Here is a 57,464-nt window from a genome sequence, read left to right on the forward strand (position 1 = left end):
GACCCCTACCCTCCGCTACGGCTCAGCTCAGCCGCTCGATGACCATGGCCATGCCCTGGCCGCCGCCCACGCACATGGTCTCCAGACCGAACTGCTTGTCGTGGAACTGCAGGCCGTTGATCAGGGTGCCGGTGATGCGCGCACCGGTCATCCCGAAGGGGTGACCGACGGCGATGGCTCCACCGTTGACGTTCAGCTTGTCGAGGGGGATCTCAAGGTCCCGGTACGACGGGATGACCTGGGCCGCGAAGGCCTCGTTGATCTCGAAGAGGTCGATGTCGCCGACGGTCAGCCCGGCCCGCTTCAGGGCCTGCTTCGACGCCTCGACCGGGCCCAGGCCCATGATCTCGGGGGAGAGGCCGGTGACACCGGTGGAGACGATCCGGGCCAGCGGGGTCAGGCCCAGCTCGCGGGCCTTGGTGTCGCTCATGATGACCAGCGCCGCGGCGCCGTCGTTGAGCGGGCAGCAGTTGGCGGCCGTGACCAGGCCGTCGGGGCGGAAGACGGGCTTGAGGCCCTGCACGCCCTCCAGGGTCACGCCGGCGCGCGGGCCGTCGTCCGTGGAGACGACCGTGCCGTCCGGGGTGGTGATCGGGGTGATCTCGCGGGCCCAGAAGCCGTTCTTGATGGCCTCTTCGGCCAGGTTCTGGGAGCGGACGCCGAACTCGTCCATGTCCTGGCGGGTCACGCCCTTCAGGCGGGCCAGGTTCTCGGCGGTCTGGCCCATCGAGATGTACGCGTCGGGGGCGAGTCCGTCCTCGCGCGGGTCGTGCCAGGACGAGCCCTCGCTCTCGGCGACGGCGGCCGTACGGGCCTCGGCGTCCCCGAAGAACGGGTTGTGGGTGTCGGGCCAGGAGTCCGAGTTGCCCTTCGCGAACCGCGACACCGTCTCCACGCCCGCGGAGATGAACACGTCGCCCTCGCCCGCCTTGATGGCGTGCAGGGCCATCCGGGAGGTCTGCAGCGAGGAGGAGCAGTAACGGGTGATGGTGGTGCCGGGCAGGAAGTCCATGCCCATCTGCACGGCCACGATGCGGGCCAGGTTGTTGCCCTGCTCGCCGCCGGGCAGGCCACAGCCGAGCATCAGGTCGTCGATCTCGCGCGGGTCCAGCCCGGGGACCTTGGCCAGGGCGGCCTGGATGACCGTCGCGGTCAGGTCGTCCGGCCGCACGTCCTTGAGGGACCCCTTGAAGGCGCGCCCGATGGGGGAGCGGGCGGTGGAAACGATGACGGCTTCGGGCATCGGGACTCCAAGAGTGTGTTGCGGCTCTGAGCGGGACCGCAAGCGAAGTTACCGCCCCGTACGGTCCAGGTCACCGGCCGGGGCGTGTGACACGGGCCGCACTCGCCCGCGGCATCGGGCCGTGGGCGCCGAACGAGACGCGGTCCGGGCGTCGCGGCGGGCGGCCCGAACCCGCTCGGATCGCCCGGCCAGGGCCTACGGCACCACCGGCTGGGCCGGGTCCGTCGCCGGCACCCGCCGCCGGCGGCGGTGCTTGAGCAGCACCCAGGGGCCGCGGACGGCCGTGACCTCCGTGCCCGCCTGGCCCGCCGCGGCCGACGCGGCCTTCGCCACCGGCAGCATGTCCTCGTCCCGGGACACGTCCAGCCGGTCCGACTCCGGCCACAGGCCCAGTGTCGCGCACAGGGTCGGCAGCACGGCCATGGCGGCCGTCGCGTACCCCTCGGCCGACGGGTGGTAGGAGTCCGGGCCGAACATCTCGCGCGGGTTCGCGGCGAACTCCGGTCCGAGCAGGTCTCCCATCGAGACCGTACGGGCACCCAGCGCGACCACTCCTATGGTCTGCGCGGCGGCCAGCTGGCGCGAGACCCGGCGCGCCAGCCAGCGCAGCGGCTGGTAGACCGGCTCGATCGTGCCCAGGTCCGGGCAGGTGCCCACGACGACCTCGGAGCCGGCCATGCGCAGCCTGCGCACGGCCGAGGTGAGCATCCGCACCGACTGGGTCGGCGGCATCCGGCGGGTCACGTCGTTCGCGCCGATCATGATCACGCAGACGTCCGGGGGCGGCCAGGGGCCGTCCAACAGCAAGCCGACCTGCCGGTCCAGGTCGTCCGACATGGCCCCCGAAAGGGCCACGTTGCGCAGCTCGACCGGCCGCTCGGCCACCGCGGCCAGCCCGGAGGCCATCAGGGCCGCCGGAGTCTGCCGGGCCCGCTGCACGCCCAGTCCCGCGGCCGTGGAATCACCCAGCATGCCCAGCCGCAGCGGCCCCGGGCTCTGCTCCGGCCCGCCGAATTCGCTCCCGTACAGCCCATCGGCACGCGGTGGCTCCGGCAGCCCCGAGCCCACCGCCCGCCTGGCGAACTGCATCTCGGCCACCACCAGCCCGACCGCGGCGGCCCCGACCAGTCCGAGTCCGCCTCCGCCGTACGCCGCCCCCGCCGCGATCCGGCGGGCTGTTCTCGCCCTGGACATCCTTCAGGCCACCTCCTCGGTCCTCATTGATCCCTACCTGCCCCGTACGGACGGTCGGCCAATCCCTTTCCGCATACTCTGGCCAGACCTCCCGGAGAACCCGTGGAGTCCCCTCCTTGGAGAACATGGTGCAATTCCACGACTCGATGATCAGCCTCGTCGGCAATACCCCGCTGGTGAAGCTCAACCGTGTGACCGAAGGCCTGCAGGCCACCGTCCTTGCGAAGGTCGAGTACTTCAATCCCGGTGGATCCGTGAAGGACCGGATCGCCGTACGGATGATCGAGGCCGCCGAGCAGAGCGGAGCCCTCAAGCCCGGCGGCACCATCGTGGAGCCGACCAGCGGCAACACGGGGGTAGGACTCGCCATCGTGGCCCAGCAGAAGGGCTACAAGTGCATCTTCGTCTGCCCTGACAAGGTATCCATGGACAAGATCAACGTGATGCGCGCGTACGGCGCCGAGGTCGTGGTCTGCCCGACCGCCGTCGACCCCGAGCACCCGGACTCGTACTACAACGTGTCCGACCGCCTTGCGCGCGAGCCCGGCGCCTGGAAGCCCGACCAGTACAGCAACCCGAACAACCCCCGTTCGCACTACGAGACCACCGGCCCCGAGCTGTGGGACCAGACGGACGGGAAGATCACCCACTTCGTCGCGGGCGTCGGCACGGGCGGCACGATCTCCGGTACCGGCAACTACCTCAAGGAGGTCAGCGGCGGGAAAGTCAAGGTCATCGGCGCCGACCCCGAGGGCTCGGTCTACTCCGGCGGCTCCGGCCGCCCGTACCTCGTCGAGGGCGTGGGCGAGGACTTCTGGCCGACCGCCTACGACCCGAACGTCACCGACGAGATCATCGCGGTGTCCGACAAGGACTCCTTCCAGATGACCCGCCGCCTCGCCAAGGAGGAGGGCCTGCTCGTCGGCGGCTCCTGCGGCATGGCCGTCGTGGCCGCGCTCAAGGCCGCCGAGGGCCTCGGGCCGGACGACGTGGTGGTCGTCCTGCTGCCGGACAGCGGTCGCGGCTACCTCAGCAAGATCTTCAGCGACGAGTGGATGGCGGGACACGGCTTCCTGGAGGAGGCCGGCCCCGCCGCGCGCATCGGCGACGTGCTGAACGACAAGGAGGGCGGCATCCCCTCCCTCGTCCACATGCACCCCGAGGAGACCGTCGGCGAGGCCATCGAGGTCCTGCGCGAGTACGGCGTCTCGCAGATGCCGATCGTCAAGCCGGGCGCCGGTCACCCGGACGTGATGGCCGCCGAGGTCATCGGCTCCGTGGTCGAGAAGGAGCTCCTGGCGGCGCTGTTCGCCCAGCGGGCCTCCCTGACCGACCCGCTGGAGAAGCACATGAGCTCTCCGCTGCCGCAGGTCGGCTCCGGCGAGCCGGTGTCCGAACTGATGGCGGTGCTCGGCGAGGCGGACGCGGCGATCGTGCTGGTCGAGGGCAAGCCCACTGGTGTGGTGAGCCGTCAGGACCTGCTGGCCTTCCTCGCCAAGTCCGCGAAGTAGCCCCGGCCCGCTCGGGGAGGGGCGCGGGCCCACGGCCCGCCTCCCCGCCCCGGGCAACCGGCCCGTGGCGCGGCCTTCGCGCAAACGGTACGGGCATGACACGTGACGGCAGCACCCGCTTAACACGGCTCGGGCACAGTGGTGGTTGTCGGCAGGGAAGTCCGGGAGACCGGAACCCGGCCGGCACCACGGAACGGTGTGCGCGTACCTCCGGAGCGGCTCCCGGACTGCGCTTGCGCCACGGACGCGGACGGCCCTGACCCGGCCGTGTCCTTCGCGGGGACCGCCGTCGTCCCGCCCCTCGGGCGACCGAGGGTGCGGCGGTCCCCGCGCGTTCCATTTTTCTCGAGCTCGGTTCGCCTCCGGGGCGCCTTGTGCCGGCTCGTGCGGGCGTACGTGCTCGAAAACCGCTCTCCCCCAGCTACCGCTGGGGGTGCCCCCGGCTCGCGGCTTCCTCCGCGCGTTCGCCCTCACTCCCCGTCGCGCCCCTTCGGCTCACTCGCCCGTGCGGTGGGGTGGGGGGTCAGTCCCGGGGGTCCTGCGTACCGCGGCGGAGGCGATGGGCGTGGATGAAGTTCACGCCCACGATCCCCACCCAGGTGACGATCAGCCCCGGCAGCCGCGCCCGCGTGGCGGCGATCGCCGACAGGGGGATCGCCAGCACCAGGGTGATGATCGCGAAGCCGAAGCGTTCGCCGAGGTTCCCGTCCCCCGGTGCGTCCGAGGGCGCCCGGCCGCCACCGCGGGCCGCGGACAGCCGTTCCTCCGCGAGTCGGCGCCGGACCTGCGTGTCGACCTTCTCGACGAACGAATCGACGAGCGCGGCCTCGTACTCCGGGCCCAGCTCGCGCCGGGCGTCCATCGTCGCGTCGAATTCCTTCTTCAGGTCTTGGGCATGCGCGTCCATGACCCCACCGTAGGAACCCCGGCGGGGCCCGGCACTGCGGCTAGCCCCCGTATCCGGATCCCGGGCACGGCTTGCCCTGCTGCATAACCGCATGCAGAGTGCTCCGTGACTGAATATTTCACCGGGACGGAGGGGACGGGATGAGTGACAGCCCGGCCGCGCGGCTGCAGAAGCTGTTCGAGGGGCACCGGCTGACGCCGACCCAGCGGCGGATCGCGCACTGCATGGTGCGCGGGGCGGCGGAGGTGCCCTTCCTGTCGAGCGTCGAGCTCGCCGAACTGGCCGGGGTGAGCCAGCCCTCGGTGACCCGGTTCGCCGTGGCGCTGGGCTTCGACGGATATCCCGCGCTCCGCCGCCACCTGCGCGAGGTGGCCCCCGCCGAGCGGCCCGAGGCCGCGCACGAGGACTCGTACAACGAGTACCAGCAGGCCGTTCTGGGCGAGATCGAGAACCTGCGGCAGCTGGCCGCCATGCTCGCCGATCCCGCGCCGGTCCAGGAGGCGGGGCGGCTGCTCGCCGCCTCGACCCCGCTGCTGGTGCTCGGGCTGCGGGCGGCCTCGTCCCAGGCGCGCGGGTTCGCGTACTTCGCGTCGAAGGTCCACCCGGACGTCCGGCTCCTCGACGAGGGCGGCTCGATGATGGAGGACCGCATCGACGCGGCGCGCTACGAAGGGGCCACGGCGCTGCTCTGCTTCGCGCTGCCCCGCCATCCCCGGGAGGTCGTGGACACGCTGGAACGCGCGCGTCGGACCGGCCTCACCGTGGTGACGGTCGCCGATTCGGCCTTCGCCCCCGTGGCCCGTCACTCGGACCTACTGATTCCGGCGCAGGTCGGCACCGGGCTGGCCTTCGACACGGCGTGTGCGCCGATGCTGCTGGGCCGGGTGCTGCTGGAGTCGATGGCGGACGCCCTGCCGGACGCCCAGGCGCGGCTGGAGGCCTTCGACGCGCGGGCCGCGGCCCGCGGCCTGTTCGTGGAGTAGGGCCCCTTATCCGCCCGAGCCCTGGCTTGCGTCTTTGCCCTGTGCCGCGGGCACTTCCTACGGCTCCTCGGGGGCGGCGGGGCGGCCCCGGCGGCGCAGGAGGCGACCCGCGCGGCGGCCTCTCCTGCGGTTCGGCCGGCTGCGGATGCCTTCGAACATGAGGGTGGCCAGCCGGGACCTCGCCTCGTCCCCCGCCTCCGCGTAGGCGGAGGCGGACCGCAGCAGCGCGGCCCGCGCTTCGTCGGCCCGGCCGCTCTGGCTGAGCGCACTGGCCAGGCAGAACTGCGCATAGCCCGCCCCGGAGCGGTCGCCGATGTCCTCGGACAGCGTGCACGCCCGCTCGTGGACCAGAGCGGCGCCCTCGAAGTCCCGGAGTCCGGCCAGCGCGATGCCGTGCATGACCAGCGCATGCGCCTCGCCCCGCTGGTCGCCCGTGTGCCGGAAGCACCGGACGGCCTTCCCGTGGGCTTCGACGGCGGCCCGGGCGCGGCCGGCGCGGTCCAGAGCCTCGGCCAGCCCGGCGAAAGCCACGCCCACTTCGTGGACCTCCGCGAGCTCCGCGAACATCGCCACGGCCTGCTCATAGGCCGTGATGGCCGCCTCATGGCGCCCGGCCGCGCTGAGCGCCCCGCCCAGATTGCGTCTCGCCGCGGCTGCCGAGTGCGGATGTCCGGCCTCCGAGAGGATGGTGTTGGCCCTCTCCTGGGCGGCGACCGCCTCCTCGCAGCGCCCCTGCTCCTGGAGGGCGATGCCGAGGTTGCTCCACGCCTCCCCTTCGCTCCGCCGGTCGCCCAGGTCGCCGAAGAGGCGCAGGCTCTCCTCCGCGGCAGCGACCGCCTGGTCCGTGCGGCCGGAGATCAGTGCGAGGCTCGCCTCGTTCAGCAGGCGGCCCGCCCTCTCGTGCGGGGTTTCCCCGGGGTCCGGGGGCGCGAACCGCTCCCGCAGGGCGGCGGCCTCCTCGAACTCGCCGACTTGGGCGACGGCCATCGCGAGGTTGCGCAGGGTCCCGTTCCGCGCCGCGGCGTCACCGGAGCGCTCCGCCTCCGCGAGGCTCAGCCGGTTGAGTGCGACCGCCTCCTGGAAGAGCCTGCGCCGACGGAGGTAGGTCTGCAGGTACGCGCAGAATCCGTTCACGTCGGCCGACTTGCCGAGGGCCGCGGTGAAGGGGACCAGCGCGATGAGGTTGTCCCGCTCCTCGTCGAGCACTTGCAACGCCGTGGTCGCATCGGGTACGTGCGCGGACCACTCCTCGTCGGTCCGGCCCCGGAGGTGGCCGTCGGACCCCACCAGCAACGCCCCGTACAGGCAGATCAGGCGCTCGGCGGCGGCGTCCCACCCGTCCTCTTCCGCGTGCGGGCGTGCCAGCTCCGCCGCGTACAACCGCACCAGGTCGTGCATGCGCCAGCGGCCCGAGCCCGTCGGATCCAGGTCGCGTACCTGCCCGATCTCGCCTGCGTCGTCGGCCACGATCAGCACTCGGCGCCCCTCGGCCGCCCGCGCGGCCAGCTCAGAGCGGTACAGCGCCAGCCGTCCCTCCGGCGTCGGCGGGACGTCCTCGTCGCGGATTCCCAGCTCGCCCAGGAGCAGGGAGACCGCCTGGCCGCCGCCGAGTGCGCCGTTCGGGAGGTAGCCGCGCAGCCCGACGAACAGGACCCCGCCCTCGAAGCAGCCCTCCTCCATGACCTGCTGGGCCACGGTCAGCGCCAGCGCGGTCTTCCCGGCCCCGGCCAGGCCGGAGACCACGGTGGCCTTGCTTCCGCCGGGTGCCAGCGTCTTCAGCAGCTCGCCGATGGCCTCCTCGCGCCCGGACAGCACGTCGGGCGCCTGGGGCAGGGCGCGCAGCGCGTTCGGCGCGGCCGGGGTGTCGGTCCGGTGGACCACGTAGTCCCCGGCCACCTGTGTGACCTGGCTGTTCCGGTGGGCCGTGAGCTGCTGCCGCGACCGCTTGCGGAGGGCTATGGCGCGGCCCTCCCGCCGGTCTGCCGGACCACCGCGCCGGGGGCGGCGTCGAGGTCCTGGTCCACCTCGTCGGGGTCCGCGATTCCGCTCTCCTGGATCACATCGCTGTTCTCCCTGGCGCGCAGGCGCTGGCGCACGGCCTTGGGCCGCCTGCCGACGGCCCACCACGCGCCGGGGGCCGCTGTCGCCATGGCGCCGGCGAAGGCCGAGGCGACCTCCACGCCGCTGCCCTTCCCGTCCGGCAGCCAGTCGAAGGGGTCCCAGTGGGCCAGGGCGAAGCAGAAGCCGAACGCAGCTGCCGTCCCGAGGAGGACTATCAGGTACCGCATGGGTTGAGCCGTAGCCGAACTGTCACAGCGAGTTCCGTGTGATGAGAGGAATCCGGACGAAATCACCTGTTCGGGTGACGGGTCCCAGAGCGGTCCGGTCAGAGCAGTGCGTCCCGCAGGTCTCCGCCTGCCTCGGCCACGATCTCGGCGAGGTCCTGCGCCGGCCTGGCGAGGCTGAATCGGACCCGGCCCTGCGGGCCCACCGCGAAACCGTAGACCGCCGGGCGGGGCAGGCTGTTGTAGCCGTAGTGGGCCGTGAAGAAGTACGCGCCGGTGTCCGGGATCCCGATCAGGTCGCCGGGGGCGAGCGACGGCAGCTCGCGGGCCGAGGCGAGCAGGTCGCCCGCGAAGCAGGCCGGGCCCGCGACGTCCTGGGCCACCGGGTCGCCGGTCTTCGGGGAGCCCTTCGCGTCGTAGGGCAGGATCCGCACCGGCCAGGCCGCCGGGGCGTACGCGGTGCGGGTCGCCAGCTGGACCCCGGCGTGGGTGAGCGCGATCGGCCGGGATCCGCTGGTCTTGGTGTACTCCACCCGGGCCAGCGCCAGGCCGTGCTTGGCCAGCAGGGACCGGCCGAACTCCGTGACCAGGCCGTACGAGCCGTCGAAGAGGGCGGGGACCGCCCCGCGCAGGGCGGCCACGTACTGCGCGTGGGTGGGGTGCTCCTCGTCCGAGGCGAAGTTCACCGGCAGGCCGCCGCCGATGTCGAGGGTGTCGACCTGCCGCCGGCCGGCCGCCGCGTTGATCTCCTCGGCGAGCGCGTGCAGGTCCCGTACGCCTTCCGCGATCAGGGACAGGGGAACGCCCTGGGAGCCCGAGTGGACGTGCAGGCGGGTGAGCCACGGCCGGTCCAGGTAGGCCCGTACGAGCCACTCGCGGGCGCCGGGGTCGCGCAGGGCGATGCCGAACTTCGAGCTCGCGGTGGCCGTGGACAGGGCGTCGATGGTTCCGGCGCCGGTCTGCGGATTGATCCGGACGCCGATCGGGGACGCGGCCGGCGCCCGGCCGACGAGCGCGTCGAGCCGCTCCAGCTCCTGCCGGTTGTCGGCGTTGACGGCGACGCCGAGCACCAGGGCCTCGCGGAGCTCGGCCCCGGTCTTGGCGGGGGAGTCCAGGACGATCCGGTCGGCGGGGACCCCCGCGGCCCGGGCCAGTGCCAGCTCGCCGGGGCTCGCCACCTCGCAGCCCAGCCCGGCGTCGGCGAGCAGCCGCAGCACCGGGACGAGCGGGCAGGCCTTGACGGCGAAGGTGTGCAACACGGGGGCGGCGGGCGGAGGGGCGGTGGCGAAGGCATCGGTCAGGGCGGCGGCGGAGGCGCGGATCCCGGCCGTGTCCAGCAGGCAGACCAGGGGTGGCGCGGGGCCGGTCCCGCCGACGATCCCCTGCTCGACGGCGGCTCGTACGGCCAGATCGCGGCGCGCGGCAGCGCTCTCGGTGGCGCTCTCGGCGGCGTCCTCGGTGCCCATGTTCGCCATCCCATCATTCGACGGGGCCGCCCGCAGCTGTTGACTGAATCTATTCAGGGCGGGAGTATGTGAATAGATTGACCAACATCGGAGGAGGCAACGCTATGTCAGGACCCCGCCCCGTACGTGCCGCGCGAGGCACCGAGCTCAGCACCCTGGGATGGCAGCAGGAAGCCGCCCTGCGCATGCTGCAGAACAACCTCGACCCCGAGGTCGCCGAGCACCCCGACAAGCTCGTCGTCTACGGCGGCACCGGCAAGGCCGCCCGCGACTGGCGCTCGTACGACGCGATGGTCCGCACCCTGCAGACCCTCAAGCAGGACGAGACGATGCTGGTCCAGTCCGGCCGCCCGGTCGGCGTGATGCAGACCCACGAGTGGGCGCCGCGCGTCCTGCTCGCCAACTCCAACCTCGTCGGCGACTGGGCCAACTGGGAGGAGTTCCGCCGCCTGGAGAACCTGGGCCTGACCATGTACGGCCAGATGACCGCCGGGTCCTGGATCTACATCGGCACCCAGGGCATCCTCCAGGGCACCTACGAGACCTTCGCCGCCGTCGCCGCGAAGAAGTTCGGCGGCACCCTGGCCGGCACCATCACCCTCACCGCCGGCCTCGGCGGCATGGGCGGCGCCCAGCCGCTGGCCGTGACGATGAACGACGGCGTCGCGATCTGCATCGACGTCGACCCGCGCGCCATCGACCGCCGCATCGAGCACCGCTACCTGGACGTCAAGGCCGACAACCTGCGCCACGCCCTCCAGCTGGCGGTCGAAGCCCGTGACGCCCGCAAGCCGCTCTCCATCGGCCTCCTCGGCAACGCCGCCGAGCTGCTCCCGCAGATGCTGGCCGAGGGCGCGCCCATCGACATCGTGACCGACCAGACCTCGGCCCACGACCCGCTCGCGTACCTGCCCGTCGGCGTCGACTTCGACGACATGGCCTCCTACGCCGCCAAGGACCCGGCCGGCTTCACCACCCGGGCCCGCGAGTCCATGGCCAAGCACGTCGAGGCCATGGTCGGCTTCATGGACGCCGGCGCCGAGGTCTTCGACTACGGCAACTCCATCCGCGGCGAGGCCCAGCTGGCCGGCTACGACCGCGCCTTCGCCTTCCCCGGCTTCGTCCCGGCCTACATCCGCCCGCTGTTCTGCGAGGGCAAGGGCCCCTTCCGCTGGGCCGCCCTGTCCGGCGAGGCCTCGGACATCCACAAGACCGACAAGGCCATGCTGGAGCTCTTCCCGGAGAACGAGTCCCTGCACCGCTGGATCAAGATGGCCGGCGAGCGCGTCCACTTCCAGGGCCTGCCCGCGCGCATCTGCTGGCTCGGCTACGGCGAGCGCGACAAGGCCGGCGAGCGCTTCAACGAGATGGTCGCCGACGGCACCCTCGCTGCGCCGCTGGCCATCGGCCGCGACCACCTCGACTGCGGCTCGGTTGCCTCCCCGTACCGCGAGACCGAGGCCATGCTGGACGGTTCCGACGCGATCGCCGACTGGCCGCTGCTCAACGCCATGGTCAACGTGGCCTCCGGTGCCTCCTGGGTCTCCATCCACCACGGCGGCGGCGTCGGCATGGGCCGTTCGATCCACGCGGGCCAGGTCACGGTCGCCGACGGCACCGCGCTGGCCGGCGAGAAGATCCGCCGCGTCCTCACCAACGACCCGGGCATGGGCGTCATCCGCCACGTCGACGCCGGCTACGACATCGCCGAGACGGTCGCCGACGAGCGCGGCGTCCGCGTCCCGATGCGCGAGGGCGACTCCGCGTGACCTTCCACCAGATGTGGGCCGAGCTCGCACCCATCGGCCGCGACGCCGGCACCGGCGGGTACCGCCGGTACGCCTGGAGCGGGGCCGACGCCGACTGCCGGACCTGGTTCCAGGAGCAGGCCGAGGCGCGCGGGCTGACGTACGAGACGGACCGCAACGGCAACCAGTGGGCCTGGCTCGGTGACCCCCTCGCGGGGGACGCCGTGGTCACCGGCTCGCACCTGGACTCCGTCCCCGACGGCGGGGCCTTCGACGGCCCCCTCGGCGTGGTGTCCTCCTTCGCGGCCCTGGACGAGCTCCGCAGCAGGGGAGCGGAATTCTCCAGGCCGCTCGCCATCACCAACTTCGGTGACGAGGAGGGCGCCCGCTTCGGGCTCGCCTGCGTCGGCTCCCGGCTCGCCGCCGGACAGCTGACCAAGGACAAGGCGTACGAGCTGCGCGACGCCGAGGGCATCTCCCTGCCCCAGGCCATGGAGGCCGCCGGATACGACCCCGAGGCCATCGGGGCCGACCCCGAACGCCTCGGCCGCATCGGCGCCTTCGTCGAACTGCACGTGGAACAGGGCCGGGCCCTGGACCTCTCCGGGGACCGGGTCGGCATCGCCTCCGCGATCTGGCCGCACGGCCGCTGGCGGTTCGACTTCCGCGGCGAGGCCAACCACGCCGGCACCACCCGGCTGGTCGACCGCCGCGACCCGATGCTCACCTACGCGGCGACCGTGCTGGCCGCCCGTACCGAGGCGGCCCTCGCCGGGGCCGTCGCCACCTTCGGGAAGATCTCGGTCGAGCCCAACGGGGTCAACGCCATCCCCTCGCTCGTGCGCGGCTGGCTCGACTCCCGCGCCGCCGACCAGGCCACCCTCGACACGGTCGTCACGGCCATCGAGAAGGCCGCCCGCGAGCGCGCCGACCAGGACGGCATCGACCTCGCCGTCGTCCGGGAGTCCTTCACCCCGGTCGTCGAGTTCGAGCACGCCCTGCGCGACGAGATGAACCGGATCCTCGGCGGTTCGGTCCCCGTTCTCGGGACCGGAGCGGGACACGACGCCGGGATCCTCTCGGCGGCCGTCCCGACCGCCATGCTGTTCGTGCGGAACCCGACCGGCGTCTCCCACTCCCCGCGGGAGTTCGCCGCCGAGGACGACTGCGTGGCCGGCGTCCTCGCCCTCGCCGACGTACTGGAAGGCCTGGCATGTCGTTGACGACGTACTGGCTGGAGCACGCCTGGCTCGACACCCACGTCGAGCCGGGCGTCGCCCTGGAGGTGACTGCCGAGGGCCGCATCGGTGCCCTGCGCACCGGCGTGAGCAGCCCGCCGCCCGGTGCGGAGGTGCTGCGCGGCCTGACGATCCCCGGGCTGGCCAACGCGCATTCTCATTGCTTCCACCGTGCGTTGAGGGGCACGGTCCAGATCGGCTCCGGCACCTTCTGGACCTGGCGCGACCTCATGTACAAGGTCGCCCAGAACCTCACCCCCGACAGCTACTTCGCGCTCGCCCGCGCCGTCTACGCCGAGATGGCGCTGGCCGGCATCACCAACGTCGGCGAGTTCCACTACGTCCACCACGCGCCCGGCGGCGCCGCGTACGCCGACCCGAACGCGATGGGCGAGGCCCTGATCGAGGCCGCCGCCGCGGCCGGCATCCGGATCACGCTCCTGGACACGGCGTACCTGTCCTCGGGCTTCGGCGAGGCCCCCAACAGCCACCAGCTGCGCTTCTCCGACGGCACCGCCGAGGCCTGGGCCGAGCGCGCCAGTGCCCTCAAGCCCCGCGAGCACGCCCTGATCGGCGCCGCCATCCACTCGGTCCGCGCCGTGCCGGCTGCGGAACTGGCCACCGTCGCCGGCTGGGCCGAGGAGCGCCGGGCGCCCCTGCACGTCCACCTCTCCGAGCAGACCGCCGAGAACGACGCCTGCCAGGCCGCCCACGGGCGCACGCCGACCCAGCTGCTGGCCGACCACGGCGTGCTCGGCCCGCGCACCACCGGCGTCCACAACACGCACCTCACCGACACGGACATCGCCCTCCTCGGCGGGACCACCACCGGTACGTGCATGTGCCCCACCACCGAACGCGACCTCGCGGACGGCATCGGCCCGGCGACCCGGCTCCAGCACGCGGGCAGCCCGCTGTCCCTGGGCAGCGACAGCCACGCGGTCATCGACCTGCTCGAAGAGGCCCGCGCGATGGAGCTGAACGAGCGCCTGCGCAGCCGCACCCGGGGTCACTGGACGGCGAACGCCCTGCTCGCCGCCGCCACCGCCGACGGCCACGCCGCCCTCGGACTCCCGGACGCGGGCCGCCTGGAGGCGGGCGCGCTCGCGGACTTCACCACGATCGCGCTGGACTCCGTGCGCACGGCGGGTCCGCTGGCGCGCCTCGGCGCCGAGACGGCCGTCTTCGCCGCCACTGCCTCGGACGTCCGCCACACGGTGGTCGGCGGCCGCCACATCGTCCGCGACGGCGCCCACACCCTGGTCCCGGACGTCCCGTCCGCCCTTGCCGAGTCCATCGCAGCCCTGCGCTCCTGACCGTGCCGCCTGCGGCGGGCTTTCCCCCACCCCGCCCCTTCCCGAAACCGGGCTCTGCCCGGACCCGGTCCTCAAACGCCGGACGGGCTGAAATACAGCCCCGCCGGCGTTTGAGGTGCGGGGTCCGGGGCGGAGCCCCAGGAAACGGCGAAAGGGCGGGGTGGGGGAACGAACCCTCTGAGAGGACCCCATGACCACCACCGCCATCACCAACATCGGCAGCCTCGTCACCAACGACCCCGCCCTCGGCGACGGCAGCCCCCTCGGCCTGATCGAGAACGCGGCTGTCGTCATCGACGGCGACAAGGTCGCCTGGGTCGGCCCCGCGGCACAGGCTCCCGCCGCCGACACCGCGTTCGACGCGGCCGGCCGGGCCGTCATCCCCGGCTTCGTCGACTCCCACTCGCACCTCGTCTTCGCCGGCGACCGCACCCAGGAGTTCAACGCCCGGATGTCGGGCCGTGCCTACTCCGCCGGCGGCATCCGCACCACCGTCGCCGCCACCCGCGCCGCCTCCGACGCCGAGCTGGAGGCGGGCCTGGTGCGCCACCTCGACGAGGCTCGCCGCCAGGGCACCACCACCTTCGAGACCAAGTCCGGCTACGGCCTCACCGTCGCCGACGAGGCCCGCGCCCTGCGCATCGCCGCCGCGCACACCGAGGAGGTCACCTACCTCGGCGCGCACATCGTCTCCCCGGACTTCGCCGAGGACCCGGCCGGCTACGTCGACCTCGTCACCGGCGAGATGCTGGAGGCCTGCGCCCCGTACGCCCGCTGGGTGGACGTCTTCTGCGAGAAGGGCGCCTTCGACGGCGACCAGGCCCGCGCGATCCTCACCGCCGGCGCCGCCGCCGGGCTGATCCCCCGCGTGCACGCCAACCAGCTCTCCTACGGGCCCGGCGTCCAGCTCGCCGTCGAACTGGAGGCCGCCTCCGCCGACCACTGCACCCACCTCACCGACGCCGACGTCGACGCCCTCGCGCAGGCCGCCGGAACCACCGTCGCCACCCTGCTGCCCGGCGCCGAGTTCTCCACCCGCGCCCAGTGGCCCGACGCCCGGCGCCTGATCGACGCGGGCGCCACCGTCGCCCTGTCCACGGACTGCAACCCCGGATCCTCCTACACGAGTTCCATGCCGTTCTGCATCGCGCTCGCCGTCCGCGACATGCGGATGACCCCCGACGAGGCCCTCTGGGCGGCCACCGCCGGCGGCGCCCGCGCCCTGCGCCGCGAGGACATCGGCCGCGTGGCCCCCGGGGCCCGCGCCGACCTGGCCCTGCTGGACGCACCGAGCCACGTCCACCTCGCCTACCGGCCGGGCGTACCGCTCGTCTCCGCGGTGTGGCAGAAGGGCGTCCGCGCCCACTGACGAACGGTCAATTCGGGCCTGTCCTTTGTCTTCCCTCCGTAAGGGCCCGGGCGTACCTTGAGCCACCGATCTGATGTGTCGTCAGTTTTCTGTGGCCCGAGGGGAAGACGAAGGTGTCCGACCGCAAACGCACCACTGCGCTCGCGCTGGCCTCCGCGCTGGCCGGATCGGCGGTGCTGTTCACCGCCCCCGCGGCCCATGCCGCCGTCGTCGACGTCGCCTACGACTGCAAGACCCCGATCGGGGACAAGTCGGCGGTGTCACCCATCGAGATCAAGGCGGCCAAGGAGGGCGACGGGTACAAGCTGACGATGTCCTTCCAGAAGGGCGTCTCGTCCAGCCCCATCGAACTCGGCAAGGGCGCGATGAAGCCCAGCGCCGTCGTCCTCGTCGACGGTGCCGAGAAGGCGTCGGTGCCGGTCTCGGGTCCGTCCAACCCCGAGGCCGTGCCCCCGGACACACCCATCAAGATCACCGACCTCTCGGGCACCTATACGCCCAAGAAGAGCGGCAAGGTCACCTTCACCGCCGGGGTGCTCACCATCGTGGCGATGGGCACCACGACGACCTGCACCCCCGGCAACAGCCCGAAGCCCTCGCTGGAACTGGACGTCACGGCACCCGGCGGCGGGACCACGCAGGCCGCCCCCGACACCACCGGCGACACCCTCCCGCAGACCGGGCCCGCCGATTCCGCCCTGGCCCTCGGCACCCTCGGCGGCACCGTGCTGCTCTCCGGCGCCGTCGGCGTGCTCTGGCTGACCCGGCGCGGCCGTCGGGCCCGGTCCTGAACGGAGCACCCCGGTCATGCACGTGCTCCACACCCTGAGGCGCGCCGGCGCCGTCCTGCTGCTCGCCGCCGCCACGCTGTACGCGGCCCCCGCGCACCCCGCGGCCGCCGACGAGCCGGGCTGGACCGCCGAGCCCGCCGCCGGAGCCGCGGCCACCGTCCGCCCCTACTTCTACCTGGCCGGTGCCGCCGGCACCGTGCTGGAAGACCGCCTCGCCCTGGTCAACACCAGTGACCGGGAGCGCACCATCACGCTGCGCGGGGCCGACGCGTACAACACGGCCGACGGCGCCTTCGCGGTCCGCCCGGCGGCGCCCGGCAGCGGGGCCACCGGGGCCACCGGGGCCGGTTCCTGGATCAGCTTCGGGGCCGCCGCCACCGTGAAGGTCCCGCCCCGCACCCGTGCCGTGGTCCCCTTCACCCTCACCGTGCCGCCCGCCTCCCCGCCCGGCGACCACCCCGCCGCCGTGATCGCCACCGAGGGCGGCCACGAGGTCGGAGTACGGGTCCACCTGCGGGTCGGCGGCCCCGCCCTGGCCGCCCTCACGGTCGAGGACGTCGCCGTACGGGGCCGGGGCCCGGCCGCCGTCATCGCCTACACCCTCGTCAACCGCGGCAACGTGGCCCTCGCCCCCGACCTCCGGATCAGCGCCGAGGCCCTCATCGGCGAGGTGTCCGACCCGCCCCGCGGCCGCACCCTGCCGGTGGAACTGCTCCCCGGCCAGCGGGTGGAGCTCACCGAGCCCTGGCCCGGCGCCCCGGCCCTCGACCGGGTCCGCGTCACCCTCACCGTGACCGCCCCCGGCGGCGCCCTCGCGGTGGCCACCGGCTCGCGCTGGCTCGTCCCCGGGGGCCCGGCCGGCTGGACCGGGGCCGGCCTGCTCGGCCTCGGCGCGACCACCGCCGCCGCGCTGCACCTCGTACGCGGCAGGCGGCGGCCCCCACCGGGCCCGTTCCCGGCGCCGGGCGCGCCGCCCGCGGCCGGACCGACGACCCCAGCACCGCACCACGAACTGACGGGAGCCGCCAGGTGAGAAGAGTCGGAGCCCTGCTGGCCGCGGGGCTGGCGGTGTGCGCCCTCGCCCTGTTCCCCACGGGCCCGGCCGCGGCCGCCGAGGGCGAGCCGGCCGTGGCGCTCTCGCTCCAGGAGGCCGCAAAGGGCACCGGGATCACCGTCACCGGTACCGGCTGGCCGGCCAAGACGCTGGTGATGCTGCTGGTCTGCGGCCAGAACATGATCGGCGGCACCAACAGCTGCGCCAACGCCGACGGCGCCGCAGTCTCGGTCGCCGCCGACGGCCGCTTCACCGCCCAGCTGCCCGTGGTGGCACCGCCCAAGCCGTGCCCCTGCATCGTCAACGTCACCTCCGTCAACGGTGACCAGTCCACCGTCGCGACCCCCCTGAAGATCACCGACCACCCGGTCGCCGAGCTGCCCGCCGAATCCGGCACGGCCCGCCTCGCGATGCTCACCGGGGTCCGGTTGGAGGGCGAGGACGGGGTGCTGACCTGGTTCGGCGCCCCGCCCGCCCGGAAGTTCAAGGTCACCGTCGGCAATCTCGGGCCGGTCCCGGTCAAGGACCCGGTCTTCCAGCTCGGCACCGCGCACGGGGTGTTCGCCCCGCTGTGGGAGGAGGCCCGCTGGAAGGGCACCATCCCGCCCGGCGGCAAGGCGGAGATCGCGCTCGACGTGGGCCTGGCCGCCGGCGCCCACGGCGACTACACGATCTCCCTCAAGTACGGCGAGACCGTGGTGGCCACGCAGCCCTGGGGCGTGGACCGTCCGTACGGGGTGCTGCTCTTCTGGGGCCTGCTCCTGCTGGTGATCCCGGCCGCGGTCTTCCGCATCGGCATGGCGGTCGTCGACCGGGTGCGGCCGCGCACCGCGCCCGCCGCCGGTCGCCACCTCGGTACGCGTCCCCTGGACACGACCGCCGCCGCGGCCGCGGCGGCGGCCTCCGCCGTGACGGCCCGGCTGCCGAGGACCGGGGACCCGCGGCCCCCCGAGCTGGCCCCGGGCCCCGACCGGCCGGAGCAGTCCCCCCAGACCACCACGGCGGTCCTGCCGTGGTTCACCCCGGACAGCACGCCGGGCACAGCACCACAGGCGTCCGCACCGTCTGAGAACCGTTCGACGACGAAGGGACATTCGTGAAAACCCAACGGAGGGTGAGCGCGGCCGTGATCGCGCTGCTGCTCGGCGGCGCCGGTATCGCCATCGGAGCCACTCCCGCCCAGGCCGCGGAGACCAAGTTCAACGTCAAGTGCGTTCCCCCGGCCGGGGGCGGCAGTCCGGTGGAGGGGGAGACCACCGCCAAGGTCACCGCTCCCGCCTCGGCGAAGGTCGGCGACGAGGTCGACGTGTCCTGGGAGACGGTGAAGCCGGCTTCGAACAACACGGACCTGATGGACATCCCGCAGGACGCGGTCCAGCCCACCGGCTGGATCACCGTGGGCGGCGGCGGGGGTGAGCTGAAGGTCGTCGGGGAGAAGAAGAACCCGCCGATCCCGAAGAAGGCGCCCATGGTGATGTCCGTGATGAAGGGCAAGCTGAAGCTCACCAAGGCCGGGAAGGTCACGCTGACCCCCGGCAAGTACGACGTCGCCGTCACCTTCTCCTTCGGCACGTTCGTCACCAAGTGCGCCCCGACCGGCAGCGTGGGCGTCGGGGCCACCATCGACGTGGCGGCCGGCTCCAGCGGCGGTACGACGACCGGTGGCACCACCACCGGCGGCTCCACCACCACGGGCGGTTCCACCACCATCGGCGGCTCCACGACCACTTCGGGCGGATCGGCCTCCGGCGGCGGGGGCGGCCAGACCGACTTCCCGGGCAAGGCGGTCGAGGTGGCCTTCGACTGCGGTCCGGTCGTCCCGGGGGGCATCAAGACCCCGGTCACCATCAACGCGAAGAAGAACGGCGGCAGCTACGACCTGACGGTCAAGACCGCCAAGGGTGCGATGGCGGCGCCCATGGCCCTGCCCGCGGGAGCGCTCAAGCCCTCGATGGACGTGAAGCTCGGCGGGGCGGACAGCGGCACGGTCAAGGTCTCCGGCCCGGCCAACGCGGAACCCATCCCGGACAAGGCCCCGGTCAGCCTCAGCGACATGACGGGCACCTACAAGCCCGGCAAGAGCGGCAAGGTGACGCTCAGCCCGGACCAGCTGACCATCGACGTCACGATGGCCCCCGGCGCCACCCCGATCAACGTCCCCTGCAAGGCGACGAGCAGCGGGGTCTCGCTGGAACTGGACACCGCCGCGCAACCGGGCGGCTCCGGCTCCTCGACGAGCACCTCCGGCAGCGCCACCTCCGGCACCGCCACCTCGGGCGGCCTCGCCGAGACCGGCGCGGAGGACGAGGGCGGCATCAAGGCCCTGGCCCTGGTCGCCGGCACGGTGATCCTGCTCGGCGGCGCGGTGTTCACCTTCACCCCGTGGCGCCGCCTGCGCGGCACCCGCTGACACGGAGACGGCCCGGCACACCGAAGGGTGTGCCGGGCCGTCTCCGTCGTACGGGGCGCGAACGCGTCAGCCCATGCCGCCCATGAGGGCGTTGACCTTCTTGCGGTACATGAAGATCGCGAGGCCGGCGAGCGTCGCGGCGACCGCCTGGAAGAGGATGACCCCGACGCCGTTCAGCTGCACGTCGGCCAGACCCATCAGACCGGTGATGCAGTCACCGGCGGTGACGGCCAGGAACCAGACGCCCATCATCTGGGAGCCGTACTTCTGCGGCGCCATCTTCGTGGTGACCGACAGGCCGACCGGGGAGAGGCACAGCTCGGCGAGCGTGTGCATCAGGAAGATGAGCACCAGCCACCACATGGTGACCTTGGTGTCGTTGCCGGAGGTCTGGCTCAGCGGCAGGGCGAAGACGAAGAACGAGGCGCCGACGATGACCAGGGCCACCGAGAACTTCACGATGGTGCTGGGCTCGCGGTTGCGGCGGGCCAGGGCCACCCAGGCGGCGGCGAAGACCGGGGCCAGGGCCACCACGAAGAGCGGGTTCAGCGACTGGAAGATGGTGGTCGGGACTTCCCAGCCGAACAGGGCGCGCTCGGAGTTCTTGTCACCGAACAGCGAGAGCGTCGAACCGCCCTGGTCGTAGATCATCCAGAACACGGCGGCGGCCACGAAGAACCAGATGTAGGCGCTCATCCGGGTCTGCTCGACGGCGGAGAGGTCCTTGTCCCGCTTGATGCGCACGAGGACGGCGACCGGGATCAGCAGGCCGGCGATGGTGATCGGGTACAGCGCCCACTTGATGGTGAACATGTCCGCGGCGACCACGGCGCCGTAGAAGACGGCGACGGCGGCCAGGACGGCCAGCGCCTTGACGATCACGGCCTTGCGCTCGACCGCGCTCAGCGGGTTCGGGACGATGCTGCTCTGCGGGCTCAGGGTGCGGCCGGCCAGCAGGTAGACCACCAGACCGACGGCCATGCCGACGGCGGCCAGCGCGAAGCCGAGGTGCCAGTTCACGGTCTCACCGACGATGCCGATGCCGACCGGTGCGAGCAGGGCACCCACGTTGATGCCGATGTAGAAGATCGTGAAGCCGCTGTCACGGCGCGGGTCGTCCACACCGCGGTACAGGTGGCCGACCATCGTGGAGATGTTGGCCTTCAGCAGACCGGAGCCGACCGCGACCAGCAGCAGACCGACGAAGAACGCGATCTGGCCGGGCAGCGCGAGCGACACGTGGCCCGCCATGATCACGACGCCGGCGATGGCGACCGTCTTGCGGGCGCCCCAGACGCGGTCACCGAACCAGCCGCCGGGCATGGCCATCAGGTAGACCATGGCCACGTAGACGGAGTAGATCGCCGTGGCCGTCGCCGCAGTGAAGCCGAGGCCGCCACCCTGGCTACCGGTCGCGGCGTCGACACCGCCGGAGACCAAGTACAGGACGAGGAGCGCACGCATGCCGTAGTAGGAGAAGCGCTCCCACATCTCGGTCATGAACAGCGTGGCCAGGCCGATCGGGTGGCCGAGGAGGGTCTTCTCGTGAGCGGGGCTCGGAGAAGCCGTCGTCAGGCTGGAAGCCATGGTCGATCCTTGCTTGCTCGGGACGCATCGGCTTCGTGAGCTCGTCCGCGCCCGGTGGGGGGTGGCCGGCACCGGCGGACGGATCTCCCACCCCACGCCTCGGGGCCCGCCCCACGGGGATGGGGGGGCGGAAGGGCATCCGTCACCGGGATCCGCGCCCTCCCGCGCAGTCATCGCGCGAGGGCCCGGCCAACAGGTCGTTCACTGCCGTCAAGACGGGCCGGGCGGGCCCCAGGGGACCGCCCGTCCGGTTCCGGACAGAAATAGAGACCTTCGTGCCGCTTTTCGGCACAAAGGTCCCTGAGGTATTGCATCAGGCGTCTCGCCACCATACGACACGACACTGCGGCATATGAAAGGACTTGAGAGATGGATCACAAGGCGCGTCGGGAACCGTTCGACATATTCGAAGGCGCTTAGTAGTTCATAAGCCCAGATAGAGAGGGGGCTTCCCGGGGGCCTCTGGTTTCAGCCGCCGCGGACTACCATCACCCACATGACGCGTGTACTGCTCGCCGAGGACGACGCATCCATCTCAGAACCCCTGGCCCGCGCCCTGCGCCGGGAAGGGTACGAGGTCGAGGTCCGGGAGGACGGCCCCACCGCCCTGGACGCGGGACTGCAGGGCGGCGTCGACCTCGTCGTCCTCGACCTGGGCCTGCCGGGCATGGACGGCCTGGAGGTGGCCCGCCGGCTGCGCGCCGAGGGCCACGGCTTCCCGATCCTGGTCCTCACCGCCCGGGCGGACGAGGTCGACACGGTCGTCGGCCTGGACGCCGGCGCCGACGACTACGTGACCAAGCCCTTCCGGCTGGCCGAACTGCTCGCCCGGGTCCGGGCCCTGCTTCGGCGCGGTGCCACCGAGGCCGTCCAGCCCCCCGCCACCCACGGCGTGCGGATCGACGTCGAATCGCACCGGGCCTGGATGGGGGAGGAGGAGCTCCAGCTCACGGCCAAGGAGTTCGACCTGCTGCGGGTCCTGGTCCGCGACGCGGGCCGGGTCGTCACCCGCGACCAACTCATGCGCGAGGTCTGGGACACCACCTGGTGGTCCTCCACCAAGACCCTCGACATGCACATCTCCTGGTTGCGCAAGAAGCTGGGCGACGACGCCGCCAACCCCCGCTACATCGCCACCGTGCGGGGCGTCGGTTTCCGCTTCGAGAAGAGCTGACCGCCTCCTCCGCCCCCACCTGGGGCATGCTCTAGGGCATGCGCCGCCGCCTCATCAACTCCACGCTCGCCGTGGTGCTCGTCGTGATCGCCGTCTTCGGGGTCTCCCTCGTCATCGTGGAGACCCGGACCATCACCAGCAGCGCCCAGGACCGCATCGAGTCCGAGGCGCTGCGGCTCGTGGGCATCGTCGAGGCGAACGTCCTCGAGAAGAAGCCGATCGACCCCGTGGCCCTCGGCGAGCAGCTGGACGCCGGCCACCACGCGCGGATCACCGTCCCCGGCCAGCCGGCCGTGGACGTGGGCACCCCGATCCCCGAGAGCGTGATCCGCGGCACCGCCCGCGGGGAGCAGGGCGAGGTCGTGGTCGTCGAGGAATCCCGCTCGACCGTGACCCGCGAGGTCGGGCGGACCCTGGCCGTGGTCGGCGCGGTGGCCCTGCTGGCCGTCGTGGCGGCCGTGCTGCTCGCCGTACGGCAGGCCAACCGGCTGGCCTCCCCGCTCACCGACCTGGCCGAGACGGCGGAGCGGCTCGGATCGGGCGACCCGCGGCCCCGGCACAAGCGGTACGGGGTTCCCGAGCTCGACCGGGTCGCGGACGTGCTGGACTCCAGCGCCGAGCGGATCGGCCGGATGCTGACGGCCGAGCGGCGCCTGGCCGCGGACGCCTCCCACCAGCTGCGCACCCCGCTCACCGCCCTCTCCATGCGGCTGGAGGAGATCACGGTCACCGATGACCTGGCGACCGTGCGGGAGGAGGCGACGATCGCCCTGACCCAGGTGGAGCGGCTCACGGACGTGGTGCAGCGGCTGCTCACGAACTCGCGGGACCCGCGGACCGGCTCGGCGGTCCCCTTCGACCTGGACGAGGTCGTCAAGCAGCAGGTCGAGGAGTGGCGGCCGGCCTACCGCAGCGCGGGCCGGGCCATCGTGCGCTCCGGACGGCAGGGCGTACGGGCCGTCGGCACCCCGGGCGCGGTCTCGCAGGTGCTGGCCACCCTGGTGGAGAACGCCCTGATGCACGGCGGCGGCACGGTCGCGCTGCGCACCCGGGTGATCGGCAACCAGGCGGTGCTGGAGGTCACGGACGAGGGACCGGGCGTCCCGCCGGACCTCGGCAACCGGATCTTCGAGCGGGCCATCAGCGGCCGCAACTCCACCGGGATCGGCCTCGCAGTGGCCCGGGACCTCGCGGAGGCGGACGGCGGACGCCTGGAACTGCTCCAGACGCAGCCACCGGTCTTCGCGCTGTTCCTCAGCCGGACGGCCCCGGAACGGGCCGAACCGCAGGCCACGGTCCGCTAGGCCTAGGCCCTGTCGTCAAAGTCCCTCCCCCAGCTACCGCTGGGAGGTGCCCCCGGGCCCGCGACGCCCGGCACCGCACCTTGCCGCGTTGTCGGGGCACCCAAGTACGTCCAGTACTCGGGCGCCCCTCCGCCTTGCGATGCACGGCACCGGACGCCGCGGGCCTGACCGGCGCTACTTTGACGACAGGACCTAGGGCCCAGGGCCGCGATGCTCTAGTTGTTCGCGGGCTCCGGCTCGGGCATCGGCTCCGGCCTGCGGTCCGGCTTCGGCAGGGGCGCCGGCTCCGGCATCGGCTCGGCCTGTTCCACCGGCGCGGGCAGGGCCTTGAAGACCCACGTCCGGTACGACCAGAAGCGGAACACGGTGGCGGTCCCGATGCCGATGAACTTGAACACGTTGCTGGCGAGCGGGCCGTCCCAGCCGAACCCGTAGGTGGCGGTGTAGAGCACACCGCTCTCGATGACCAGGCCGATGCCGCTGAACGCGGCGAACAGGGACAGCTCGCGGGTACGACCGCTCTTGGCGCGGTCCCGGTAGGCGAAGTAGCGGAAGCCGACGTAGTTCGTGGCGATGGCCACGACGGTGGCTATCACGCTCGCGCGCACCACCTGCAGGTCGGTGGTGTTGCGGATCAGGTTGAAGACGCCCAGGTTGACCAGGACACCCAGACCGCCGACCGCCCCGAACTTGGCCACCTCTCGTACGAGGCCGCGTACACGTTCGACGACAGATCCGCCAGGCGTGCTCATCAGTAGGTCAGTCCTGTCGGTCACCGCCCGCTTACGGGGCGTCCGGTGTTCTCCGTCAACCCGCCCATGCTAAGTGTCCCCCCTGCGCTACGTCTGTGCCTTCCGGCACCCTGCGACGCACGGCACACGGGCAGCTCGGGCCGGAGCCGTGCCCATGCGGGTCCCGATGGCCGAATACCGACGGATACCCTGGAGGAGTGACGTTCCCGGTAGTCGGTATGGTCGGCGGCGGCCAGCTCGCCCGCATGACCCACGAGGCGGGCATCCCCCTCGGCATCAGATTCAAGCTCCTCAGTGACACCCCGCAGGACTCGGCGGCCCAGGTCGTGAGCGATGTCGTCATCGGCGACTATCGCGACCTGGAGACGTTGCGCGCCTTCGCGCGCGGCTGTGACGTGATCACCTTCGACCACGAGCATGTACCCACGGAGCACCTTCGGGCCCTGGAAGCGGACGGCATCCCCGTCCGCCCGGGGCCCGACGCTTTGGTGCACGCCCAGGACAAGGGGGTGATGCGCGCCAAGCTCGACGAGATCGGCGCGCCCAGCCCCCGCCACCGGATCGTGAGCGATCCGGACGACGCGGCCGCCTTCGCGGAAGAGGTGGGCGGGTTCCCCGTCATCCTCAAGACCGTGCGGGGCGGGTACGACGGCAAGGGGGTGTGGTTCGTCCGCACCCCCGAGGACGCGGCGGCCCCCTTCAAGGCGGGCGTCCCGGTCCTCGCCGAGGAGAAGGTCGATTTCGTCCGCGAGCTCGCGGCCAACATCGTCCGCTCCCCGCACGGCCAGGCGGTGGCCTACCCCGTCGTCGAGTCCCGCCAGGTGGACGGGGTCTGCGACACGGTGATCGCCCCGGCCCCGAACCTCTCGGAGGCCCTCGCGGGCGAGGCCCAGGCCCTCGCCCTGCGCATCGCCAAGGAACTCGACGTGACCGGCCACCTGGCCGTGGAGCTGTTCGAGACCACCGACGGCCGGATCCTGGTCAACGAACTGGCGATGCGTCCGCACAACAGCGGTCACTGGACCCAGGACGGGGCCGTGACCTCCCAGTTCGCCAACCACGTGCGCGCGGTCCTGGACCTTCCGCTGGGCGACCCGCGCCCCCGCGCCCCGTGGACGGTCATGGCGAACGTACTGGGCGGGGACTACCCCGACATGTACGCGGCGTACCTGCACTGCATGGCCCACGACCCCCAGCTCAAGATCCACATGTACGGCAAGGACGTGAAACACGGTCGCAAGGTCGGCCACGTCAACACCTACGGCGACGATCTGGACGATGTGCTGGAGCGCGCACGCCACGCTGCCGATTACCTCAGAGGAACGGTCACCGCATGAGCACCACCGCAGCCCCCGTCATCGGCATCGTCATGGGCTCCGACTCGGACTGGCCCGTCATGGAGGCGGCCGCCCAGGCCCTCGACGAGTTCGAGATCCCCTACGAGGTCGACGTCGTCTCCGCGCACCGGATGCCGCGCGAGATGGTCGAGTACGGGGAGCGGGCCGCCGACCGCGGCCTAAAGGCGATCATCGCGGGCGCGGGCGGCGCCGCCCACCTGCCCGGCATGCTTGCCTCGGTCACCCCGCTGCCGGTCATCGGCGTGCCGGTGCCGCTGAAGTACCTCGACGGCATGGACTCGCTGCTGTCGATCGTCCAGATGCCCGCCGGGGTTCCCGTCGCCACCGTCTCGGTCGCCGGGGCGCGCAACGCGGGCCTGCTGGCCGTACGGATGCTGGCCGCCCACGACCCGGAGCTGCTGGTCCGGATGCGCGACTTCCAGCAGGAGCTCAACGACCAGGCCACCGAAAAGGGCAAGCGGCTGCGCACGAAGGTCGCGAACGCGGAGTCCTTCGGGTTCGGAAAGTGAGCGCGGCGCAGCGTCTGGACGAGGCGCGCGAGCTGCTGGCCGAACACCCCGTCGTGGACGGCCACAACGACCTGCCCTGGGCGCTGCGCGAGCAGGTGCGTTACGACCTGGCGCGACGGGACATCGCGGGCGACCAGTCCGCCCACCTGCACACCGACATCCCCCGGCTGCGCGCCGGCGGGGTCGGCGCGCAGTTCTGGTCCGTCTACGTGCGCTCCGACTACGCCGGTGACGAGGCGGTCAGCGCCACCCTGGAGCAGATCGACGTCGTCGCCCAGCTGATCGACCGCTATCCCGGCGACCTCGTGCGGGCGCTGACGGCGGACGACATGGAAGCGGCCCGCGCCGACGGCAAGATCGCCTCGCTGATGGGCGCCGAGGGCGGCCACTCCATCAACAACTCGCTGGCCACCCTCCGCGCCCTGCACCAGCTGGGCGTGCGGTACATGACGCTCACCCACAACGACAACATCGACTGGGCGGACTCGGCGACCGACGAGCCCCGGCACGGCGGCCTGACCGACTTCGGCCGCGAGGTCGTCCGCGAGATGAACCGCGTGGGCATGCTGGTGGACCTCTCGCACGTCGCGGCGACGACGATGCGGGACGCGATCGAGGTCTCGGCCGCACCGGTGGTGTTCTCGCACTCCTCGGCGCGAGCGGTCTGCGACCACCCGCGCAACATCCCCGACGACGTGCTGGCGACGCTGCCGGGCAACGGCGGGGTGGCGATGGCCACCTTCGTGCCGAAGTTCATCCTCCCGGCGGCCGTCGAGTGGACCCTGGCCGCGGACGAGAACCTGCGCGCGCACGGTTTCCACCACCTGGACACCACCCCCGAGGCGATGGCCCTGCACCGGGCCTTCGAGGAGGGGCGCCCGCGCCCGGTGGCCACGGCCGCGACGGTGGCCGACCACCTGGACCACATGCGCGAGGTGGCCGGCATCGACCACATCGGCATCGGCGGGGACTACGACGGCACGGCCTTCACCCCGTCCGGCCTGGACGACGTGGCGGGCTACCCCAACCTCGTCGCCGAACTGCTCACGCGCGGCTGGTCCAAGGTCGACCTGGCGAAGCTGACCTGGACCAACGCGGTACGGGTGCTGCGCGACGCGGAGTCGGTGGCCCGCGACCTGTCGGCCTCCCGGGGCCCGTCGAACGCGGTGATCCGATAGCGGACGCGGTGCCCGGCGGACGCGGTGACAGAGTGTGACCTGCGGGTTCACTCGAACGCTGCGTCCGCCGGGCGGCCCGGCCGTCCTGCGTGTCACGGTGACAGCGCCCCTTCCCCGCTGCCGCCGACACCGGAGCGAACGCCATGGCCGACCTGCAGGACGAACCCCACTCCGTGGGCATCGGAGCCGAAGACCTCCCCGCACCCGCGGCGGCGGTGGCGGCGGGCGCCCTCGACCGGGCCGTCGCACTCCTGGCCGTCCATCCCGTGGTCGACGGGTGCAACACCCTGGTCCGGACCCTGCACCAGAGCCCGTACCACGACATCGAAACCTCGGACGCGGGCGTTGACACCGACATCCCGCGGCTACGCGCCGGGGGAGTGGGGGCCCAGTTCTGGTCCCTGCTCGTGCCGTCGGGGCGGGCGCACGAGGACGCCCCCGGTGACCAGGTGCTCTCCGACACGCTGGACCAGATCGACACGGCGCTGACCCTGATGCGCCGCTACCCGAACAGCCTCTGCCTGGCCCTCGGCGCCGACGACCTGGCGGACGCCCGCAATCGGGGCCGCATCGCCTCGTTCCTGGGCCCGGTGCCCGGCCGCACGCTGACCGGCTCGCTGGGCGCACTGCGCGCCTTCCACGCGCTGGGCGTACGGATCCTCGCGCCCTCGGGAGCGCCCTGGGCGCAGGAGGAACTGACGGCCTTCGGCCACGAGGTGGTCCGCGAGGCGAACCGGCTGGGGATCCTGCTGGACCTCACGGGCTGCGCACCGGCGGTCGCCCGCCGGGTCGCGGGGGCCTCGAAGGCGCCGGTGATCATCTCGAACACGGGGGCGGCCTCGCTGAACCCGCATCCGGGCAACGTGACCGACGAGGTCCTGGCCGCGGTGCGGGAGGCGAACGGCCTGGCGATGGTCACCTTCGACACCGTGCGCACCGGGGACTCCCTGCACGCGGTGGCGGACCACCTGGACCACGTACGGGCCATCGCGGGCCCGCACGGCGTCGGACTCGGCGCCACCTTCGGCACCGGACCGGGCCACCCCCGCCCGACGGGCCTCACCGACCCCTCGGGCTATCCGCGGCTCATCGCGGAGCTCCTGGAGCGCGGCTGGCCGGAGTCCGAGGTGGCCCTGTTGACCTGGGGCAACGCCCAGCGCGTCCTGCGCGACGCGGAGTTCACCTCCCGCGCCGCCGGCCACCGCCGCTAGCTCAGCCCCGCCAGAACCAGCCCCGCCGGCGATTGAGGCGCGGGGTCCGGGGCGGAGCCCCGGGTCCTTTCCCCTTTGCCGAGCAACCCCGCAGGGGTCAGGCCCGCGGGCGGCCCATCGCCCGGTAGGTCCAGCCCGCGGCCCGCCACCGCACCGGGTCCAGCGCGTTGCGGCCGTCCAGGACGAGGCGGTCGGTCACCACACCGGCCAGCTCCGCCGGGTCGAGGTCACGGAACTCGCGCCACTCGGTGAGGTGCAGGACGACCTCCGCGCCCCGGGCCGCCTCCAGCGCGGAGTCCGCGTAGCCGAGGGTCGGGAAGACGCGGCGGGCGTTGTCCATGCCCTTGGGGTCGTAGACGGTGACCTGGCCGCCCTGGAGGTGGATCTGCCCGGCCACGTTCAGCGCGGGGGAGTCCCGTACGTCGTCGGAGTCCGGCTTGAAGGTGGCTCCCAGCACGGCGACCCGCTTGCCGAGGAACGAACCGCCCACGGCCTCCCGGGCCAGTTCGACCATGTGCCCGCGGCGCCGCATGTTGATGGAGTCGACCTCGCGCAGGAAGGTCAGCGCCTGGTCGGCGCCCAGCTCGCCGGCGCGCGCCATGAAGGCCCGGATGTCCTTGGGCAGGCAGCCGCCGCCGAAGCCGATCCCGGCGCGCAGGAACTTCGCGCCGATCCGCTCGTCGTAGCCGATCGCCTCGGCCAGCTTGACCACGTCACCGCCGCCGGCCTCGCACACCTCGGCCATCGCGTTGATGAAGGAGATCTTCGTGGCGAGGAAGGAGTTCGCGGCGGTCTTCACCAGCTCAGAGGTCGGGAAGTCGGTGACCACCAGCGGGGTCCCCTCCGACATCGGCGTCTCGTACACCTCCCGCAGCACCTTTTCGGCGCGGTCGCCCTGGACGCCGATCACGATCCGGTCGGGGTGCAGGGTGTCGTCCACCGCGAAGCCCTCCCGCAGGAACTCCGGGTTCCAGGCCAGCTCCACGTCCGCGCCCGCCGGGGCCAGCTCCGCGAGCTTCACCGCGAGCCGCTCCGCCGAACCCACCGGCACCGTGGACTTGCCGACCACCAGGACCGGCCGCGTCAGGTGCGGGGCCAGCGAGGCCATCGCGGAGTCCACGTAGGACATGTCGCAGGCGTACTCGCCGTGCTTCTGCGGGGTGTTCACGCAGACGAAGTGGACGTCGCCGAAGGCGCCGACCTCCTCGTAGGAGGTGGTGAAGCGCAGCCGGCCGGTCGAGCCCGGCAGCCCGGCCACGTGCTTGGCCAGCAGTTCCTCCAGCCCGGGCTCGTACATCGGGACCCGACCCGAGGCCAGCATCTCGATCTTCTCGGGCACCACGTCCAGCCCCAGCACCTCGAATCCCAGTTCCGCCATCGCGGCGGCGTGGGTCGCACCGAGGTATCCGGTGCCGATCACAGTGATCTTGAGCGGGGCCATGGGTGCTCCAGAGGTGCGGGGCCGTTTGCGGCCACTGAGCATAGTCGGGCCCACCAGCGGGGACGTTCCCCAGGAGACCGCCGCTGTCACCCATCTCACGTGGTCCGTGCATATCGCCATCCGTGACCGGACCACTAGGCTTGGGTTACTTAACGGTAGTTAGCATCACGCATCACCCTGGGGAGTGAGAGATCTTGGCGGGTTCTGCCGACTTCGACCTGTACCGCCCGGCCGAGGAGCACGACATGCTCCGCGAGTCGGTCCGCTCGCTCGCCGAGGCGAAGATCCTGCCGTTCGCCGCCGCGGTCGACGAGGAATCCCGCTTCCCGCAGGAGGCCCTGGACGCCCTGGTCTCCAGCGACCTGCACGCCGTCCACGTGCCCGAGACCTACGGCGGCGCGGGTGCCGACGCCCTCGCCACCGTGATCGTGATCGAGGAAGTGGCCCGCGTCTGCGCCTCCTCCTCCCTCATCCCGGCCGTGAACAAGCTCGGCTCGCTCCCGGTGATCCTCTCCGGCTCCGAGGAGCTCAAGGCCAAGTACCTCGGCCCGCTGGCCAAGGGCGACGCGATGTTCTCGTACGCGCTCTCCGAGCCGGACGCGGGCTCCGACGCCGCCGGCATGAAGACCCGAGCCGTGCGCGACGGGGACTTCTGGGTGCTCAACGGCGTGAAGCGCTGGATCACCAACGCGGGCGTCTCCGAGTACTACACGGTCATGGCCGTCACCGACCCCGAGAAGCGCTCCAAGGGCATCAGCGCCTTCGTCGTGGAGAAGGGCGACGAGGGCGTGTCCTTCGGCGCCCCGGAGAAGAAGCTCGGCATCAAGGGCTCCCCGACGCGCGAGGTCTACCTCGACAACGTCCGGATCCCGGCCGACCGCATGATCGGCGCCGAGGGCACCGGCTTCGCTACCGCGATGAAGACGCTGGACCACACCCGCATCACCATCGCGGCCCAGGCGCTCGGCATCGCCCAGGGCGCACTGGACTACGCCAAGGGCTACGTCCAGGAGCGCAAGCAGTTCGGCAAGCCGATCGGCGACTTCCAGGGCGTGCAGTTCATGCTCGCGGACATGGCCATGAAGATCGAGGCCGCCCGCCAGCTGACCTACTCGGCCGCCGCCAAGTCCGAGCGCGTCTCCGCCGGCGGTGACAAGGAGGACCTGACCTTCTTCGGCGCCGCGGCCAAGTGCTTCGCCTCCGACGTGGCCATGGAGGTCACCACGGACGCCGTCCAGCTCCTCGGCGGCTACGGCTACACCCGCGACTACCCGGTGGAGCGCATGATGCGCGATGCCAAGATCACGCAGATTTATGAAGGTACGAATCAGGTTCAGCGGATCGTGATGGCCCGCAACCTTCCGTAGGGGCCCGACCCCGCGGAAACACGTGGCTCCCGGCGTGCGGCCGGGGGCCACGTGCGAGACGGCCGGCGCCGCACCCTAGGCTGTGCGCCGGTCGGCCCCCGGGCGCGGGGCTCAGGGGGGAACGGGATGTCCGCAGAACGTCAGATATCGGGGATGCTCCGGCAGATCGCCCGTCAGCAGGACGTCATCGAGATCGGTCCGCAGGGCTCCCGCCCGAAGGCGGCCGCCCTCGCGCACGTGGCGGAGCAGTACGGCTACGTGTACGGCTCGGCACACGCGACCGGGTACAAGGACGCGCAGATCCTCCTGCGGATGTACCGGGACCCGAGCCCCGAGGCGCGCTCCCGCGAGGCGGCCACGCTGACCGCCCATCCGCGGGCGGGGATCGGCGGGACGGCGCCGGGGCTGGAGCCCGGGTCGCTGAAGCCCGTACCCGAAGCGGCCGGCGCCGTGGCCGTGCTGAAGGACCTCATCGCCTTCGACCTCGCGGCCCGCTTCGTCACCAGCCGGGGCCAGATGGTGCTGTGCTACCTCGGCTGCGTGCTCGTGACCGCGCTCCAGCTCGCCACCGGCCCGCTGGTCGAGGCGGTGGCCACCGGCGCGAGCCTCGTGGTGTTCCTGACCGTGGCGCTGAAGGCGGGTCAGATCCACCGGGCGAAGCTGGCCCGGCGCCTGAGGGAAGCCGGGTTCTTCGCGGTGCGCGACGAGCAGGGCAGGCAGCGGTTCCTGCGCCCGGGGCAGCAGTTGCCGGGCCACGCGAACCCGTTCGCCGCCTGAGGCCCCGGCCTGCGGCGCAGGCTGACGCACGCACCGCCCGTGGGGGGTACCCGCATGGGCTAAATTTGGACCTTCGTACGCCGGAATCGGTTGGGGAGAACGCAATGACGGAAGCGATCCTGCTGGTCGGCGGACAAGGGACGCGCCTGCGCCCCGTGACGGTGAACACGCCCAAGCCGATGGTCCCCACGGCCGGCGTCCCGTTCCTCGCCCACCAGATAGCCAGGGCCGCCGCCGCCGGTGTCACGCACATCGTGATGGCCACCTGCTACCTCGCCGAGGTCTTCGAGCCCTACTTCGGCGACGGATCCGACTTCGGCCTCAGCCTCGAATACGTGGTCGAGGACGAGCCCCTCGGTACCGGCGGCGCCATCCGCAACGCCGGAGAGCGCCTGACCGGCGGCCCGGACTCCTCCGTCCTCGTCTTCAACGGCGACATCCTCACCGGCCTGGACATCGCCGGGCTGGTCGAGTCGCACGAGGCGGCCGACGCCGACGTCTCCCTGCACCTGGTCCGGGTCGAGGACCCGCGCGCCTTCGGCCTGGTCCCCACCGACTCCGAGGGGCGGGTACTGGCCTTCACCGAGAAGCCGCAGACCCCCGAGGAGATCATCACCGACCAGATCAACGCCGGCTGCTACGTCTTCCGCCGCAGCGTGATCGACGCCATCCCGGCCGGCCGCCCGGTCTCCGTCGAGCGCGAGACCTTCCCCGGCCTGCTCGCCGCCGGGGCCAAGCTGCACGGCGTCACCGAGAACACCTACTGGATGGACCTCGGCAAGCCCGAGTCGATCATCCAGGCCTCCGCCGACCTCGTACGCGGCGTGGTCTCCTCCCCGGCCGTCCCCGGACGCCGCGGCGAGTCCCTGGTCCTGCCCGGCGCCGAGGTGGCCGCCGGGGCCAAGCTGTCCGGGGGCACCGTCGTGGGCGCGGGCGCCCGGATCGGGGCCGGAGCGGTCGTCCAGGGCTCCATCGTCCTCGACGGCGCCGTCATCGGCCCGGACGCCCAGGTGAACGCCAGCCTGATCGGCGCCCGCGCCGCGGTCGGCGCGCGGACCGTCCTCGACGCCGTCGTCATCGGCGACGGCGCCACCGTGGGGGCCGACAACGAACTGCGCGCCGGCGCCCGCGTGTGGTGCGACGCGCAGTTGCCCGCCGCCGCCGTCCGCTTCTCCCCGGACGCCTGAATCCAGGCCCGGGGAGGCGGGGAGGCCGCCGGCGTCAGTTGCCGCGGACGGTGACCTTCTCGTCGTTCTGGATCTGCTTCACCAACTGCTGCACCTTCGCCTTGTCCCAGACGAGGTTGCCGCCGCGCTGGCCGGAGATCGGCATGTTCATCGACACGCCGTCACCGCCGTTGACGCCCTTCATCGCGAAGAACATCTGGCCCATGTCGTACAGGCCCATGTCCTTGTCCACGATGAGGGTGTCCAGGCCCGCGCCCAGCATCGGGTAGAGCGCGAACGGGTTGAGGATCGTCGACGGCGTCGCGGCCTGGCTGGCCAGCGCCGACAAGAACTTCTGCTGGTTCTTCGTCCGCTGGAGGTCGGACTCGGCGAAGGCGTACCGGGTCCGTACGAAGGCCAGGGACTGCTCGCCGTTCAGGGTCTGCTTGCCGGCCTTGAAGTCGGCGCCCGACTTCTCGTCCTTGAAGCCCTCCTCGATGTTCAGCTCCACGCCGCCCAGCGCGTCCACGATGTTCGCGAAGCCGGCGAAGCCGATCTCCGCGTAGTGGTCGATGCGCAGGCCCGTGTTGTGTTCCACCGTCCGCACGAGCAGCTCGGGGCCGTCCTCCGCGTACGCGGCGTTGAGCTTGACCCGCCGCCCCTGCGCGGGGAACGTCTTGCCGGACTGGGAGCCGACGAAGGAGGGGATCTCCACGTCAGAGTCGCGCGGCAGCGAGATCATGGTGTTCCCGCTGGAGCACTTCGCCAGGATCATCATCGAGTCGGTCCGCTTGCCCTCGGCCGAGCCCGTGTGGAGCTTCTTCTTCTCCTCGTCGGACATCCCCTCGCGGCTGTCGGAGCCCACGATCAGGTACGTCGTGCAGTCGCCCTCCTTCGGGCGCTCGATGACCTTGGAGAGGTCCACCTCGCGGCGCACCTTGGAGTCGGCCCAGAAGTAGGTGGCGACGGAGGTCACCAGGAGCGCGGAGACCAGCACGATCGAGCCGACCTTGATCCGCTTGCGCCAGTCCGGCGCGGGACCGGGCGCCCGCCCGGGGCGGCCGGGCCCGGACGGCCCGCCGGGGCCTCCCGGACCGCCCGGAGCACCGCCCTGCGGAGCCCCGTAGACCTGGCCGGTGTTGTAGCCGCTGTCGTAACCGCCGTACGTGTCGTGGCCGCCCGCCTGCTGCGGGGGTACGCCGTACGCGGGCGGCGGGCCCGCCGGGCGTTGCGGGCGCGGGGGCTGCGCGGGCCGAGGAGGCTGCTGCGGCTGCGGCTGCCGCTGGATGTGCCGCATCCGCTGCACGCCCTCGGGCTGCGGCTGCGCGCTGCCGCGCCCGTACGCGTCGTCACGACCTTCTGGCCAGTCATTCATGCGCCCAAGAATGCCTGCCCGGGTGCGTGCTCCGACAGCCCGGTCCGCATTCCGTTCCGCTGCTGTTGCAGAGCTGATGCCTCCACGGGCCATCTCGACGGTGACGCGTCGGTCGGGCCGGGCCCGCGACACCCGCCGCGCACGCACCGGGCACCCGCTCCCCGATCCGGCCCGACCGACAAGACACCCCTAAGGTGTCCGTATGACACAGATACCGGGCGAGCTGCCCGGGAAGCCCACCGCAGCCTCCCGGACGACCCTCAGCCACATCATGACCGCCAACGACACCAACCTCCTCGGCACGGTGCACGGTGGTGTGATCATGAAGCTGGTGGACGACGCGGCGGGCGCCGTGGCCGGCCGCCACTCCGGCGGCCCGGCGGTCACCGCCTCCATGGACGAGATGGCCTTCCTCGCACCCGTGCGCGTGGGCGACCTCGTCCACGTGAAGGCCCAGTGCAACTGGACCGGCCGCTCCTCCATGGAGATCGGCGTACGCGTCCTCGCGGAGCGGTGGAACGAGTCCACCCCCGCCACCCAGGTCGGCACCGCCTACCTCGTCTTCGCCGCGGTCGACGCCGACGGCAAGCCCCGCGAGGTCCCGCCCGTCCTCCCGGAGACGGAGCAGGACGAGCGGCGCTACCAGGAGGCCCAGATCCGCCGCACCCACCGGCTCGCCCGCCGCCAGGCGATCATGGCGCTGCGCGAGGAGCGGGCGGCCCAGGGCTTCGACGACTGACGCCGAGGCCGTCCCGAACCCTCAGTCCCCGCAGACCACCTGGTCGCCGGTGACCACCCCGAAGGCGCCCCGGTAGGGGTCCTCGGCGCGCACCGGCACCACCTTGCGGTAGTCCGCGCCCGCGATCACCAACACCGTCCGGCCCTGGCCCGCCACCGCCCGCAGTTCGCTGCCCGGCAGCGCGGTCGCCACCGAGCGGGCGGAGCGGTCCCAACGCGGGTCGTACGTGATCACCGTGCGCTTGACCTCGCGGCTGGCCCCGTTGCCCGGGGCCCGGGTCGTGTCGAAGCCGGTGGCGCGCAGCGCGGCGTCCACCCGGCCGCCCATTCCGTCGATCCGGGTGCCGTTCTCCACCTGCACGCGGACCTCGCGCGGGGGCACGTCCACCGGCACCGCCGAGGGCGGGCCGCCGGCGGCCTTCCCGGGCCGGGCGGGGGCGAGCGGCCGGTCCTCGCGCAGCGCCTCGAACAGCTTGGCCGCCTTCGGCTCGTCCCACTTCACGGTGGACCCGATGCCCTTGACGGGGAAGGAGGGGCTGCCGATGGGCACCGAGGCGAACTCCGAGGAGGACGGGGTGAAGTCCCGCATCGCCTGCCCGAGGGCCAGCATCTGCTCCGAGCCGAAGTCCTTGTCGGCCCGGACGGACCCGAGGAGGGTGGAGCTGACCTCCTTGAACTTCACCGGGTTCAGCAGCACCCCGCCCCCGGTCGCCTGCTTGATCAGGGCGGCGACGAACCGCTGCTGGCGCTGCATCCGGCCGAGGTCGGAAGCCCCGTCGACGTGGCGCGAGCGCACGTACTGCAGGGCCTGTCCACCGCTGAGGCGGTGGTTGCCCGGCAACAGGTCGAGTCCGGTGTTGCGGTCCCGCATGGTCTTGGCCGTGCAGATCTCCACGCCGCCCATCGCGTCGACCGTCTTCATGAAGCTGGTGAAGTCGACCTCCAGGTAGTGGTCGATCTTCACCCGGGTCATGTTCTCTACGGTCCGCACGGTCAGGTTGGGCCCGCCCTCCGCGTACGCCGCGTTCAGCCGTACGGGGTGGGCCTTGTGCGCCTTGCCGGTGACGAGGTCCCGGTGCGCGGGCACCTCGGCGAAGCTGTCGCGGGGCAGACTGATCACGCTGGCCCGTTCCTTGTCGGCCGACAGGTGCACCAGCATGATCGTGTCCGTGCAGTGGCAGGGCGCGCCGCCCAGGCGGTACTCGCGCTTCTCCTCCGGGGAGACCTTCTCTCGCCCGTCGGTGCCCACCAGCAGGAAGTTGAGGCCGTGTCCGGCCTGCGGGCGGTTCTTCATGTCCTTGAACGGGTCCACCCGTTCGATCCCGGTGTCCAGACCGGTCATCACGGCGTGCCCGACGGCCCCGGAGCCGAGCACCACCACCGACAGCCCGGCCGCGAGCCGTACGCCCCACCGGGGCCGCCCCTTCCGGTGCCGGGCGCGGCAGCCTCCGCCGCGTCGGGCGGGCTGCGGCCGGGGCGGCCCGTCAGGACGGGCGGGACGGTGCGGCTGGGGCACGGTGGACACCTCCGCGGGGGCAGCAGGGAGACCGGCCGGGGCACTGACCGGATCGGCCGATTCGGCAGAACAGTAGGCCCATACGATCAGCAGCTGTCCTTACCGATCGCTCGGCGCGCACCCGGTTCCCCCGTACGCGGTAACGTGACACCGATACCCGACCTTGAAGGACCACATGCCCGCCCAGCAGCCCGCAGTCTCGGTGATCATGCCGGTGCTCGACGAGGAGCACTACCTCCGCGATTCCGTCCGCCACATCCTGGAGCAGGAGTACGCGGGCGAGATGGAGGTGGTGATCGCACTCGGGCCGTCCACGGACCGCACCGACGAGATCGCCGCCGAACTCGTCGCCGAGGATCCCCGAGTCCACACCGTCCCGAATCCCACCGGCCGGACCCCGGCGGCGCTCAACGCCGCCATCAAGGCCTCGCGCCACCCGATCGTGGTGCGCGTCGACGGCCACGGCATGCTCTCGCCGAACTACATCGCCACCGCCGTGCGCCTCCTGGAGGAGACCGGCGCCCAGAACGTCGGCGGCATCATGCACGCCGAGGGCGAGAACGCCTGGGAAGAGGCCGTCGCCGCCGCGATGACCTCGAAGATCGGTGTCGGCAACGCGCCGTTCCACACCGGCGGCCAGGCGGGACCGGCCGAGACCGTCTACCTCGGAGTCTTCCGCCGCGAAGCGCTGGAACAGCAGGGCGGCTACAACGAGGAGTTCATCCGTGCCCAGGACTGGGAGCTGAACTTCCGCATCCGTGAGGCCGGCGGTCTGATCTGGTTCTCGCCGGAGCTGATGGTCCAGTACCGTCCGCGCCGCTCCGTACGGGCCCTGGCCAAGCAGTACAAGGACTACGGGCGCTGGCGGCACGTGGTGGCCCGCTACCACTCGGGCTCCATCAACCTGCGCTACCTGGCCCCGCCGACCCTCGTCTGCGCGATCGCCGCGAGCGTGGTCGTGGGCGTGACCGTCTCCCCCCTGGGCTTCCTCCTCCCGGCCGGCTACCTCGCGGCGATCACCGCGGGCTCCGTACCGGCGGGCAAGGGGCTCGGGATCAAGGCCCGGGCGCAGATCCCCGTCGCCCTGGCGACCATGCACCTGAGCTGGGGCTTCGGCTTCCTGACGAGCCCTCGGGCGCTGGCGAACAAGGTCATCGCGAGCCGCCGTCCGGCCGTGCAGCGGGACTCCTCGCAGGTCTGAGACGTACGAAGGGGCCCGGCCCGGGGGGTGCGCACCGTCGCAGCCGCCGGGCCGGGCCCCTTTCACGTGCGCGCTACCAGGTGAAGCCCGGCTGGATCGCCATGCAGGCGCCCTCGTTGTCGCCGTTGAGCGCGTGGGCCGAGGTTGGGGCCACGGTCGGGGCGGGCGGCGGCGGAGTGGGCGCGTTGCCGGTGCGCCAGTCCTTGCCCACGTACAGGGTGATCCCGGAGACCTCCTCGGACTTCTGCACCGAGGAGGCGGGCAGGCCCAGGGCGGTGGCCACGACACCCGCGTCGGCCGCTTGGGCGTCCGTGGCGTAGCGGACGACCGTGGTGTCCTCGGCGCCGGTCTGGGTGTCGGCGGTGGCCTTGGTGAAGCCCTTGCCGGTCAGCAGCGAGGCCACCTCGTTCGCCCGGTTCTTGACGCGGGTCTCGGCGCCGGCCTTGCCGCTCGTGGCGTTGCGGACGGCGACCGCGATATTCGCGGCAGCCGCGCCCGGTGCCGTGGTCGGTGCCGTGGTCGGTGCCGTGGTGGGGGCCGTGGTGGGTGACGTACTCGGGGCGGCCGGCGTCGGCGTTCCCGCGGACGCGGACGCGGAGGCGCCCGGGGACGGCGAGGCGCCCTCCGCCGGGGTCCCGGAGCCCTTGCCGTCGAGCGCGATGTCCTCGCGGACCATCCGGAACACGGCCTCGGCCTCGTCCGCCATGGGCTCGACCCGACCGTCCAGGCCGGGCTTGGTGCTGTAGACCCACGGCATGGTGGTCATGGTGATCCGGCCCGGGGGAACCTTCTTGAGCTCCATGCTCAGGTCGTACAGCTTGTCGATCTTGTCCAGCCCGGGGTCCACGACCATGGCCTCGATCGCCGCCTGCGCCAGGCTGTTGAGCTTCACCGGGTTGGTGAGCTTGGCGTTCTTGCGGAACTCGCGGGACATCGACGTCATGTACTGGTGCTGGGCATGGGTGCGGCCGATGTCGGTGCCGTCCTCGAAGCCGTAACGGGTGCGCAGCCACTGCAGGGCCTGCTCGCCCTGGATGACGCTCGTGCCCTTGGGCAGCTTCAGGCCGGAGCCCTTGCCGTCACGGGTGCGGGAGTGGACGTTCTCCTCCACGCAGACCGGGACGCCGCCGATGGCGTCCGCCATCGAGACCACGCCCTTGAAGTCGATCATCATGAAGTGATCGATGGGGATCTTGGTCAGTTCTTGCCAGGTGGCGACCGTGCAGCCCGGACCGCCGCGCTGCAGGGACTCGTTGGTCTGCACGAGGCCCTTGCTGGCGGGGTGCACCTTGCCGGCAGGCTCGGTGCACTTGGGCATCATCAGCATCGTGTCGCGCGGCATCGAGACGACCGACATGTTGCTGCGGTCCGCGGACAGGTGCAGCAGCATCTGCACGTCCGCCAGCGGCGGGCCGTCGAAGGTGTCCGTGGCCCCGCCCAGGGCCTGGTTCGCCGCGTCGTCGCGCGCGTCGGAACCGATCAGCAGGATGTTCAGCGGGGTCTGCCCGGAGGCGTTGGGCTTGGAGCCGCCCAGTTTGGTCTCACCGAGGTTCAGCGCGTCCGTTTGGATGGCGCCGTTCAAGTGGCGGTAGTACAGGTATCCGGTGGCCGCCGTCCCGAGTATCAGCAGGGACAGCACGGAGGCCGTCCAGCGCAGCACGCGCCGCCGGCCCTGCCTGCGGGTGGGGCCGCTGCCGGCCTCCGGGCGGCCCGCCCCGGAGCCGCCCCGCTGTGGGGGCACCGTGCCGGACGCCGCCGCCCCGCCGCCGGATATCTCCTCCCCGGCTGCCTGGGCGTTCGCCCCCTCCCCTCGCACGCTGCTGCGCCTCACACGTCCCCCTCAAGATCCTTCTTGGTCAACAGAGCGCCGGTGTCACCGGCCGAGTCCTGTTACTTGGCGCAGATCGCCTTGTCGGCCTGCGCCCGCTGCACGTCCTCGGGCAGCTGCTGGGGTACCGGGGCCGCCAGCGGGGCGCCCGGCTGCTGGAAGTCCGGACCCAGCGTCAGCTTCATCGGGGTCTTCGCCGAAGCGTCCGCCGTCCCCACCTTCAGCGCGGTCGCGGGCAGGCCCATGATGTCCGCCAACGCCCGGGCCTGGTCGGCCTGGTTGGGGGCGTACTCCAGCTGCGTGGCGCCGACCTTCTCGGGCGCGTTGCCGACGTTGCTGGACTTCTGCACGCCTTTGCTGTTCTGCAGCCAGTTCAGCGTGGTGGAGGCGGAGCCCTTCGGGCCGCCGCCGTTGTAGATGCTCACCCGTACGTCCGCAGCAGCCGCGCGGGTGCCCTGGAGCTGGGCGTCCTGCTTGGCCTTCGCGTCCGCGTCGGCCGCCTCCTTGGCGGCCTGCTCCTTCTTCTCGACCTCCGTGAGCGAGACGTCCCCCCGGATCATCTGCAACAGCGGGTCGGCCAGGGCGTGGTCGACGACGACGGTCGCCTTCTTGCCCACCGGTTCGGCCGGGTTGTCGAGCACCGGCAGGGTGGTGAAGGTGATGTTCTTCGTGTCGATGCCCTTCAACTCGCCCGCCAGATCGGTGAGTTTGCCGATGGACCCGATCCCCGAGTCCACGCCGAGGGACTTGGTGGCGGCCTCCGCGAGGGAGAGGAACTTCTTGGGGCTGGTCAGCGTCTCCTTCGACTTCATCTCACGCATCATGGAACCCAGGAACTGCTGCTGGATCCTGATCCGGTCGAGGTCGCTGTTGTTGCCGAAGCCGTGCCGGGTGCGGACGAAGGCGAGGGCCTGTTCGCCCTCCAGCCGGTGTTCGCCGGCGTCCAACTTGAGGTGGGAACCCTCCTCGTCGTTGACGGCCTTGTCCAGGCACACCGGTACTCCGCCGACCGCCGTGCTCAGCGTCTTGACGGCGTTGAAGTCGGCCATCATGAAGTGGTCGACCTCGATGCCGGTGAGTTCCTTGACCGTGCGCATCGTGCAGCCCGCGTCGCGCCCCTCCTGGCCCAGGCTGGTGTTGAAGCGGGTGCCCTTGGTGGGTGCGATCGTCTTCGTCGATCCGTCCGGCTGTTTCGTCGGGCAGGCCGGGATGTTGGCGATCAGGTCGCGGGGGATGGAGAGCGCGGTCGCGTTGGTCCGGTCCTTGGAGACGTGGAACAGGATCGTGGTGTCGGCGTGGCCGACGCTGTCCTTGTCCCCGTAGTTCTCGTTGCCCGCGCCGGTGCGCTTGTCGGTTCCGATGACCAGGATGTTGATGGGCTGGTCCTTCTTGAAACCGCCGGTGCCCGCGCCCGCCACATCGGTGACGCTGAGGTTGCCGTTCAGGTGGTCGTAGTAGAGGTACCCCGCCACGGCACCGCCGACCAGCAGGAACGCCACCACTCCGCCGGTGATGGCCAGCCCCTTCTTGCGGCGTCCACCGCCGCCGCCGCCCGCGCCCTTGCGCGAGCGCCCGCCGCGCCGACCGCCGCCGGGGGGCGGGTCGCCGCGACGCGGCCTCGGCACCCCGGGGGAGGGGGTGGTGGGGGTTGGGGGAGCAGACGGTGATCTGCGGGGTGCGGTGACCTTGGGCCGCGCTTGCGCGGCGGAGTCGGCCAGTCGCAGTTCGTAGTTGCCGGTGCGGGGATTGAGCACCCACTGGTCGGCGGGGTCGATCTCGTCCGCCCGTCCACGGCTTTGCGCATCCACGGTTGCTCGAATCCTCCGTCGGTGCCTCGCGACGCGCCTCCCCCAGGCGCACGGTCAACGATCCGGCTGCTGGTGCCCGTTTCTGATCCGGCCGGGCACCGGATCGCTCACCTTATCCGCCCTGTTCGGCGGCAAACCATGCTGGTGACAAATTCCACTCACCTTATAACGGGGCGAACCGCCCATCCCACTCGGTTCGGTCACCGGCTTTTGGGATTGCTTTACCGGCAGTCGGCGTTGCCCGCAGTGGTTCCCGTAAAGGTAGGGACGGGTGCCTGAGGTGTGATGGTTCCCTCGTCGGTGGAGTCCGTGTTCGAACCGGCCCCCGTGTCCGACCCCGCGGCCTCCGCCGGACGTGCGGTCGGGGTGGGCTGCGGCGGGGCGACCGTGACCGGCTTGTCCGTCCGCAGCTGTTGGAACAGCCGCGCCGCATCGGGCTCGACCAGCTCGTCCCGGTTCGGGTCGGGCGAGTACGGCTTGCGGGGCACCGTCAGGAACTTGACCTGATCGGTCGGTATGTCCCGCATGCCCCGCACGAGTTCGTACAGGCCACGCAGCGAGGCCAGTGCCGGGTCCGTGGTCACCGAGGAGGTCGCCGCGTCCAACAGCGGGTACAGCCGCGCCGGATTCAGCAGCACCCCGTTGCTCTGCACCTTCTTGACGAGCGAACCGAGGAACTGCTGCTGCCGGTCCATCCGTTCGGTGTCACTGCCGTTGCCCAGGCTGTGGCGGGCGCGGACGTATCCCAGCGCCTGCTCGCCCCGCAGGGTCTGGCGTCCGGCGGCCAGCCGCAGCTTGGCCTCGGCATCGTCCACCGGCTCCTTGAGGCAGACCTCCACCCCGCCGATGGCGTCGACCATCTTCTTGAACCCACTGAAGTCGATCACCATGTGATGGTCGACACGGATCCCGGTCAGCTTCTCAACGGTACGGATCGTGCAGGCGGCCCCGCCCCACTGGAACGCCCAGTTGAACTGCGCGAACCGTTCGACGGTGCGGCTCCCGTCCACCTGCCGGCACGAGGGGATGTCCGTCATCAGGTCCCGGGGTATCGACACGGCGGTCGCGCTCCTGCGGTCCTGCGGCAAGTGCAGCAGGATCGTGGTGTCCGAGCGCTCGGTGCCCTTGTCCCGCCCGTACCCGGCGTTGTTCCGGCCGGAGCGCGAGTCCGAGCCGATCAGCAGGATGTTCTGGGCCCCGGTGGCCAGGTGGGCCGGGCGCTCGCGCTCGTAGCGCCTCAGTTCGGCCGCGGCCGAGGTGTCCTCGGTGATGTTCCCGTCGAGCTTGTTGTAGAGCCACCAGCCGGTGGCCGTACCCGCCAGGACCAGGAAGGCCATCCCGAGGCCGACCCAGCGCAGCAGCCGGCGCCGACGCCCGCGGCTGCGCGGGGGCCGCCCCGCACCCCCGGCCGCGTCGGTGCCGCCCGGTATGCCTGCGCTGTCCGTCACTGGCGTCCGTCCCCTCGCCGCTACGACTGCGGGCCGTCGGCCGTAAGGGTGAGCACGGCCACTGCCGATGCTGCCCCCGGGGCGCCGGAGCAGCCCGGGGGCAGGGGCTCGTCAAGGGCCGTTCGGGTGACAAATCGCCCGCACCTGCCCTCCACCAGTGTGGGCGACGGGCCTCCGGGCGGCGATCAGACGGTGTGGGTGACGCGCTCGCTCTCGCTGCGCTGCGCCAGCCCGTCCGCCGGGAGTCGGTCCAGGTTCCGGCACAGCACCACGGACCCGCCCGCGGCCAGCGCGGCGTAGAGTCCGGCCGAGAGCCCGTCCCAGGTGTCGTAGCCGAGCCCGGTCAGCACCCGCGAGCCCTCGCCGAGGCCGAGCTTCGCCGCGTCCTCGCGGGCGCGGGCCACCAGCGCCGTGTGCGTGAGCTCCTCGCCGCCGACGACCAGCGCCGGGCCATCGGGATCCACCGGCACGAAGGGCGCGAAGCGGTCTCCCTGCCCCGGCACCTCCACCGCGTAGTCGGCGAACCCGGCCGGCGGCTGCGGGAACCGTCCGCCGAGCGGCCGCAGCGCGAGCGCGACCCGCTCACCGCCGCACGCCAGGGCCTCCTCCAGGGTGTCCGGCCCGCTGACGACGAGGTCCGCACCGGCCGGGTCCCCGCCCACCTCGACGACGACCCCCACGGAGGCGCAGGCGAGCAGCCACACGGCGCTCTGCCAGTGCGCCGGGAGCATCAGCGCGAGCCGGTCCCCGGGCTCGGCCCCCAGGTCGCCCTGGAGCAGATTGGCGGTCTTGGCCACCCAATTGGCGAAGGTCGCGACGGACAATTCGACGCGTTCGCCGGTGGCATCGTCGTAGAAGGTGACGAGCGGGCGGCCCGGATCGGCGGCGAGCGCGGATCGCAGCAGGTCGGCAGGGGTGCGGTCAGTGGCGTTCACCCGGCACAGCGTACGCGGGCCCGTCCCTCGTACGGGGGCCGTCGGCTCCTCCGTACGGGGTAGGGGTATCCGCGGCGGGCCGGACGGGGCGTCAGTTCTCGGATGGCGCCCGGCGATCCGCGTGCTCACCATCCTTTTCATGCGTGGATTCCTTGCTTCCTCGATCGGCGTCGCGACGGCCGCCGTACTGACCCTGCCCCTCGCGCTGCCCACCCCCGCCCTGGCCGAGACCGCCCCCGCAACCCCCGCCGGGTCCACCCAATCGCTGCCGCTCGTCCCGCTGGGACCCTCGGCGACGCGGGCGCCCGGAGTCCCCGGAACGAGCGCCTCCCCGGGCCGCCCCGAGACGCAGGGCCTGACCGCACGCGAGGTGAAGACGTTCTCGCTGGTCGGCGTGGTCTGGGACGACGCGGCCACCGAACTGCACGGCCGGGTCCAGGTGCGGACCCGCTCCACCCGGACCGCCACCTGGTCGGACTGGCAGGACGTGGAAACCCACAACGGCGAGCACGCCGCCGACCCCGACGCGGCGGAACGCGGCGCGCGCCCGATCCGCGGCGCCACCGCCCCGCTGTGGGTGGGCGAGTCCGACGCCGTGGAGATCCGCGTCCAGGCCGAATCCGGCGCCCCGACCACCCGCGCCCCCTCCCGACTGCCCACGGGCATGCGGATTGAGCTCGTCGACCCGGGCGCGGAACCCCCCGCCACGGGCTCCGACGGCAAGAACACCGGCCCCGGCGACGGCAAGGGCGAGGTGGCGGTGCCCGCCATGACGATGGAGACGGCGGAGTCCTCCGCGGCGAACGTCCCGCACGCCTCGCTCGGCGCGAACGAGATCACCGCACTCGACAAGGCCGACTCCACCGCCGACGCGATCTTCGCGAGCGACGGCGAACTGGCCGCGGCGGCCGCCCCGTACATCGGCCCGCGCCCGCGGATCGTCACCCGCAAGGGCTGGGGCGCGAACGAGAGCCTGCGCGAGCCCGGCTTCGTCTACACCAGCACGGTCAAGGCGGCCTTCGTCCACCACAGCGCCTCCGGCAACAACTACGCCTGCAAGGACGCCCCCGCGGTCCTGCGCAGCCTGTACCGCTACCACGTGATCAGCAACGGCTGGCGGGACTTCGGCTACAACTTCGCCGTCGACAAGTGCGGCACGGTCTACGAGGGCCGCGCGGGCGGCGTCTCCAAGGCGGTCCTCGGCGCGCACACCATGGGCTTCAACACCAACAGCATGGGCGTCGCGGTGCTGGGCACCTTCACCTCCACGACCCCGCCGGCGGCGGTGGTCAACTCGGTCGCCCGCCTCACGGCCTGGAAGCTCGGCCTCTTCGGCCGGGACCCGCGCGCGAAGACCAACCTGACGTCGGGCGGGGGCAACCGCTACCCCAAGGGCAGGAGCGTGTCGATGAACGTCATCTCCGGCCACCGGGACGGCTTCGCCACCCAGTGCCCGGGCACGAAGCTCTACGGCAAGCTCGGCGCCGCCCGCACGGCCTCGGCGAAGCTCCAGGGCCGCCCGTAGCCTCCGACGGTCCGCAGGGTTCCTGGGCGCGGCGCCGTTGCCGGGGCTCGGCCCCACACCCCCTACGGCGCTCCGCGCGGGGTCCGGGGCGGAGCCCCGGTCTATCGGCCGCGCCGGCGTTCGGGGCGGAGCTCCGGGGGAGACGCGGCCGGGCCGGGCTACGCTCGACACATGGCCGGCCGCTTCGATCCCCTCACCCGCGCCGCGGTCCGCGGCGGCCGCACCGACGTACCCGCGGGCCGGGGCGCCGCCGCCGGCTCCGGGGCCCGGGAACGCCACTGGATCCCCGACGGCCCCGTAGACCTCGGCCTCACCCTCGGCCCGCTCCGCCGCGGCCCCGCCGACCCCACCTTCCGCACCACCCCCGACGGCTCGCTCTGGCGCACCGGCCGCACCCCGCAGGGCCCGGCCACCCTCCGCGTGTCCCGCGCGGGTGAACAGGTGCACGCCGAGGCCTGGGGCCCCGGCGCCGACTGGTTCCTCGAGCAACTGCCCGCACTCCTCGGGGCGGGCGACGACCCCGCCGCCTTCGTGCCCCGCCACCGCCTCGTGCACGCCAGCCACCGCCGCCGTCCGGGCCTGCGCCTCACCCGCACCGGCCTGGTCCTCGAATCCCTGATCCCCACGGTCCTGGAGCAGAAGGTCACCGCCGACGAGGCCTACCGCGCCTGGCGCCGCCTGGTCCGGCAGTACGGCGAGCCCGCCCCGGGCCCGGCCGGCGGACCGGACCTGTACGTCGTGCCCGCGCCGCGCACCTGGGCCGTGGTCCCCTCCTGGGACTGGCACCGGGCCGGGGTCGACGCCAAGCGTTCCGCCACGATCGTGCGGGCGGCCCGCGTGGCGAACCGCCTGGAGGAAGCGGCCGCGATGGACCTGCCCGAGGCCGTACGGAGGCTGGAGGCCGTACCCGGCATCGGCCCGTGGACCTCCGCCGAGACCCTCCAGCGCAGCAACGGCCACCCCGACGCGATCACCACCGGCGACCTCCACCTGCCCGGCATCGTCGGCTACGCCCTCGCGGGCGACCGCGACGCAGACGACGCCGCCATGCTGGAGCTCCTCGCTCCGTACGTAGGACAGCGCCACCGCGCGGCCCGCCTCGTCCTCCTCGCGGGCCGCACCCCGCCCCGCCGCGCGCCCCGCATGCCGCGCGGCGACATCGGCCGCTTCTGAGCCCTGCCGTCAGGCGCCCCCGCCGGCCCGCGGGCCGGACACCCCGGCCGGCGCGGGCTGGCGGGCACGGTGGCGGCGAGGGGCCGGGACCGCCCGGCGCCCGGACGGCGGCCGCGGACCGGGCCCAGCAGGGCATGGGCGGCCCGGCGGGCCCGCCGCAGGCGTCACCGCACCTGGATGAAGTCCGCCGCGGACCGCGCCGGCCGCTCCGCCGGGACCGCCGCCGGGTGCCCCACGGCCACCGTTCCCATCGGGTCCCACTCCTGCGGCAGCTCCAGCACCTCCCGCACCACGTCCCGGCAGAACATCGTCGAGGACACCCACGCCGACCCCAGCCGCTCCCCGGCCAGCGCGACCAGCAGGTTCTGTACGCCCGCGCCCATCGCGACCACGAACATCTCCCGCTCCGCCGTGTCCCGCCGGGCGTGCCCGTAGTGGTGCGCGCCGTCCGTCACCAGACACGGCACCACCAGGTACGGGGCCGCCCGCAGCACCTCCCCGCGCCGCACCCGCTTCGCCACGGACTCCTCGGACTTGCCGTCGGAGCGCAGGTCCGCGATCCACGCGTCCCGCATCGCGTCGAGCAGCCGCACCCGGGAGGCTTCGGACTCCAGCAGGACGAACCGCCACGGCGTCGTGTGGTGGGGGGCCGGGGCCGTCACGGCCGCCGCCACCGCCCGCCGCACCGCGCCCGGGTCCACCGGCTCCGCCGTGAAGGCCCGTACCGTACGGCGCTGCGTCACGGCTTCCCGTACCGCCTCCGAGGTCCCCAGCCGGAACATGTCGTCGGCCGACGGGCGCACCAGGTCGCGGGCCGAGGAGCCCTCGCCCAGGACGTGCGCCAGCCCGCGCACGACGGCCACCGGCAGCCCGGCCGCCTTGCCCTTGACCAGGTCACCGGCGGCTGCCAGCTCGTCCGCGGTCGCCACCACCGTGGCGCTCAGCGGATTGCCGTGCGCGTCCGTGCCGCCGCGCAGGTCGTCCAGGACCCGCACACCGGCCGAGCCGATCGCCACGTCCGTCAGCCCGTTGCGCCACGGCCGCCCGGAGGTGTCCGTCACGACCACGCCCACGTCCACGGACAGGGTGTCGCGCACGCCGGCGCGGATCGCGGCGGCCGAGCCGTCCGGGTCCTCGGGGAGGAGCAGCACCGTGCCGGGGGCGGTGTTGGAGGCGTCCACGCCGGCCGCGGCCATCACCAGGCCCTGCCGGTTCTCGACGATCCGCAGCGGACCCCGGCGCGCGACGACCCGTACGGTCTCGGCGTCTATCGCGGCCTCGCGCGAGTCGGCCTCCACGATCCGGCCCTCGGCCTTGGAGACGATCTTCGAGGTGACCAGCAGGACGTCCCCGTCGCGCAGGTCGGGGGCGGCCGTCGTGATCAGCTTCGCCAGGTCGTCGCCCGGCCTGACCTCCGGGATCCCGTCGACGGCCCGCACCTCGTACGCGGGCGCACGCGTCACCGGGAGGCCTCCGCCAGCTCCAGCGCGGCGCGGGCCATCTCCGCGGTGGCCTCCACATCGGTCATCATCAGCGGCACCGCGCGGCAGGTGATCCCGGCGGCCTCGACCTCGGCGACGGCGTCCGCGTCCGAGGTGTCCACGAGCCAGCCGTCCAGCAGCCCGGTCCCGTAGTGCAGGGCGACCGCGGCGGCGGTGGACTCGACGCCGACCGCGGCGAGCACTTTGTCGGCCATCCCGCGCACGGGCGCGCCACCGACGATGGGGGAGAGGCCCACGACGGGCGCCGAGGCGGAGGCCACGGCGTCCCGGATGCCGGGGACGGCGAGGATCGTGCCGACCGAGACCACGGGGTTCGACGGCGGGAAGATGATCACGTCGGCGGCGGCGATGGCCTCCAGTACGCCCGGGGCGGGCTTGGCCTGCTCGGCGCCCACGGGTACGACGGCTTCGGCGTCCACCGAGGCGCGCAGCCGGACCCAGTACTCCTGGAAGTGGATGACGCGGCGCTCGCCGGTGCCGGCCTCGGTGATCGCGACGTGGGTCTCGACCCGGTCGTCGGACATAGGCAGCAGCCGGACGCCGGGCTGCCAGCGGTCGCAGAGGGCCTCGGTGACGGCGCTCAGCGGGTAGCCCGCGCCGAGCATCTGCGTACGCACGATGTGCGTGGCGAAGTCGCGGTCGCCGAGGCCGAACCAGGTGGGCCCGACCCCGTACGCCGCGAGTTCCTCCTTGACGGTGAAGGACTCGTCGGTGCGACCCCAGCCCTGGTCCTCGTTGATGCCACCGCCGAGGGTGTACATCACCGTGTCCAGGTCGGGGCAGACCTTGAGCCCGAAGAGGTGAATGTCGTCACCGGTGTTGCCGATGACCGTGATGTCCGCGTCGGGCACTGCCGACTTGAGTCCGGACAGGAACCGGGCGCCGCCTATACCGCCGGCCAGAACAACAATGCGCATGCAGACAGTCTGTCAGCCGGAGGCTGTCGTCGAGGGGTGGTGGTCGGGCGGCGGGTGGGACTGTCAGCCGGAGGCTGTCGTCGAGGGGTGGTGGTCGGGCGGCGGGTGGGAGTGGCAGGCCGGTCGACGTCAGGCGGGGACGGACGCGGATTCGGCCGGGGAGCAGCTGTGCATCGGCATCTCGGTCAGACCGGGGAAGTAGACGTGCAGGCTGACCGCGCCGTCGAGGGTGTCGTTGATGACCTCGTGGGCGTAGCCGGGGGCGAAGACGCGCTGGGTGCCCGGGCGGTGGGCGGTGCGGCCGCGGGGGGTGTGCTCGGTGAGCTCGCCCTCCAGGACGGTCATGACACCGGAGGAGGCGCCGTGGTCGTGGAGGCCGCTGCCCTGGCCGGGGACCCAGCTGAGCAGCCAGACCTCGTAACCGGGGCCGGTGCGCAGCCGGTGGTACCAGCGGGTGGTGGCGTCGTACTCGACCAGGTGCTCCCAGGAGGCGCGGTCCTCGGCGATGGAGCGGGCGAGCCCGGCGAACTCGGCGACGGTGGCCGGGTGTTCGCGGGCGGGCTGCAGGAGGTGCTGGACGGCGAGGATGTCGCCGGCGATCTGGAGGTCGCTCTCGACCGTGGCGGAAGCGACGGGAGCGGCGGGAGCGACGGGGGTGGTGCTGTTCGTGCTGTTCATCGTGGGGGGTACCTCGACGGATGTCAGTAGTGCTGGCGGTTGCTGCGGGGGCGGGCCGGAGCTCTGGGGAGCCGGGGCTCCGCGAGCATCAACAGCTGCAACAGCAACAGCGAACCTGGGCAGCGCACAGGAACCCACGAATGGGGGTCCGGGTGGTGGCTGCGGGCGCTGACATGCAAACAAGGAGAACGGCTCGGGGGCCTGACTGTCAACCCAATGTCCGGTTTGGTGTAAAAGTTTCACCTCATCCGGTTGCTGCACCCGGAGAAAGGTTTGTGCAGTGTGCGGCAGGGGATGTGGCGCTGTGTCGGCTCTCAAACCAGATCCCGACTTCCGTGACCTGAATGTGATCTGCGCCGCTTCTCCCGCCGGATCGCAACCCCGTTCGGAGGTGGCACGTGGAATACGGGTAAAGGCGGCACCCTGTGACGCCGGTGGCATGTGTCACGATTTTTGGCGATATGAACACTTTCTGCATAGGCTTGGTTCCGCAGAGTGAATAAGGGGCCCAATAGCAGATCTCGGCTTGACTGCCCCGGAGCCACGCACTTGTAATTTCACTCGTGTCGTTACGTAGCAATCAGTGACGACATCGTCACGGGGACGCACAGACAGAGCGAGGGGCGCACATGACCGAGCTGTTTCAGGAACTGCTGGTCGAGGAGGCGGACGAAGAGCTCGGGTGGCAGGAGCGCGCTCTGTGCGCCCAGACCGACCCCGAGTCCTTCTTTCCCGAGAAGGGCGGCTCCACCCGCGAGGCCAAGAAGGTCTGCCTCGCCTGCGAAGTCCGCTCCGAATGCCTTGAGTACGCCCTCGCCAACGACGAGCGATTCGGCATCTGGGGCGGTCTGTCCGAGCGGGAACGCCGCCGCCTGAAAAAGGCAGCGGTCTGAAACGGCCGACGCACCACTGGTCAGGCACCCACCACACATCGCACTCCATATCGAACGCACCACAGCACGTACGACAGAGCGCAGTTCGACGCATGACGATCAACGCGCCGAACGGGACGACGAGCGCGACGCACAGCACGGCACACGGTCCGCCTCCTGCACCTTCCCCGCAGGAGGCGGACCGCTGTCGTGGCAGCCGTTAGGGTGGGGCGCTGTCCAGCAGCCTCCGAGGGCACACCACCCCCGGACCCCCGGCCGGAGGGCCCGTACCGCGATGTCCCTGCACAGCCAGTCGACGGCCTCCTACCAGGCCCCAGCCACACCCGAGTTCCCCCGGCACGTCGTCACCGCGGTCCTCGTCGCCCATGACGGCGCCCGCTGGCTGCCCCGGACACTCGCCGGCCTCCTCGGCCAGGAACGCCCCGCGCAGAACCACGTCGCCGCCGACACCGGCAGCTCCGACGACTCCGCGCGCCTGCTCACCGAAGCCCTCGGCGACGACCGCGTCCTGCACCTCGCCCGCCGCACCGGCTTCGGCACCGCGGTCGACGAATCCGCACGCTCCGCGGGCACCCTGACCCCCGAGGACCTCCCGTACCTCAAGCGCCCCAGCGGCTGGGACCCCGTCAGCCGCACCTGGCGCGACGACACGTACGACCTACCCGACCTCCCCCACGGCGAACCCGTCCAGTGGCTCTGGCTCCTGCACGACGACAGCGCCCCCGAACCCGACGCCCTCACCGAACTGCTCCGCGTCGCCGAGGACAACCCCGACGCCGCCGTCATCGGCCCCAAACTGCGCGGCTGGTACGACAAGAAGCAGCTCCTCGAAGCCGGCGTCACCATCGCCCGCAGCGGCCGCCGCTGGACCGGCCTCGACCGTCGGGAACAGGACCAGGGCCAGCACGACCAGGTCCGCCCCGTCCTCTCCGTCTCCACCGCCGGCATGCTGGTCCGCCGCGACGTCTACGACGAGCTCGGCGGCTTCGACCGGCGGCTGCCCCTGATGCGCGACGACGTCGACCTGTGCTGGCGCGCCCAGAGCGCCGGCCACACCGTCCTCGTCGCCCCCGACGCCGTCCTGCGGCACGCCGAGGCCGCCGCCCGCGAACGCCGCACCGTCGACTGCGCCGGACGCACCGCGGCCGGCCCGCACCGCGTCGACAAGGCCGGCGCCGTCTACACGATCCTCGCCAACAGTTCCGGCCGCGCCCTGCCGTACGTCCTGCTGCGCGTCCTGTTCGGCACCGTGCTGCGCACCCTCGCCTACCTCATCGGCAAGGCCCCCGGCCAGGCCGTAGACGAACTCACCGGCCTCCTCGCCACCCTGCTCCGCCCCGGCCGGCTCCTCGCCGCCCGCAAGGCCCGCCGCCGCCCCGCCGTCCCCGCCGCCGAACTGCGCCCGCTCTTCCCCCCGCCGGGAGCCTCCCTGCGGGCCAACGCGGAACAGCTCGCCGGCTACTTCGGCGGCGACCGCGACACCGCCACCGCCCCCGCGGGCCGACACGGCGGCGGCAGCGTCCTCGACGCCCCCCGCGAGGACGGCGACTACCTGCTGGAGACCGAGCGCTTCGCCCGCCTCAAGCGGCTCGCCCGCAACCCCGCGCCCCTCCTCCTCGCCCTCCTGGCCGTCGTCTCCCTCGCCGCCTGCCGCGCCCTGATCAGCGGCGGCTCCCTCATGGGCGGCGCCCTGCTGCCCGCCCCCGGCAGCGGCTCCGAGCTCTGGGGCGCCTACACCGACGGCTGGCACGCCGTCGGCACCGGCTCCACCGCCTCCGCACCGCCCTACCTCGCCGTCCTCGGCACCCTCGCCACCCTGCTGTTCGGATCCACCCAGGCCGCCCTGACCCTGCTCCTCGTCGGATCCGTCCCGCTCGCCGGCCTCACCGCCTACTTCGCCTCCCGGCCGCTCGTCGAATCCCGGCTGCTGCGCGCCTGGGCGGCCATCGCCTACGCCTTCCTCCCGGCCGTGACCGGAGCCCTCGCCGGCGGCCGCCTCGGCACCGCCGCCCTCGCCGTCCTGCTCCCCCTCCTCGCCCGCGCCGCCGTCGCCGCCTTCGACCTCGCCGACGGTGCGCAGGCCACCGACCGGCGGGGCGGCCGGCGCGCGGTGTGGACGTACACGCTGCTGCTCACCCTCACCACCGCCTTCACCCCCGTCGTATGGCCGCTGGCCGCCGTCCTCGGAACCGCCGCGCTGGTGCTGCGCCGCGCGCACTGGAAGGCGTACGGCCTGCGGCTGCTCGCCACCCTCGCCGTCCCGCTCGTCGTGCTCGCCCCCTGGTCACTGGGGTTGTTCACCCACCCCGGCCGCCTCCTGCAGGAGGCCGGACTGCCCTTCGGAGCCGGCTCCGCCGATGCCCTGGGCCTGCTCACGATCAGCCCCGGCGGCCCCGGCACCGGCGCCGGAGCGGTGCTCATCGGCATCGTCCTGGCCGCCCTGGCCGCCCTGCTGCGCACCGACCGCTCCTTCGCCGTCCGCACCGCCTGGGCCGCCGCCCTGGCCGGACTGCTCCTCGCCGTCGTCCTCAACCGCACCGCCTGGGCCGGCCCCGCCACCCTCGTCTACGGGCTCGCCCTGCTCGCGGCCGCCGTGCTCGGCGCCGACGGGGCCAGGGAACGCGTCGCCGCCCGCAGCTTCGGCTGGCGCCAGCCGCTGGCGGCCCTCATCGCCCTGGCCGCCGCCGCGGGACCCCTGGTCGCCGCCGCCACCTGGATGTTCGCCGGCGCCGACGGCCCGCTGCAGCGCCGCGACCCCGTACAGGTCCCGGCCTTCGTCGCGGACGCGGGCGACGACGACAACCAGACCCGCACCCTGATCCTCGACCTCGCCCCGCCCGCGACCGTCTCCTACAGCCTCGTCCGCGGCTCCGGAGGCCGCATCGGCGACGCGGACGTCACCGCCCGCACCGGCGCGGACACCCGACTCGACAAGGTCGTCTCCAACCTCGTCGCCGGCTCCGGAGCCGACCAGTCGAGCCAGCTCAGCGCCTACGCCATCCGCTTCGTGATGTTCCGCCCCGGCGGCCCCGAGGAGATCCGCCGCATCCTCGACGCCACCCCGGGCCTCAGCCGTCGTCACCAGCAGGACGGCACCGCCCTGTGGGGCGTCGAACCCTGGCTGCCGCGCGCGGTCGTCGTCTCCGGCAAGCAGGGCGAGGCCCCGATCCCGGTCGCCGCCGGACCCGTCGAGGTCCACAGCAAGATCCCCGCCGGTGACGCGGGCCGCGTGCTGCGCATCGCCGACCGGGCCGACGAAGGCTGGCGGGCCACCCTCGACGGCAAGCCCCTCAAGTCCAAGACCCTCGACGGCTGGGCGCAGGGCTTCGAACTGCCCGCCGACGGCGGCCGCCTCGACCTCGTCCACGAGGACCCGCTGCTGCGGACCGCCTGGTACTGGGCCCAGGGCCTCCTCGCCCTGGTCCTGCTGGTGATGGCCCTGCCCGGCCGCCGCGCGGAACTCGACGACGACCTGCCGGAGGAGGAGGCCGCGCTCCCGGACGGGCCCGGCCCGGGCGAGACCGGCGAGGGCCGCCGCGCCCGCCGGTTGCGCGCGGAAGCCGAACCGGCCCCCGTACCGGTGGAGACCGCGGCGGTCGCCGACCCGTACGCGCAGATCCCGGCGCAGCCGTCGTACGGCGACGACGGCTACGCGTACCAGGCGTACGGCGACCAGGGCGGCTACGCGTACGAGCCGCAGCAGCAGGCCCCGTACGACCAGTACCCGCAGTACGAGCAGCAGGGCGGTCAGGGCGGGCAGGGCGGTCAGGCCTACGAGGACCCGTACCCGCAGCAGCCCCGGCACCAGCCGGTCCAGGACCCGGACCAGCAGCAGTACACCTACCCGTACGAGCCGTACCAGCCGTACGAACCCCCATACCCCCACGCACCGCACGACCAGCGTCCGGACGGGAGCCCCCAGCAGTGAAGCAGCGCGCACCCCTGACGCTGGCGGCGGTGACCGCGGCCCTGGCCGCCCTCACCGGCGTCGCAGCCCTGACCGCGCCCGCAGCCGACGGGAAGGCCGCCGACGGCAAGCCGGCCGCCGCCCGGATGCCGGTGGAACGGTCCCTGCTGGTGTGCCCGGGGCCCAGCTCCTCGGACATCGCCGAGACCACGTACACGTCCTTCACCCCCGGCGCGGCCGCCGGCGAGGGCAAGGGCTCGGCCCGGCTGCTCGGCGCGACCAAGGACGCCAAGCCGGTGCTGGAACCCAAGGAGGCGGGCAAGCCCGTCGGGGCCACCGCCAGCGGCGCCGACGCACCCGCCCTCACCGGCAGCGCCGACGGGGCCCTCGCCCCCGGCTGGACCGCGCAGCTGACCACCAAGGTCTCGGTCGGCCGGACCCGCGGCGTGCTCGGCGTCGGCTGCACCGCCCCCGGCACCGACTTCTGGTTCCCCGCGGTGAGCACGGTCAAGGGGCGCGAGGACTACGTCCACCTCACCAACCCCGACGACGCCGCGGCCATCGTCGACATCAAGGTGTTCGGCCCGGACGGTCCGGCCAAGCCCGACGCGGGCACCAGCGAGAGCATCCGGGTGGACCCCAAGTCCACCAAGACCGTCCTGCTGTCCACCCTGGTCCCGGGAGCCCAGCTCGCGGACGCCACCGCCCACGTGACCACGCGCGCCGGCCGGGTGGGCGCATCGGTGCAGGTCGGCGAGGAGGGGGTGGGCGCCGACTGGCTGCCGGCCTCCGTCGACCCGGCCGGCTCGCTCGTACTGCCGGGCATCCCGGCGGACGCCGCCGCCGTGAAACTGGTCGTCTTCGTACCGGGCGAGGAGGACGCGGACCTGAAGCTGCGCCTGGCCGCACCCGGCGGCTCGATCAGCCCGGCGGGCAACGAGCAACTGCACGTCAAAGCCGGTATGACGGCGTCCGCGGACCTCAAGGACCTGACCCGCGGCGAGGCCGGCTCGCTGCTGCTGACCCCGTCCGACCCCAAGAAGTCCGCCCCCGTCGTCGCGGCACTACGGGTGGTCCGCGGCAGCGGCGCCAAGCAGGAGATCGGCTTCATCCCCGCCACCGGACCGGTCGGATCACGCGCGACCGTGGCCGACAACCGGCCCGAGGAGAACACCACCGTGCTGTCCCTGACCGCCCCGGGAGCCGACGCGAAGGTCAAGGTCACCGTCTCGCCGGGCACGGGTGGCGGCGAGGCGGCTTCCAAGGACGTCGATGTCAAGGCGGGCACCACGCAGACGCTCGTCCTGGCTCCGGCGGGCGGCAAGGGCTCCTACGCCCTCACCGTCGAGACCGTCTCGGGCGGCCCGGTCCACGCGTCCCGCACCCTGTCCCTCCCGCACGAGGGCATCGCGATGTTCACCGTCCAGGGGCTCTCGGACGACCGCTCCACGGTCTCGGTCCCCAAGGCCGCCCAGGACCTCTCCGTCCTGACCAGATGAGGACCGCATGACGACCGGATGACGCAGCACCCCCGGTACGCGACGGCCGGCTCAGTCCTGGCCGTACCGGGGGTCCACCGTCTCCGGCGAGAGCCCCAGCAGTTCCGCCACCTGCTCCACCACGATCTCGTGGACCAGCATCGCCCTCTCGTCCCGCGTCTTGGCGCGGATCTCCACCGGCCGCCGGAAGACCACGATCCGGGCGGGCCGCCCCTCGCGCGACTCCGACACCGCGCCCAGCGGCACCGCCTCGTCGTTCCAGCCGCCGTCCGGACCGCCCGGCGGCCCCGGCACGTCACCGATCAGGAACTCCACCTCGGCCAGCTGCGGCCAGCGCCGCTCCAGCCGCTCCACGGAATCCCGTACGAGATCCCCGAACAGCTCCGACCGGCTCGCCGCCAGCGGCACCTGAGGAGGGGCCACCGGACCGCGCATCCCCCGCCCGTGCCGGTCCCGCCGACGCGGGCGGGGCTCGGTTCCGGCCCCTGCGGGAGGCTCGGCGGGGCAGGGCGGAAGAGGGGTGTCGGTCACCCCCGCAGGGTAGCCCCGAGCACGACACGGGGGAGTGAGCGGCGGTGGAGTCGTCGCGGCCCGGTCAAGAGTGCGGTACCGTCCAACGTCGTGAGCCTTGTACGTCGCTGTTCGCGCACCGCGTGCGGCCGCCCTGCCGTCGCGACACTGACGTACGTCTACGCCGATTCGACCGCAGTTCTCGGCCCGCTCGCCACCTACGCCGAACCCCACTGCTACGACCTGTGCGCCGAGCACTCGGAGCGCCTGACCGCCCCGCGGGGCTGGGACGTCGTGCGCCTGTCCGACGGCTCCGGGCCGTCCCGCCCCAGCGGTGACGACCTCGAAGCCCTCGCCAACGCCGTGCGCGAAGCCGCCCGGCCGCCGGGACGCACCGCCGAGGCCGGCGGCCCCGGCCAGGGCGGCCCGTCCACCGGCGAGACCCGTCGTGGACACCTGCGCGTCCTGAGATCGCCCGATTCCTGACGCTCCGGCGGTCTCAAGCGCTGCCCCTGGTTCAGGGTAGGTTTTGCTGAACCGCACAGGACCTTCAGGAGGGCAGGCAGTGGCCGCAGATCTTTCGAACATCGTCAAGGCGTATGACGTGCGTGGCGTCGTGCCGGACGAGTGGGACGAGTCCCTGGCCGAGCTGTTCGGTGCCGCGTTCGTCGA

46 protein-coding genes are annotated in these 57,464 nt (G+C 72.6%); 27 read left to right on the forward strand and 19 right to left on the reverse strand.

The annotated features are described in order from the left end of the window. Positions 1 to 22 precede the first annotated feature (22 nt). On the reverse strand, positions 23 to 1,243 hold the full coding sequence (locus ACIQK6_RS35685; RefSeq protein ID WP_329101351.1) for an acetyl-CoA C-acetyltransferase: 1,221 nt from the start codon (positions 1,241 to 1,243) through the stop codon (positions 23 to 25). 195 nt (positions 1,244 to 1,438) lie between these two features. Continuing rightward, positions 1,439 to 2,437 carry an SGNH/GDSL hydrolase family protein gene (locus tag ACIQK6_RS35690; RefSeq protein WP_402696678.1) on the reverse strand — a complete coding sequence of 333 codons (999 nt, stop codon included), beginning with the start codon at positions 2,435 to 2,437 and terminating at the stop codon, positions 1,439 to 1,441. Between the two features lie 128 nt (positions 2,438 to 2,565). Between ACIQK6_RS35690 and ACIQK6_RS35695 the strand changes: the two genes are divergently transcribed. Further along, positions 2,566 to 3,948 (forward strand): cystathionine beta-synthase, encoded by a 1,383-nt coding sequence (locus ACIQK6_RS35695; protein WP_030016498.1) that lies wholly within the window; start codon positions 2,566 to 2,568, stop codon positions 3,946 to 3,948. A 523-nt stretch (positions 3,949 to 4,471) separates the two neighbouring features. On the opposite strand, the gene ACIQK6_RS35700 is transcribed toward ACIQK6_RS35695, so the two are convergent. Next, a complete protein-coding gene (locus ACIQK6_RS35700) occupies positions 4,472 to 4,855 on the reverse strand; it encodes a hypothetical protein (protein ID WP_402696680.1) in 384 nt (127 codons plus the stop codon). 140 nt (positions 4,856 to 4,995) lie between these two features. On the opposite strand from ACIQK6_RS35700, the gene ACIQK6_RS35705 reads away from it, so the two are divergent. After that, positions 4,996 to 5,838, forward strand: a complete 843-nt coding sequence (locus ACIQK6_RS35705) for a MurR/RpiR family transcriptional regulator (RefSeq protein WP_329101357.1) — start codon at positions 4,996 to 4,998, stop codon at positions 5,836 to 5,838. Between the two features lie 57 nt (positions 5,839 to 5,895). Here ACIQK6_RS35705 and ACIQK6_RS35710 read toward each other — a convergent pair whose 3' ends face one another. From ACIQK6_RS35710 to ACIQK6_RS35720, 3 genes are all read right to left on the reverse strand, one after another. Continuing rightward, positions 5,896 to 7,734 (reverse strand): tetratricopeptide repeat protein, encoded by a 1,839-nt coding sequence (locus ACIQK6_RS35710; RefSeq protein ID WP_402696682.1) that lies wholly within the window; start codon positions 7,732 to 7,734, stop codon positions 5,896 to 5,898. A 59-nt stretch (positions 7,735 to 7,793) separates the two neighbouring features. Next, positions 7,794 to 8,126 carry a hypothetical protein gene (locus tag ACIQK6_RS35715; protein WP_329101360.1) on the reverse strand — a complete coding sequence of 111 codons (333 nt, stop codon included), beginning with the start codon at positions 8,124 to 8,126 and terminating at the stop codon, positions 7,794 to 7,796. 98 nt (positions 8,127 to 8,224) lie between these two features. Continuing rightward, positions 8,225 to 9,589: a diaminopimelate decarboxylase gene (locus ACIQK6_RS35720; protein WP_402696719.1), complete on the reverse strand. Its 1,365-nt coding sequence runs from the start codon at positions 9,587 to 9,589 to the stop codon at positions 8,225 to 8,227. Between the two features lie 104 nt (positions 9,590 to 9,693). On the opposite strand from ACIQK6_RS35720, the gene hutU reads away from it, so the two are divergent. The 8 genes from hutU (at position 9,694) to ACIQK6_RS35760 (ending at position 19,515) form a co-directional block, all read left to right on the forward strand. Then, complete coding sequence (gene hutU / locus ACIQK6_RS35725) at positions 9,694 to 11,358, forward strand: urocanate hydratase (RefSeq protein WP_329101363.1); 1,665 nt, start codon at positions 9,694 to 9,696, stop codon at positions 11,356 to 11,358. 11 nt (positions 11,359 to 11,369) lie between these two features. Beyond that, on the forward strand, positions 11,370 to 12,560 hold the full coding sequence (locus ACIQK6_RS35730; protein ID WP_329107884.1) for an allantoate amidohydrolase: 1,191 nt from the start codon (positions 11,370 to 11,372) through the stop codon (positions 12,558 to 12,560). Further along, entirely contained in the window at positions 12,551 to 13,891 is a 1,341-nt protein-coding gene (locus ACIQK6_RS35735; protein ID WP_329101364.1) for a formimidoylglutamate deiminase, read from the forward strand. The genes ACIQK6_RS35730 and ACIQK6_RS35735 overlap by 10 nt, the downstream gene beginning before the upstream one ends. A gap of 190 nt (positions 13,892 to 14,081) precedes the next feature. Continuing rightward, positions 14,082 to 15,260, forward strand: a complete 1,179-nt coding sequence (hutI, locus tag ACIQK6_RS35740) for an imidazolonepropionase (RefSeq protein WP_329101365.1) — start codon at positions 14,082 to 14,084, stop codon at positions 15,258 to 15,260. A gap of 113 nt (positions 15,261 to 15,373) precedes the next feature. Beyond that, the gene (locus tag ACIQK6_RS35745) at positions 15,374 to 16,051 is read left to right on the forward strand and encodes an LPXTG cell wall anchor domain-containing protein (RefSeq protein WP_329101367.1); all 678 of its coding nucleotides are present in this window, start codon (positions 15,374 to 15,376) and stop codon (positions 16,049 to 16,051) included. Positions 16,052 to 16,067: 16 nt separating this feature from the next. After that, positions 16,068 to 17,084: a hypothetical protein gene (locus ACIQK6_RS35750; protein WP_402696686.1), complete on the forward strand. Its 1,017-nt coding sequence runs from the start codon at positions 16,068 to 16,070 to the stop codon at positions 17,082 to 17,084. After that, a complete protein-coding gene (locus tag ACIQK6_RS35755) occupies positions 17,081 to 18,205 on the forward strand; it encodes a neocarzinostatin apoprotein domain-containing protein (RefSeq protein WP_402696688.1) in 1,125 nt (374 codons plus the stop codon). The genes ACIQK6_RS35750 and ACIQK6_RS35755 overlap by 4 nt, the downstream gene beginning before the upstream one ends. A gap of 14 nt (positions 18,206 to 18,219) precedes the next feature. Continuing rightward, a complete protein-coding gene (locus ACIQK6_RS35760) occupies positions 18,220 to 19,515 on the forward strand; it encodes a hypothetical protein (RefSeq protein ID WP_402696690.1) in 1,296 nt (431 codons plus the stop codon). 66 nt (positions 19,516 to 19,581) lie between these two features. Here ACIQK6_RS35760 and ACIQK6_RS35765 read toward each other — a convergent pair whose 3' ends face one another. Beyond that, positions 19,582 to 21,102: a peptide MFS transporter gene (locus ACIQK6_RS35765; RefSeq protein WP_402696692.1), complete on the reverse strand. Its 1,521-nt coding sequence runs from the start codon at positions 21,100 to 21,102 to the stop codon at positions 19,582 to 19,584. Between the two features lie 496 nt (positions 21,103 to 21,598). Between ACIQK6_RS35765 and ACIQK6_RS35770 the strand changes: the two genes are divergently transcribed. Then, positions 21,599 to 22,276 (forward strand): response regulator transcription factor, encoded by a 678-nt coding sequence (locus ACIQK6_RS35770; protein WP_030011073.1) that lies wholly within the window; start codon positions 21,599 to 21,601, stop codon positions 22,274 to 22,276. Positions 22,277 to 22,314: 38 nt separating this feature from the next. Continuing rightward, entirely contained in the window at positions 22,315 to 23,580 is a 1,266-nt protein-coding gene (locus ACIQK6_RS35775) for an ATP-binding protein (protein ID WP_329101375.1), read from the forward strand. 215 nt (positions 23,581 to 23,795) lie between these two features. On the opposite strand, the gene ACIQK6_RS35780 is transcribed toward ACIQK6_RS35775, so the two are convergent. Beyond that, positions 23,796 to 24,332, reverse strand: a complete 537-nt coding sequence (locus ACIQK6_RS35780) for a GtrA family protein (protein ID WP_329101377.1) — start codon at positions 24,330 to 24,332, stop codon at positions 23,796 to 23,798. Positions 24,333 to 24,529: 197 nt separating this feature from the next. Between ACIQK6_RS35780 and ACIQK6_RS35785 the strand changes: the two genes are divergently transcribed. The 4 genes from ACIQK6_RS35785 (at position 24,530) to ACIQK6_RS35800 (ending at position 28,588) form a co-directional block, all read left to right on the forward strand. Further along, positions 24,530 to 25,669, forward strand: a complete 1,140-nt coding sequence (locus ACIQK6_RS35785) for a 5-(carboxyamino)imidazole ribonucleotide synthase (protein ID WP_329101379.1) — start codon at positions 24,530 to 24,532, stop codon at positions 25,667 to 25,669. Beyond that, positions 25,666 to 26,199, forward strand: a complete 534-nt coding sequence (gene purE / locus ACIQK6_RS35790; protein ID WP_266595787.1) for a 5-(carboxyamino)imidazole ribonucleotide mutase — start codon at positions 25,666 to 25,668, stop codon at positions 26,197 to 26,199. The genes ACIQK6_RS35785 and purE overlap by 4 nt, the downstream gene beginning before the upstream one ends. Further along, positions 26,196 to 27,377, forward strand: coding sequence for a dipeptidase (locus ACIQK6_RS35795; protein ID WP_329101381.1), 1,182 nt, complete (start codon positions 26,196 to 26,198; stop codon positions 27,375 to 27,377). The genes purE and ACIQK6_RS35795 overlap by 4 nt, the downstream gene beginning before the upstream one ends. 143 nt (positions 27,378 to 27,520) lie before the next feature. Further along, on the forward strand, positions 27,521 to 28,588 hold the full coding sequence (locus ACIQK6_RS35800; protein WP_402696696.1) for a membrane dipeptidase: 1,068 nt from the start codon (positions 27,521 to 27,523) through the stop codon (positions 28,586 to 28,588). A gap of 97 nt (positions 28,589 to 28,685) precedes the next feature. Here the strand turns inward: ACIQK6_RS35800 and ACIQK6_RS35805 are convergent, their stop codons facing one another. After that, positions 28,686 to 30,029 carry a UDP-glucose/GDP-mannose dehydrogenase family protein gene (locus tag ACIQK6_RS35805; protein WP_329101384.1) on the reverse strand — a complete coding sequence of 448 codons (1,344 nt, stop codon included), beginning with the start codon at positions 30,027 to 30,029 and terminating at the stop codon, positions 28,686 to 28,688. A 194-nt stretch (positions 30,030 to 30,223) separates the two neighbouring features. Here ACIQK6_RS35805 and ACIQK6_RS35810 point away from each other — a divergent pair, with 194 nt between their 5' ends. From ACIQK6_RS35810 to ACIQK6_RS35820, 3 genes are all read left to right on the forward strand, one after another. Continuing rightward, complete coding sequence (locus tag ACIQK6_RS35810) at positions 30,224 to 31,396, forward strand: acyl-CoA dehydrogenase (RefSeq protein WP_329101387.1); 1,173 nt, start codon at positions 30,224 to 30,226, stop codon at positions 31,394 to 31,396. A 126-nt stretch (positions 31,397 to 31,522) separates the two neighbouring features. Beyond that, positions 31,523 to 32,173 carry a hypothetical protein gene (locus tag ACIQK6_RS35815; protein ID WP_329101390.1) on the forward strand — a complete coding sequence of 217 codons (651 nt, stop codon included), beginning with the start codon at positions 31,523 to 31,525 and terminating at the stop codon, positions 32,171 to 32,173. A gap of 104 nt (positions 32,174 to 32,277) precedes the next feature. Beyond that, the gene (locus ACIQK6_RS35820) at positions 32,278 to 33,360 is read left to right on the forward strand and encodes an NDP-sugar synthase (RefSeq protein WP_329101392.1); all 1,083 of its coding nucleotides are present in this window, start codon (positions 32,278 to 32,280) and stop codon (positions 33,358 to 33,360) included. A 34-nt stretch (positions 33,361 to 33,394) separates the two neighbouring features. Here the strand turns inward: ACIQK6_RS35820 and ACIQK6_RS35825 are convergent, their stop codons facing one another. Beyond that, complete coding sequence (locus tag ACIQK6_RS35825) at positions 33,395 to 34,714, reverse strand: LCP family protein (protein WP_329101394.1); 1,320 nt, start codon at positions 34,712 to 34,714, stop codon at positions 33,395 to 33,397. 202 nt (positions 34,715 to 34,916) lie between these two features. Between ACIQK6_RS35825 and ACIQK6_RS35830 the strand changes: the two genes are divergently transcribed. Then, a complete protein-coding gene (locus tag ACIQK6_RS35830; protein WP_030014427.1) occupies positions 34,917 to 35,453 on the forward strand; it encodes an acyl-CoA thioesterase in 537 nt (178 codons plus the stop codon). Between the two features lie 21 nt (positions 35,454 to 35,474). Here ACIQK6_RS35830 and ACIQK6_RS35835 read toward each other — a convergent pair whose 3' ends face one another. Then, entirely contained in the window at positions 35,475 to 36,968 is a 1,494-nt protein-coding gene (locus tag ACIQK6_RS35835; protein ID WP_402696699.1) for an LCP family protein, read from the reverse strand. Positions 36,969 to 37,143: 175 nt separating this feature from the next. On the opposite strand from ACIQK6_RS35835, the gene ACIQK6_RS35840 reads away from it, so the two are divergent. Further along, positions 37,144 to 38,169 carry a glycosyltransferase family 2 protein gene (locus ACIQK6_RS35840; protein ID WP_329101396.1) on the forward strand — a complete coding sequence of 342 codons (1,026 nt, stop codon included), beginning with the start codon at positions 37,144 to 37,146 and terminating at the stop codon, positions 38,167 to 38,169. Between the two features lie 73 nt (positions 38,170 to 38,242). On the opposite strand, the gene ACIQK6_RS35845 is transcribed toward ACIQK6_RS35840, so the two are convergent. The 4 genes from ACIQK6_RS35845 to ACIQK6_RS35860 form a co-directional block, all read right to left on the reverse strand. Next, positions 38,243 to 40,000 carry an LCP family protein gene (locus tag ACIQK6_RS35845; protein ID WP_402696701.1) on the reverse strand — a complete coding sequence of 586 codons (1,758 nt, stop codon included), beginning with the start codon at positions 39,998 to 40,000 and terminating at the stop codon, positions 38,243 to 38,245. Between the two features lie 59 nt (positions 40,001 to 40,059). Beyond that, positions 40,060 to 41,805, reverse strand: coding sequence for an LCP family protein (locus tag ACIQK6_RS35850; RefSeq protein ID WP_329101400.1), 1,746 nt, complete (start codon positions 41,803 to 41,805; stop codon positions 40,060 to 40,062). Between the two features lie 221 nt (positions 41,806 to 42,026). After that, the gene (locus ACIQK6_RS35855; RefSeq protein WP_402696703.1) at positions 42,027 to 43,253 is read right to left on the reverse strand and encodes an LCP family protein; all 1,227 of its coding nucleotides are present in this window, start codon (positions 43,251 to 43,253) and stop codon (positions 42,027 to 42,029) included. Positions 43,254 to 43,438: 185 nt separating this feature from the next. Beyond that, positions 43,439 to 44,188, reverse strand: coding sequence for a TIGR03089 family protein (locus tag ACIQK6_RS35860; RefSeq protein WP_329101402.1), 750 nt, complete (start codon positions 44,186 to 44,188; stop codon positions 43,439 to 43,441). Positions 44,189 to 44,327: 139 nt separating this feature from the next. Here ACIQK6_RS35860 and ACIQK6_RS35865 point away from each other — a divergent pair, with 139 nt between their 5' ends. Next, entirely contained in the window at positions 44,328 to 45,713 is a 1,386-nt protein-coding gene (locus ACIQK6_RS35865) for a peptidoglycan recognition protein (protein ID WP_329101404.1), read from the forward strand. Between the two features lie 171 nt (positions 45,714 to 45,884). Next, positions 45,885 to 46,886: a DNA-3-methyladenine glycosylase family protein gene (locus ACIQK6_RS35870; protein ID WP_402696705.1), complete on the forward strand. Its 1,002-nt coding sequence runs from the start codon at positions 45,885 to 45,887 to the stop codon at positions 46,884 to 46,886. A 164-nt stretch (positions 46,887 to 47,050) separates the two neighbouring features. Here ACIQK6_RS35870 and ACIQK6_RS35875 read toward each other — a convergent pair whose 3' ends face one another. The 3 genes from ACIQK6_RS35875 to ACIQK6_RS35885 form a co-directional block, all read right to left on the reverse strand. Next, positions 47,051 to 48,349: a coenzyme F420-0:L-glutamate ligase gene (locus ACIQK6_RS35875; RefSeq protein ID WP_402696707.1), complete on the reverse strand. Its 1,299-nt coding sequence runs from the start codon at positions 48,347 to 48,349 to the stop codon at positions 47,051 to 47,053. Beyond that, the gene (gene cofD, locus ACIQK6_RS35880) at positions 48,346 to 49,305 is read right to left on the reverse strand and encodes a 2-phospho-L-lactate transferase (RefSeq protein WP_329101411.1); all 960 of its coding nucleotides are present in this window, start codon (positions 49,303 to 49,305) and stop codon (positions 48,346 to 48,348) included. Before cofD ends, ACIQK6_RS35875 begins: the two co-directional genes overlap by 4 nt. Positions 49,306 to 49,434: 129 nt before the next feature. Beyond that, positions 49,435 to 49,983, reverse strand: coding sequence for a cysteine dioxygenase family protein (locus tag ACIQK6_RS35885; RefSeq protein ID WP_329101413.1), 549 nt, complete (start codon positions 49,981 to 49,983; stop codon positions 49,435 to 49,437). A 629-nt stretch (positions 49,984 to 50,612) separates the two neighbouring features. Here ACIQK6_RS35885 and ACIQK6_RS35890 point away from each other — a divergent pair. The 3 genes from ACIQK6_RS35890 to ACIQK6_RS35900 all read left to right on the forward strand — a co-directional run bounded on the left by ACIQK6_RS35890 (position 50,613) and on the right by ACIQK6_RS35900 (position 56,282). Continuing rightward, the gene (locus ACIQK6_RS35890) at positions 50,613 to 50,876 is read left to right on the forward strand and encodes a WhiB family transcriptional regulator (protein ID WP_003983763.1); all 264 of its coding nucleotides are present in this window, start codon (positions 50,613 to 50,615) and stop codon (positions 50,874 to 50,876) included. A gap of 274 nt (positions 50,877 to 51,150) precedes the next feature. Further along, complete coding sequence (locus ACIQK6_RS35895; RefSeq protein WP_329101415.1) at positions 51,151 to 54,804, forward strand: glycosyltransferase family 2 protein; 3,654 nt, start codon at positions 51,151 to 51,153, stop codon at positions 54,802 to 54,804. Continuing rightward, positions 54,801 to 56,282: a DUF5719 family protein gene (locus ACIQK6_RS35900; RefSeq protein WP_402696710.1), complete on the forward strand. Its 1,482-nt coding sequence runs from the start codon at positions 54,801 to 54,803 to the stop codon at positions 56,280 to 56,282. The genes ACIQK6_RS35895 and ACIQK6_RS35900 overlap by 4 nt, the downstream gene beginning before the upstream one ends. Before the next feature lie 51 nt (positions 56,283 to 56,333). Here the strand turns inward: ACIQK6_RS35900 and ACIQK6_RS35905 are convergent, their stop codons facing one another. Further along, positions 56,334 to 56,813 carry a metallopeptidase family protein gene (locus ACIQK6_RS35905; RefSeq protein WP_402696712.1) on the reverse strand — a complete coding sequence of 160 codons (480 nt, stop codon included), beginning with the start codon at positions 56,811 to 56,813 and terminating at the stop codon, positions 56,334 to 56,336. A gap of 90 nt (positions 56,814 to 56,903) precedes the next feature. Between ACIQK6_RS35905 and ACIQK6_RS35910 the strand changes: the two genes are divergently transcribed. After that, positions 56,904 to 57,278 carry a DUF3499 domain-containing protein gene (locus tag ACIQK6_RS35910; RefSeq protein ID WP_266595834.1) on the forward strand — a complete coding sequence of 125 codons (375 nt, stop codon included), beginning with the start codon at positions 56,904 to 56,906 and terminating at the stop codon, positions 57,276 to 57,278. Positions 57,279 to 57,464 lie beyond the last annotated feature (186 nt).

The organism is Streptomyces sp. NPDC091682, from assembly GCF_044756625.1.
In the GTDB taxonomy this organism is placed as follows: Bacteria; Actinomycetota; Actinomycetes; order Streptomycetales; family Streptomycetaceae; genus Streptomyces.

What these genes read in the sequence shown, in the direction of transcription:
- ACIQK6_RS35685 (WP_329101351.1), bottom strand. Translation starts at nt 1,243, where the DNA reads ATGCCCGAAGCCGTCATCGTTTCCACCGCCCGCTCCCCCATCGGGCGC.
- ACIQK6_RS35690 (WP_402696678.1), bottom strand. Translation starts at nt 2,437, where the DNA reads ATGTCCAGGGCGAGAACAGCCCGCCGGATCGCGGCGGGGGCGGCGTAC.
- ACIQK6_RS35700 (WP_402696680.1), bottom strand. Translation starts at nt 4,855, where the DNA reads ATGGACGCGCATGCCCAAGACCTGAAGAAGGAATTCGACGCGACGATG.
- ACIQK6_RS35705 (WP_329101357.1), top strand. Translation starts at nt 4,996, where the DNA reads ATGAGTGACAGCCCGGCCGCGCGGCTGCAGAAGCTGTTCGAGGGGCAC.
- ACIQK6_RS35715 (WP_329101360.1), bottom strand. Translation starts at nt 8,126, where the DNA reads ATGCGGTACCTGATAGTCCTCCTCGGGACGGCAGCTGCGTTCGGCTTC.
- ACIQK6_RS35720 (WP_402696719.1), bottom strand. Translation starts at nt 9,589, where the DNA reads ATGGGCACCGAGGACGCCGCCGAGAGCGCCACCGAGAGCGCTGCCGCG.
- hutU (WP_329101363.1), top strand. Translation starts at nt 9,694, where the DNA reads ATGTCAGGACCCCGCCCCGTACGTGCCGCGCGAGGCACCGAGCTCAGC.
- ACIQK6_RS35730 (WP_329107884.1), top strand. Translation starts at nt 11,370, where the DNA reads ATGTGGGCCGAGCTCGCACCCATCGGCCGCGACGCCGGCACCGGCGGG.
- ACIQK6_RS35735 (WP_329101364.1), top strand. Translation starts at nt 12,551, where the DNA reads ATGTCGTTGACGACGTACTGGCTGGAGCACGCCTGGCTCGACACCCAC.
- hutI (WP_329101365.1), top strand. Translation starts at nt 14,082, where the DNA reads ATGACCACCACCGCCATCACCAACATCGGCAGCCTCGTCACCAACGAC.
- ACIQK6_RS35750 (WP_402696686.1), top strand. Translation starts at nt 16,068, where the DNA reads ATGCACGTGCTCCACACCCTGAGGCGCGCCGGCGCCGTCCTGCTGCTC.
- ACIQK6_RS35765 (WP_402696692.1), bottom strand. Translation starts at nt 21,102, where the DNA reads ATGGCTTCCAGCCTGACGACGGCTTCTCCGAGCCCCGCTCACGAGAAG.
- ACIQK6_RS35770 (WP_030011073.1), top strand. Translation starts at nt 21,599, where the DNA reads ATGACGCGTGTACTGCTCGCCGAGGACGACGCATCCATCTCAGAACCC.
- ACIQK6_RS35775 (WP_329101375.1), top strand. Translation starts at nt 22,315, where the DNA reads ATGCGCCGCCGCCTCATCAACTCCACGCTCGCCGTGGTGCTCGTCGTG.
- ACIQK6_RS35780 (WP_329101377.1), bottom strand. Translation starts at nt 24,332, where the DNA reads ATGAGCACGCCTGGCGGATCTGTCGTCGAACGTGTACGCGGCCTCGTA.
- purE (WP_266595787.1), top strand. Translation starts at nt 25,666, where the DNA reads ATGAGCACCACCGCAGCCCCCGTCATCGGCATCGTCATGGGCTCCGAC.
- ACIQK6_RS35800 (WP_402696696.1), top strand. Translation starts at nt 27,521, where the DNA reads ATGGCCGACCTGCAGGACGAACCCCACTCCGTGGGCATCGGAGCCGAA.
- ACIQK6_RS35805 (WP_329101384.1), bottom strand. Translation starts at nt 30,029, where the DNA reads ATGGCCCCGCTCAAGATCACTGTGATCGGCACCGGATACCTCGGTGCG.
- ACIQK6_RS35815 (WP_329101390.1), top strand. Translation starts at nt 31,523, where the DNA reads ATGTCCGCAGAACGTCAGATATCGGGGATGCTCCGGCAGATCGCCCGT.
- ACIQK6_RS35820 (WP_329101392.1), top strand. Translation starts at nt 32,278, where the DNA reads ATGACGGAAGCGATCCTGCTGGTCGGCGGACAAGGGACGCGCCTGCGC.
- ACIQK6_RS35825 (WP_329101394.1), bottom strand. Translation starts at nt 34,714, where the DNA reads ATGAATGACTGGCCAGAAGGTCGTGACGACGCGTACGGGCGCGGCAGC.
- ACIQK6_RS35830 (WP_030014427.1), top strand. Translation starts at nt 34,917, where the DNA reads ATGACACAGATACCGGGCGAGCTGCCCGGGAAGCCCACCGCAGCCTCC.
- ACIQK6_RS35840 (WP_329101396.1), top strand. Translation starts at nt 37,144, where the DNA reads ATGCCCGCCCAGCAGCCCGCAGTCTCGGTGATCATGCCGGTGCTCGAC.
- ACIQK6_RS35865 (WP_329101404.1), top strand. Translation starts at nt 44,328, where the DNA reads ATGCGTGGATTCCTTGCTTCCTCGATCGGCGTCGCGACGGCCGCCGTA.
- ACIQK6_RS35870 (WP_402696705.1), top strand. Translation starts at nt 45,885, where the DNA reads ATGGCCGGCCGCTTCGATCCCCTCACCCGCGCCGCGGTCCGCGGCGGC.
- cofD (WP_329101411.1), bottom strand. Translation starts at nt 49,305, where the DNA reads ATGCGCATTGTTGTTCTGGCCGGCGGTATAGGCGGCGCCCGGTTCCTG.
- ACIQK6_RS35885 (WP_329101413.1), bottom strand. Translation starts at nt 49,983, where the DNA reads ATGAACAGCACGAACAGCACCACCCCCGTCGCTCCCGCCGCTCCCGTC.
- ACIQK6_RS35890 (WP_003983763.1), top strand. Translation starts at nt 50,613, where the DNA reads ATGACCGAGCTGTTTCAGGAACTGCTGGTCGAGGAGGCGGACGAAGAG.
- ACIQK6_RS35895 (WP_329101415.1), top strand. Translation starts at nt 51,151, where the DNA reads ATGTCCCTGCACAGCCAGTCGACGGCCTCCTACCAGGCCCCAGCCACA.